The 57,671-nt window shown below is 60.5% G+C and carries 46 protein-coding genes (2 of these 46 cut by a window edge); 25 read left to right on the top strand and 21 right to left on the bottom strand.

Features of this window, described 5'->3' with window-relative positions; translation table 11 throughout:
- The 7 genes from tig to AB4N48_RS07415 all read left to right on the top strand — a co-directional run.
- Positions 1–1,045, top strand: the 3' portion of a protein-coding gene (gene tig / locus AB4N48_RS07385; RefSeq protein ID WP_016775337.1) for a trigger factor. Its footprint begins 266 nt before the window's first position; 1,045 of the gene's 1,311 nt are visible here — the last part of the coding sequence; its start codon lies off the left edge, out of view; it ends in the stop codon at positions 1,043–1,045.
- Between the two features lie 92 nt (positions 1,046–1,137).
- Positions 1,138–1,773, top strand: a complete 636-nt coding sequence (gene clpP / locus AB4N48_RS07390; protein ID WP_016775336.1) for an ATP-dependent Clp endopeptidase proteolytic subunit ClpP — start codon at positions 1,138–1,140, stop codon at positions 1,771–1,773.
- Between the two features lie 112 nt (positions 1,774–1,885).
- Positions 1,886–3,169, top strand: coding sequence for an ATP-dependent Clp protease ATP-binding subunit ClpX (clpX, locus tag AB4N48_RS07395; protein WP_016775335.1), 1,284 nt, complete (start codon positions 1,886–1,888; stop codon positions 3,167–3,169).
- A gap of 163 nt (positions 3,170–3,332) precedes the next feature.
- On the top strand, positions 3,333–5,729 hold the full coding sequence (gene lon, locus AB4N48_RS07400) for an endopeptidase La (RefSeq protein WP_460095055.1): 2,397 nt from the start codon (positions 3,333–3,335) through the stop codon (positions 5,727–5,729).
- A 149-nt stretch (positions 5,730–5,878) separates the two neighbouring features.
- Positions 5,879–6,151 carry an HU family DNA-binding protein gene (locus AB4N48_RS07405; protein WP_016775333.1) on the top strand — a complete coding sequence of 91 codons (273 nt, stop codon included), beginning with the start codon at positions 5,879–5,881 and terminating at the stop codon, positions 6,149–6,151.
- A 227-nt stretch (positions 6,152–6,378) separates the two neighbouring features.
- Positions 6,379–8,250: a SurA N-terminal domain-containing protein gene (locus AB4N48_RS07410; RefSeq protein ID WP_150634904.1), complete on the top strand. Its 1,872-nt coding sequence runs from the start codon at positions 6,379–6,381 to the stop codon at positions 8,248–8,250.
- Between the two features lie 749 nt (positions 8,251–8,999).
- Positions 9,000–9,854, top strand: a complete 855-nt coding sequence (locus tag AB4N48_RS07415) for a DUF2242 domain-containing protein (RefSeq protein ID WP_353188611.1) — start codon at positions 9,000–9,002, stop codon at positions 9,852–9,854.
- A gap of 326 nt (positions 9,855–10,180) precedes the next feature.
- Here AB4N48_RS07415 and AB4N48_RS07420 read toward each other — a convergent pair whose 3' ends face one another.
- Positions 10,181–11,221 carry an AraC family transcriptional regulator gene (locus tag AB4N48_RS07420; protein ID WP_460095056.1) on the bottom strand — a complete coding sequence of 347 codons (1,041 nt, stop codon included), beginning with the start codon at positions 11,219–11,221 and terminating at the stop codon, positions 10,181–10,183.
- A gap of 3 nt (positions 11,222–11,224) precedes the next feature.
- Positions 11,225–12,355 carry a nitrilase-related carbon-nitrogen hydrolase gene (locus tag AB4N48_RS07425; RefSeq protein WP_310217004.1) on the bottom strand — a complete coding sequence of 377 codons (1,131 nt, stop codon included), beginning with the start codon at positions 12,353–12,355 and terminating at the stop codon, positions 11,225–11,227.
- Positions 12,356–12,563: 208 nt separating this feature from the next.
- Between AB4N48_RS07425 and AB4N48_RS07430 the strand changes: the two genes are divergently transcribed.
- The 3 genes from AB4N48_RS07430 (at position 12,564) to AB4N48_RS07440 (ending at position 16,651) form a co-directional block, all read left to right on the top strand.
- The gene (locus AB4N48_RS07430) at positions 12,564–14,603 is read left to right on the top strand and encodes an NADPH-dependent 2,4-dienoyl-CoA reductase (RefSeq protein ID WP_150634907.1); all 2,040 of its coding nucleotides are present in this window, start codon (positions 12,564–12,566) and stop codon (positions 14,601–14,603) included.
- Between the two features lie 125 nt (positions 14,604–14,728).
- Positions 14,729–15,652 carry a 1-aminocyclopropane-1-carboxylate deaminase/D-cysteine desulfhydrase gene (locus AB4N48_RS07435; protein WP_460095057.1) on the top strand — a complete coding sequence of 308 codons (924 nt, stop codon included), beginning with the start codon at positions 14,729–14,731 and terminating at the stop codon, positions 15,650–15,652.
- Positions 15,653–15,904: 252 nt separating this feature from the next.
- A complete protein-coding gene (locus AB4N48_RS07440; RefSeq protein ID WP_423662237.1) occupies positions 15,905–16,651 on the top strand; it encodes a hypothetical protein in 747 nt (248 codons plus the stop codon).
- An 86-nt stretch (positions 16,652–16,737) separates the two neighbouring features.
- Here AB4N48_RS07440 and phnX read toward each other — a convergent pair whose 3' ends face one another.
- Together phnX and AB4N48_RS07450 are read right to left on the bottom strand one after the other, a co-directional pair.
- Entirely contained in the window at positions 16,738–17,565 is an 828-nt protein-coding gene (gene phnX, locus AB4N48_RS07445; protein WP_460095059.1) for a phosphonoacetaldehyde hydrolase, read from the bottom strand.
- A gap of 142 nt (positions 17,566–17,707) precedes the next feature.
- Positions 17,708–18,817, bottom strand: coding sequence for a 2-aminoethylphosphonate--pyruvate transaminase (locus AB4N48_RS07450; RefSeq protein WP_460095060.1), 1,110 nt, complete (start codon positions 18,815–18,817; stop codon positions 17,708–17,710).
- 113 nt (positions 18,818–18,930) lie between these two features.
- On the opposite strand from AB4N48_RS07450, the gene AB4N48_RS07455 reads away from it, so the two are divergent.
- Positions 18,931–19,791: a LysR substrate-binding domain-containing protein gene (locus tag AB4N48_RS07455; RefSeq protein WP_460095061.1), complete on the top strand. Its 861-nt coding sequence runs from the start codon at positions 18,931–18,933 to the stop codon at positions 19,789–19,791.
- Between the two features lie 96 nt (positions 19,792–19,887).
- Here the strand turns inward: AB4N48_RS07455 and AB4N48_RS07460 are convergent, their stop codons facing one another.
- Entirely contained in the window at positions 19,888–20,760 is an 873-nt protein-coding gene (locus AB4N48_RS07460; protein WP_460095062.1) for a LysR family transcriptional regulator, read from the bottom strand.
- Between the two features lie 271 nt (positions 20,761–21,031).
- Here AB4N48_RS07460 and AB4N48_RS07465 point away from each other — a divergent pair, with 271 nt between their 5' ends.
- Together AB4N48_RS07465 and AB4N48_RS07470 are read left to right on the top strand one after the other, a co-directional pair.
- Positions 21,032–22,357, top strand: a complete 1,326-nt coding sequence (locus AB4N48_RS07465) for an MFS transporter (RefSeq protein ID WP_016775327.1) — start codon at positions 21,032–21,034, stop codon at positions 22,355–22,357.
- A gap of 72 nt (positions 22,358–22,429) precedes the next feature.
- The gene (locus AB4N48_RS07470; protein WP_460095063.1) at positions 22,430–23,821 is read left to right on the top strand and encodes an FAD-dependent oxidoreductase; all 1,392 of its coding nucleotides are present in this window, start codon (positions 22,430–22,432) and stop codon (positions 23,819–23,821) included.
- 8 nt (positions 23,822–23,829) lie between these two features.
- Here AB4N48_RS07470 and AB4N48_RS07475 read toward each other — a convergent pair whose 3' ends face one another.
- Positions 23,830–25,218 carry a type VI secretion system Vgr family protein gene (locus AB4N48_RS07475; protein WP_460095064.1) on the bottom strand — a complete coding sequence of 463 codons (1,389 nt, stop codon included), beginning with the start codon at positions 25,216–25,218 and terminating at the stop codon, positions 23,830–23,832.
- 221 nt (positions 25,219–25,439) lie between these two features.
- Between AB4N48_RS07475 and AB4N48_RS07480 the strand changes: the two genes are divergently transcribed.
- On the top strand, positions 25,440–26,144 hold the full coding sequence (locus AB4N48_RS07480; protein ID WP_252882301.1) for a YebC/PmpR family DNA-binding transcriptional regulator: 705 nt from the start codon (positions 25,440–25,442) through the stop codon (positions 26,142–26,144).
- Positions 26,145–26,246: 102 nt separating this feature from the next.
- Here AB4N48_RS07480 and AB4N48_RS07485 read toward each other — a convergent pair whose 3' ends face one another.
- The 4 genes from AB4N48_RS07485 to AB4N48_RS07500 form a co-directional block, all read right to left on the bottom strand.
- Positions 26,247–27,560 (bottom strand): leucine-rich repeat-containing protein kinase family protein, encoded by a 1,314-nt coding sequence (locus AB4N48_RS07485; RefSeq protein WP_460095065.1) that lies wholly within the window; start codon positions 27,558–27,560, stop codon positions 26,247–26,249.
- A 219-nt stretch (positions 27,561–27,779) separates the two neighbouring features.
- Complete coding sequence (gene zapE, locus AB4N48_RS07490) at positions 27,780–28,910, bottom strand: cell division protein ZapE (RefSeq protein WP_252882299.1); 1,131 nt, start codon at positions 28,908–28,910, stop codon at positions 27,780–27,782.
- Positions 28,911–29,115: 205 nt separating this feature from the next.
- Positions 29,116–29,871, bottom strand: coding sequence for an anti-sigma factor family protein (locus AB4N48_RS07495; RefSeq protein ID WP_122703728.1), 756 nt, complete (start codon positions 29,869–29,871; stop codon positions 29,116–29,118).
- Positions 29,868–30,374 (bottom strand): sigma-70 family RNA polymerase sigma factor, encoded by a 507-nt coding sequence (locus tag AB4N48_RS07500; protein WP_041477125.1) that lies wholly within the window; start codon positions 30,372–30,374, stop codon positions 29,868–29,870. The genes AB4N48_RS07495 and AB4N48_RS07500 overlap by 4 nt, the downstream gene beginning before the upstream one ends.
- A 156-nt stretch (positions 30,375–30,530) precedes the next feature.
- On the opposite strand from AB4N48_RS07500, the gene AB4N48_RS07505 reads away from it, so the two are divergent.
- Entirely contained in the window at positions 30,531–31,637 is a 1,107-nt protein-coding gene (locus tag AB4N48_RS07505; protein ID WP_150741165.1) for a catalase family peroxidase, read from the top strand.
- The gene (locus AB4N48_RS07510) at positions 31,634–32,179 is read left to right on the top strand and encodes a cytochrome b (RefSeq protein WP_041477122.1); all 546 of its coding nucleotides are present in this window, start codon (positions 31,634–31,636) and stop codon (positions 32,177–32,179) included. The genes AB4N48_RS07505 and AB4N48_RS07510 overlap by 4 nt, the downstream gene beginning before the upstream one ends.
- Positions 32,180–32,238: 59 nt before the next feature.
- Here AB4N48_RS07510 and AB4N48_RS07515 read toward each other — a convergent pair whose 3' ends face one another.
- A complete protein-coding gene (locus AB4N48_RS07515; protein ID WP_460095067.1) occupies positions 32,239–33,390 on the bottom strand; it encodes a M14 family metallopeptidase in 1,152 nt (383 codons plus the stop codon).
- A 95-nt stretch (positions 33,391–33,485) separates the two neighbouring features.
- On the opposite strand from AB4N48_RS07515, the gene AB4N48_RS07520 reads away from it, so the two are divergent.
- Entirely contained in the window at positions 33,486–33,704 is a 219-nt protein-coding gene (locus AB4N48_RS07520) for a hypothetical protein (protein WP_095182091.1), read from the top strand.
- A 104-nt stretch (positions 33,705–33,808) separates the two neighbouring features.
- On the opposite strand, the gene AB4N48_RS07525 is transcribed toward AB4N48_RS07520, so the two are convergent.
- Positions 33,809–34,207, bottom strand: a complete 399-nt coding sequence (locus AB4N48_RS07525; RefSeq protein WP_056789870.1) for a DUF6124 family protein — start codon at positions 34,205–34,207, stop codon at positions 33,809–33,811.
- Positions 34,208–34,337: 130 nt separating this feature from the next.
- Here AB4N48_RS07525 and AB4N48_RS07530 point away from each other — a divergent pair, with 130 nt between their 5' ends.
- Positions 34,338–34,997 (top strand): LexA family protein, encoded by a 660-nt coding sequence (locus AB4N48_RS07530; RefSeq protein ID WP_071172928.1) that lies wholly within the window; start codon positions 34,338–34,340, stop codon positions 34,995–34,997.
- A 42-nt stretch (positions 34,998–35,039) separates the two neighbouring features.
- Here the strand turns inward: AB4N48_RS07530 and AB4N48_RS07535 are convergent, their stop codons facing one another.
- From AB4N48_RS07535 to AB4N48_RS07550, 4 genes are all read right to left on the bottom strand, one after another.
- Entirely contained in the window at positions 35,040–36,989 is a 1,950-nt protein-coding gene (locus tag AB4N48_RS07535; RefSeq protein WP_460095068.1) for an acetyl/propionyl/methylcrotonyl-CoA carboxylase subunit alpha, read from the bottom strand.
- Entirely contained in the window at positions 36,989–37,801 is an 813-nt protein-coding gene (locus AB4N48_RS07540; protein ID WP_460095069.1) for a gamma-carboxygeranoyl-CoA hydratase, read from the bottom strand. The genes AB4N48_RS07535 and AB4N48_RS07540 overlap by 1 nt, the downstream gene beginning before the upstream one ends.
- Before the next feature lie 120 nt (positions 37,802–37,921).
- Positions 37,922–39,526 (bottom strand): carboxyl transferase domain-containing protein, encoded by a 1,605-nt coding sequence (locus AB4N48_RS07545; RefSeq protein WP_056788823.1) that lies wholly within the window; start codon positions 39,524–39,526, stop codon positions 37,922–37,924.
- 107 nt (positions 39,527–39,633) lie between these two features.
- Positions 39,634–40,797 (bottom strand): isovaleryl-CoA dehydrogenase, encoded by a 1,164-nt coding sequence (locus AB4N48_RS07550; protein WP_024013438.1) that lies wholly within the window; start codon positions 40,795–40,797, stop codon positions 39,634–39,636.
- 300 nt (positions 40,798–41,097) lie between these two features.
- On the opposite strand from AB4N48_RS07550, the gene AB4N48_RS07555 reads away from it, so the two are divergent.
- The gene (locus AB4N48_RS07555; RefSeq protein WP_460095071.1) at positions 41,098–42,795 is read left to right on the top strand and encodes an AMP-binding protein; all 1,698 of its coding nucleotides are present in this window, start codon (positions 41,098–41,100) and stop codon (positions 42,793–42,795) included.
- A 651-nt stretch (positions 42,796–43,446) separates the two neighbouring features.
- Here the strand turns inward: AB4N48_RS07555 and AB4N48_RS07560 are convergent.
- The 3 genes from AB4N48_RS07560 to AB4N48_RS07570 all read right to left on the bottom strand — a co-directional run bounded on the left by AB4N48_RS07560 (position 43,447) and on the right by AB4N48_RS07570 (position 46,018).
- Positions 43,447–44,346, bottom strand: a complete 900-nt coding sequence (locus tag AB4N48_RS07560) for a hydroxymethylglutaryl-CoA lyase (RefSeq protein WP_137214772.1) — start codon at positions 44,344–44,346, stop codon at positions 43,447–43,449.
- A gap of 145 nt (positions 44,347–44,491) precedes the next feature.
- Positions 44,492–44,890, bottom strand: a complete 399-nt coding sequence (locus AB4N48_RS07565) for a MerR family transcriptional regulator (RefSeq protein ID WP_039763349.1) — start codon at positions 44,888–44,890, stop codon at positions 44,492–44,494.
- A gap of 198 nt (positions 44,891–45,088) precedes the next feature.
- Complete coding sequence (locus tag AB4N48_RS07570; protein ID WP_056788837.1) at positions 45,089–46,018, bottom strand: LysR family transcriptional regulator; 930 nt, start codon at positions 46,016–46,018, stop codon at positions 45,089–45,091.
- Positions 46,019–46,189: 171 nt separating this feature from the next.
- Between AB4N48_RS07570 and AB4N48_RS07575 the strand changes: the two genes are divergently transcribed.
- Positions 46,190–47,419, top strand: a complete 1,230-nt coding sequence (locus AB4N48_RS07575; protein ID WP_024013435.1) for an acyl-CoA dehydrogenase — start codon at positions 46,190–46,192, stop codon at positions 47,417–47,419.
- Positions 47,420–47,540: 121 nt separating this feature from the next.
- On the opposite strand, the gene AB4N48_RS07580 is transcribed toward AB4N48_RS07575, so the two are convergent.
- Together AB4N48_RS07580 and xthA are read right to left on the bottom strand one after the other, a co-directional pair.
- Entirely contained in the window at positions 47,541–48,875 is a 1,335-nt protein-coding gene (locus tag AB4N48_RS07580; RefSeq protein ID WP_460095072.1) for a substrate-binding domain-containing protein, read from the bottom strand.
- A gap of 189 nt (positions 48,876–49,064) precedes the next feature.
- Complete coding sequence (gene xthA, locus AB4N48_RS07585) at positions 49,065–49,877, bottom strand: exodeoxyribonuclease III (RefSeq protein WP_041477104.1); 813 nt, start codon at positions 49,875–49,877, stop codon at positions 49,065–49,067.
- A 260-nt stretch (positions 49,878–50,137) separates the two neighbouring features.
- Between xthA and AB4N48_RS07590 the strand changes: the two genes are divergently transcribed.
- The 5 genes from AB4N48_RS07590 to AB4N48_RS07610 all read left to right on the top strand — a co-directional run.
- The gene (locus AB4N48_RS07590) at positions 50,138–50,788 is read left to right on the top strand and encodes a GNAT family N-acetyltransferase (protein ID WP_041477100.1); all 651 of its coding nucleotides are present in this window, start codon (positions 50,138–50,140) and stop codon (positions 50,786–50,788) included.
- 66 nt (positions 50,789–50,854) lie between these two features.
- Entirely contained in the window at positions 50,855–52,582 is a 1,728-nt protein-coding gene (locus AB4N48_RS07595; RefSeq protein WP_460095074.1) for an autotransporter assembly complex protein TamA, read from the top strand.
- Complete coding sequence (locus AB4N48_RS07600) at positions 52,579–56,253, top strand: translocation/assembly module TamB domain-containing protein (protein ID WP_460095076.1); 3,675 nt, start codon at positions 52,579–52,581, stop codon at positions 56,251–56,253. The genes AB4N48_RS07595 and AB4N48_RS07600 overlap by 4 nt, the downstream gene beginning before the upstream one ends.
- Before the next feature lie 235 nt (positions 56,254–56,488).
- A complete protein-coding gene (locus AB4N48_RS07605; protein ID WP_016775300.1) occupies positions 56,489–56,971 on the top strand; it encodes a MarR family winged helix-turn-helix transcriptional regulator in 483 nt (160 codons plus the stop codon).
- Positions 56,961–57,671 carry the 5' portion of an efflux transporter outer membrane subunit gene (locus tag AB4N48_RS07610; RefSeq protein ID WP_460095078.1) on the top strand. It continues 759 nt past the right edge of the window, so only the first 711 of its 1,470 coding nucleotides appear in the window; the start codon lies at positions 56,961–56,963; its stop codon lies off the right edge, out of view. Before AB4N48_RS07605 ends, AB4N48_RS07610 begins: the two co-directional genes overlap by 11 nt.

Here is a 57,671-nt window from a genome sequence, read left to right on the forward strand (position 1 = left end):
GCCTTCGATCGAGCCAAAGTCGCTCGAAGCGGGCAAGGATCTGGAATACGTTGCTGTATTCGAAGTCTTCCCTGAGTTCACCGTTGCTGGCTTCGAAGGCATCACCGTTGAGCGTCTGAGCGCTGAAGTGGCTGACGCTGATCTGGACAAGATGCTCGACATCCTGCGCAAGCAGAACACCCGTTTCGAAGTGGCCGACCGCGCTGCTCAGAACGAAGACCAGCTGAACATCGATTTCGTTGGCAAGGTTGACGGCGAAGTGTTCGCTGGCGGCTCCGCCAAGGGCACTCAGCTGGTACTGGGTTCCGGCCGTATGATCCCGGGCTTCGAAGAAGGCCTGGTTGGCGCTAAAGCCGGCGAAGAACGCGTTCTGAACCTGACCTTCCCTGAGGACTATCAGAACCTGGACCTGGCTGGCAAAACCGCCGAGTTCACCGTGACCGTCAACACTGTGTCCGAGCCTAAGCTGCCTGAGCTGAACGAAGAGTTCTTCGCTCAATTCGGCATCAAGGAAAGCGGCATCGACGGCTTCCGCACCGAAGTTCGCAAGAACATGGAGCGTGAACTGCGTCAGGCAATCAAATCCAAGGTCAAGAATCAGGTAATGGACGGTCTGCTGGCCACCAACCCGATCGAAGTGCCAAAGGCTCTGCTGTCCAACGAAGTTGACCGTCTGCGCGTGCAGGCTGTTCAGCAGTTCGGCGGCAACATCAAGCCAGACCAACTGCCGGCCGAGCTGTTCGAAGAGCAAGCCAAGCGCCGCGTCGTGCTGGGCCTGATCGTTGCTGAAGTAGTCAAGCAGTTCGACCTCAAGCCTGATGAAGCTCGCGTTCGCGAAATGATTCAGGAAATGGCTTCCGCTTACCAGGAGCCAGAGCAGGTCGTGTCGTGGTACTACAAAAACGAGCAGCAACTGAACGAAGTGCGTTCGGTTGTGCTGGAAGAACAAGTTGTGGATACTGTTCTGCAGAAAGCTAGTGTGACCGACAAATCGGTCTCCTACGAAGAAGCAGTCAAGCCGGTAGAAGCTCCAGCAGCCGACTGATTGATTTTGCGTTAGAAGTGCACACCATAAGCCAGCTCTCGAGCTGGCTTATGCGTATTCAAGACATAACTATTTGGGAGCGACTGCAGAGCATGTTCCGTAATTCTTATATTCAGCAGAACTCTGATATCCAGGCCGCCGGCGGCCTGGTCCCGATGGTTGTCGAGCAGTCCGCTCGTGGCGAACGCGCCTACGACATCTACTCGCGCCTGCTCAAGGAGCGAGTGATCTTTCTGGTGGGCCCGGTAGAGGACTACATGGCCAACCTGATCTGTGCGCAACTGCTGTTCCTTGAAGCGGAAAACCCGGACAAGGACATCCATCTGTACATCAACTCGCCGGGCGGTTCGGTGACTGCCGGCATGTCGATCTACGACACCATGCAGTTCATCAAGCCGAACGTGTCGACCACCTGCATCGGTCAGGCGTGCAGCATGGGCGCATTCCTGCTTACCGCAGGTGCACCGGGCAAGCGTTTCTGCCTGCCGAACTCGCGCGTGATGATTCACCAGCCACTGGGCGGTTTCCAGGGCCAGGCGTCGGACATCGAAATCCACGCCAAGGAAATCCTCTTCATCCGCGAGCGTCTGAACATGCTGATGGCCAAGCACAGCGGCCGTACTCTGGAAGAAATCGAGCGCGATACCAATCGCGACAACTTCATGAGTGCTGAAGCTGCGAAGGAATACGGCCTGATCGACGAAGTGATCAACCAGCGTCCAGCTTAATATAAGCAGCGCAAAACAGGCCTGATCGGCATGTCCGATCAGCGGCGGGCTTGAAAAAGCCCGCAATAGCCTTCATCTTGTGTTGCAAGCCTATCGGATTTGGATCGAACGAATGACTGACACCCGCAACGGCGAGGACAACGGCAAGCTGCTCTATTGCTCCTTCTGTGGCAAAAGCCAGCATGAAGTGCGCAAATTGATTGCCGGCCCCTCGGTCTTTATCTGCGACGAGTGCGTCGACCTGTGCAATGACATCATCCGCGAGGAGGTGCAGGAAGCACAGGCCGAAAGCAGCGCGCATAAATTGCCTTCGCCTAAAGAAATCAGCGGCATCCTTGACCAGTACGTCATTGGTCAGGAGCGTGCGAAAAAGGTTTTGGCCGTAGCGGTGTACAACCACTACAAGCGCCTGAACCAGCGTGACAAAAAGGCTGACGACGTCGAACTCGGCAAGAGCAACATTCTGCTGATCGGCCCGACAGGCTCCGGTAAAACCCTGCTGGCCGAAACACTGGCCCGCTTGCTGAACGTTCCGTTCACCATTGCCGACGCAACCACCCTCACTGAGGCCGGTTACGTGGGTGAAGATGTCGAGAACATCATTCAGAAGCTGCTGCAGAAGTGCGATTACGACGTAGAGAAAGCCCAGATGGGCATTGTCTACATCGACGAAATCGACAAGATTTCCCGCAAGTCCGACAACCCGTCGATCACCCGTGATGTTTCCGGTGAAGGCGTGCAGCAGGCCTTGCTCAAGTTGATCGAAGGCACGGTCGCTTCGGTACCGCCGCAAGGTGGCCGCAAGCATCCGCAGCAGGAATTCCTGCAGGTCGACACCCGTAACATCCTGTTCATCTGCGGTGGTGCGTTCTCCGGCCTGGAAAAGGTCATTCAGAACCGTTCCACCAAAGGCGGCATCGGCTTCAACGCCGAAGTGCGCAGCAAGGAAGAGGGTAAGAAGGTTGGTGAATCCCTGCGTGAAGTCGAGCCTGACGATCTGGTCAAGTTCGGTCTGATCCCGGAATTCGTCGGTCGTCTGCCGGTCCTGGCGACACTGGATGAGCTCGACGAGGCTGCGCTGATGCAAATCCTCACCGAGCCGAAAAATGCTCTGACCAAACAGTATGCCAAGCTGTTCGAGATGGAAGGCGTGGATCTGGAATTCCGTTCCGACGCGCTGAAATCGGTCGCCAAGCGTGCTCTGGAACGTAAAACCGGTGCCCGTGGCCTGCGTTCGATTCTCGAAGGTGTATTGCTCGACACGATGTATGAAATCCCCTCGCAGTCCGAGGTGAGCAAAGTCGTGATCGATGAAAGCGTGATCGAAGGCAAGTCCAAGCCACTGTATATCTACGAAAACAGTGAGCCGACGGCCAAGGCAGCGCCGGACGCGTAAGCGTTCACAGCGCCGCAGCAAAGAAGGGGCCTTCGGGCCTCTTTTTTTTTAAGTCGTTTTTTACCTCCGCTTTGCGCTTGTTTTTTTTCGAGGCAGCCCCCATCTTGGTTTCAAGCTTAATTCCATCTGATTACGGCCATACGGCCGCCGTAGAGGCGAAATCATGAAGACAACCATCGAATTGCCTCTCCTGCCATTGCGTGATGTCGTGGTTTATCCGCACATGGTTATCCCGCTGTTCGTGGGGCGCGAGAAATCCATCGAAGCCCTCGAGGCCGCGATGACGGGTGACAAGCAGATTCTGCTGCTGGCCCAGCGAAACCCGGCTGACGATGATCCCGGTGAAGACGCTCTCTATCGCGTAGGTACGATTGCCACGGTACTGCAACTGCTGAAGCTGCCTGATGGCACTGTCAAGGTTCTGGTCGAAGGCGAGCAGCGTGGCACCGTCGAACGCTTCAGCGAAGTCGATGGCCACTGCCGCGCCGAAGTTTCTCTGATCGAAGAAGTCGACGCCGCCGAGCGCGAGTCGGAAGTCTTCGTGCGCACGCTGCTGTCGCAGTTTGAACAATACGTCCAGCTGGGCAAGAAGGTTCCGGCTGAAGTCCTGTCGTCGCTCAACAGCATCGATGAGCCCGGTCGTCTGGTCGACACCATGGCCGCGCACATGGCGCTGAAAATCGAGCAGAAGCAGGAAATCCTCGAGATCATCGATCTGTCGGCCCGTGTCGAGCACGTGCTGGCACTGCTGGATGCCGAAATCGACCTGCTCCAGGTTGAAAAACGCATTCGCGGCCGCGTCAAAAAGCAAATGGAGCGCAGCCAGCGCGAGTACTACCTGAATGAGCAGATGAAGGCCATTCAGAAAGAACTCGGTGACGGCGACGAAGGCCACAATGAAATAGAAGAGCTGAAAAAGCGCATCGATGCTGCCGGCCTGCCGAAAGATGCGCTGGCCAAGGCCACCGCTGAGCTGAACAAGCTCAAGCAGATGTCGCCGATGTCGGCTGAAGCCACCGTGGTGCGCTCCTACATCGACTGGCTGGTGCAGGTGCCGTGGAAGGCGCAGAGCAAAGTACGCCTCGACCTGGCCCGTGCAGAAGACATTCTCGACGCCGATCACTACGGCCTCGAAGAGGTCAAGGAGCGCATCCTTGAATACCTCGCCGTGCAGAAGCGCGTGAAGAAAATCCGTGGCCCGGTGTTGTGCCTGGTTGGTCCTCCAGGTGTGGGTAAAACCTCGCTGGCGGAATCGATTGCCCATGCCACCAATCGCAAATTCGTACGTATGGCCTTGGGCGGCGTGCGTGACGAAGCGGAAATTCGTGGTCACCGCCGGACTTACATCGGTTCGATGCCGGGTAGATTGATTCAAAAGATGACAAAAGTGGGCGTACGCAACCCGCTGTTCCTGCTCGATGAAATCGACAAAATGGGCACTGATATGCGTGGCGATCCGGCTTCGGCGTTGCTGGAAGTGCTTGATCCCGAGCAAAATCACAACTTCAACGATCACTATCTGGAAGTCGATTACGACCTCTCTGATGTGATGTTCCTGTGCACCTCGAACTCGATGAATATCCCGCCAGCGCTGCTGGACCGGATGGAAGTCATCCGTCTGCCGGGTTACACCGAAGACGAGAAGATCAACATCGCCGTGAAATACCTCTCGCCGAAACAGATCGCCGCCAATGGTCTGAAGAAGGGCGAGCTGGAATTCGATGAGGAAGCGATCCGCGACATCATCCGTTATTACACCCGTGAAGCGGGCGTGCGGGGGCTCGAGCGACAGATCGCCAAGGTCTGCCGCAAGGCAGTCAAAGAGCATGCGCTGGAAAAACGCTTCTCGGTAAAAGTGACAGCTGACCTGCTCGAGCATTTCCTCGGCGTGCGCAAGTTCCGCTACGGCCTGGCCGAGCAGCAGGATCAGGTGGGGCAGGTGACTGGCCTGGCGTGGACTCAGGTTGGCGGTGAATTGCTGACTATCGAAGCCGCAGTGATTCCGGGTAAAGGTCAACTGATCAAGACCGGTTCGCTGGGTGATGTGATGGTCGAATCGATCACTGCCGCACAGACCGTTGTGCGCAGCCGCGCCAAGAGTCTGGGCATCCCGCTGGACTTCCACGAGAAGCGCGACACGCACATTCACATGCCGGAAGGTGCTACGCCGAAAGACGGCCCAAGTGCTGGCGTCGGTATGTGCACGGCGTTGGTTTCGGCATTGACCGGTATTCCGGTGCGCGCCGATGTCGCCATGACCGGTGAGATCACTCTGCGTGGGCAAGTGCTGGCAATTGGCGGTTTGAAAGAAAAACTGCTGGCGGCTCACCGCGGCGGAATCAAGATTGTGATTATTCCGGAAGAAAACGTCCGCGATCTGAAGGAGATTCCTGACAATATCAAGCAGGATCTGCAGATCAAGCCGGTTAAATGGATTGACGAGGTCCTGCAAATTGCGCTGCAATACGCGCCGGAGCCCTTGCCGGATGTGGCTCCGGAGATAGTTGCCAAGGACGAAAAACGCGAGTCTGATGCCAAGGAAAGAATTAGCACGCATTAATACGTTTTAGCCTGGGGGGCTTTCCTTGACAGCATTTTAGAGCCCTTGTTATAAAGCGGCTCTTAAGTGTCTGTAGGCCATTCAGCACTCGTTTTTGCTTTCACCAAAAAACTTAGAAACATCTCAAAATAGATATAAGGGGACTTAGAGTGAACAAGTCGGAACTGATTGATGCTATCGCTGCATCCGCTGATATCCCGAAAGCTGCTGCTGGCCGTGCGCTGGACGCTGTAATCGAATCCGTCACTGGCGCTCTGAAGGCTGGCGACTCCGTTGTTCTGGTTGGTTTCGGTACTTTCTCCGTGACTGACCGTCCGGCTCGTACCGGTCGCAACCCGCAAACTGGCAAGTCTCTGGAAATCCCGGCTGCCAAGAAGCCAGGTTTCAAAGCCGGTAAAGCGCTGAAAGAAGCTGTTAACTGAGTTTCCAGGTTTTTACCCATCCGGGTCGGGGTCAAGCCTGACTTGGCAGCGGAGCGGTAGAACAGGTGGCTGAAAGAGCTACCTGTAACGCCGGGATCGAGGGTTCGAGCCCTGTCCGCTCCGCCAGTTACGAGAAGGCGCATCCTCGGATGCGCCTTTCTTCTATCCGGATTCTACCCACGCTCCACGGTTGCCTAAATTGAAGTTCAACCGTTTCTGGGGGACGCATGCTGCAAAATATCAGGGACAATTCACAAGGCTGGATTGCCAAGACCATTATCGGGGTCATCGTTGCACTGATGGCCCTGACCGGTTTCGATGCCATTTTCCAGGCCACGACTCACAAGAACGAGGCGGCCAAGGTCAACGGTGACGAAATCAGCCAGAACGAGCTGAGCCAGGCCGTTGATATGCAACGCCGTCAGCTGATGCAACAACTGGGCAAGGACTTCGATGCGTCCTTGCTCGACGAAAAAATGCTCCGCGAATCGGCGCTCAAAGGCCTGATCGACCGCAAGTTGCTGCTGCAAGGCGCTGAACAGGCGAAGTTCTCGTTCTCCGAAGCCGCGCTGGATCAAGTGATCCTGCAGACGCCTGAATTCCAGGTCGACGGCAAGTTCAGCTCCGAGCGCTTCGACCAGGTGATCCGTCAACTGGGCTACAGCCGCATGCAGTTCCGTCAGATGCTGGCTCAGGAAATGCTTATCGGCCAGTTGCGCGCTGGTGTTGCCGGCAGCGGTTTCGTCACCGACGCCGAAGTGCTGGCTTTTGCCCGTCTGGAAAAACAGACCCGTGATTTCGCCACTCTTAACGTCAAGGCCGACCCGGCTGCGGTCAAGCTGACCGATGACGAGGTCAAGGCTTACTACGACGAGCACGCCAAGGAATTCATGACGCCGGATCAGGTGATCATCGATTACGTCGAGCTGAAGAAATCGTCGTTCTTCGATCAGGTTGCGGTCAAGGATGAAGATCTTGAGGCGGCTTACCAGAAAGAGATCGCCAACCTGTCGGAACAGCGTCGTGCCGCGCACATCCTCATCGAAGTGAACGACAAGACTACCGAAGCGCAGGCGAAAGCGAAGATCGACGAAGTCCAGGCGCGTCTGGCCAAGGGCGAGAAGTTCGAAGCGCTGGCCAAGGAGTTCTCGCAGGATCCGGGTTCCGCCAACAATGGTGGTGACCTTGGTTATGCCGGTCCTGGCGTTTACGACCCGGCTTTCGAAAAAGCGCTGTACTCCTTGTCGAAAGACCAGGTGTCCGAGCCGATTCGTACCGACTTCGGTTATCACCTGATCAAGCTGTTGGGCGTGGAAGCGCCTGAAGTGCCGACCCTGGCCAGCCTGAAAGACAAGCTGACCCGCGAGCTGAAAGCCGCTCAGGTCGAGCAGCGTTTTGTTGAGGCGACCAAACAACTGGAAGACTCGGCGTTCGAAGCTTCTGACCTGGCGCAGCCAGCAGCGGATCTGAAACTGACTGTGCACACTTCCAAGCCGTTCGGCCGTGAAGGTGGCGAAGGTGTTGCAGCCAACCGTGCCGTGGTCACTGCCGCGTTCAGTCCGGAAGTGATTGATGAAGGTGCCAACAGCACCGCCATCGAGCTGGACCCGGAAACCGTGATCGTGCTGCGCGCCAAGGAGCATCTCAAGCCTGCGCAATTGCCACTGGAAAGCGTGAGCGCGGCGATCCGCACTCAGTTGACCAAGGAGCATGCCAGTGCCGAGGCCAAGACCCGTGCCGAGAAGCTGATCGCTGATCTGCGCGACGGCAAGGCGCCGCTGGACAAGGCCATCGATGGCCAGAACTGGAAGATCACCGAAGCGGCCACCCGTGGTCAGGAAGGGGTTGATCCGGCTGTGCTGCAGGCACTGTTCCGTATGCCGAAGCCGGCTGCCAAGGACAAGCCGACGTTCTCCAGCGTTACCTTGCCGGATGGCAGCCTGATGATTGTGCGTCTGAATGGCGTCAATGAAGCAGCTGCACCGACGGAAGAAGAGAAAGCGCAATATCGTCGTTTTCTCGCTTCCCGTGAGGGCCAGCAGGACTTTGCGGCGTATCGCAAGCAGTTGGAAGCTGAGGCGAAGATCGAGCGGTTCTGATCTTTTGACTGACGTTTGAAGGAGCCCCGGCCTGATGGTCGGGGCTTTTTTGTTTTTGGTGGCTTGGCGGCCTTTGGGCCGGCCATGCTCTGGGTGGTTTGGGTGAATATCCGTTTCTTCGGGTGCGGCGGCTGGCGGTTTCGCCCTTACGGCGAGGCACTTTTTCCAGACGCCGAAAAGGTAACCGAAAAGGCTTGCTCCTACGTTCGGCCCTCGCAGGCTCGGGTTCCTTCGCTGCGGGATCGATCCGGGCGCAGCGGCTCCGGTTTGCTTCGCTGCACCTCCTTCCGCTGTGTCTGGCTGCGCCAGACGGTCGCTGCGCTCCCACGCCCGGATCAATCCCTCCACTCAGCCTTCCGACGTCGCCGGTGGATCAAAAGCAAGATCAGAGGCACTCGAGCTTGCGCTCATTGTTGAGTGGGGCGGCTTTGCCGCGGGCAGCTGCGCTGCTTTGCTTTTGCTTTTGTGGGAGCGAGCCTGCTCGCGAAGGCGGCTTGGCAGCCGACCTGATCTTGAGTTTTTACCTTTCTTTTGCTTTAGAACACGCCGGTCGGTTCTGGGGTGTTATGGCCGTCGAGCCGACAAGCCATGGCGAAATTTCGCGCGTTGATCGATCATTTGTCCACGCGGCTTTTTCCTGACGGCCATGACCGGTAAAGTTGTAACCGATTCTTGACACTATTCCATGCGCCATGGGGCGACGATCTGTTGCACAATACGCCCCGGACTGTTTTCCCTCAGGATGTTCAATGTTGATTTCCACTCCCATGCGTGTTGTCGGGCTGGCGCTTTTGTTGACTGCGGTGGCCGGTTGTTCGAAGGACAAGCCGATCTATGAGCATGAGAACTTCGATGACTCCGGCACCTTTTCGCGCAATTACCCGGTAACCGACACCGCCAGTTGCGAAGCGGCCCGGCGCGCGTTGCTCAGTCAGGGCTACATCATTACCAGCAGTGATCCCAAACTGGTCAGCGGGCACAAGAGCTTCCAGCAGACCGGCGAGACGCACCTCGAGATCAGTTTCAACGTGGTCTGCGCCGAAGATGGCAGCGCCGGGCATCATGCGACGGTGTTCGCCAACGCCTTGCAGGACCGTTATGCGTTGAAGAAGACCAACAATTCCGCCAGCCTCGGTGTCGGTGTGTTGGGCTCGGTGTCGATGCCGATCGGCTCCTCGGACGACTCGATGGTCAAGGTCGCCAGTGAGACGGTCATTGCGCAGAAGTTCTACGAGCGTTTCTTCACACTGGTGGAGCAGTTCCTGCCCGCCGATGCTAAGAAAGCTGCACACATCGAAGAAAAGCCGAAAGCCGATCTTGGTGTGCCAGAATCAAAAGCGGCACCTGCACCTGCGCCTCTGGCGCCGACACCTGCAGCGGAACCTGCCCCCGCGCCGGCTGCGGAACCTGCACCGGCCCCGGTTGAAGCCGCGCCAGTGAGTTCCGAGCCGGTGGTACCGCCAGCGGAGTCGACGCCGATTACGCCTGCGCCAGCGCCCGTGGAAGAGCCAGCGCCGGCCAGCGAAACCATCACCCCGCCGACCAACCCGGATATTCCGCCACCATCCGAGCCGATTCCGGCGATGCCTGCGTCGGGCCAATAAGAAACCAAGCGAAACCCTGTGGGAGCAAGCCTGCTCGCTCCCACAGTGGTTTTCGGGTTGGCTTAAAATCTGGTTACACACCTGCGGCATCATCGCCGCGATAAATCCCCAACCACCTGCTACGTTTTATTCATGAAGGCCGCGTTTCACTTTTCCTTCACACGGGCACTTTATGCTCGGGGCACAGGTCGATTGATCAGGCCATTTTCATAGCGAGCAGTTGGGGGATTCATACGATGGATGAGTATCAGGAAGAACTGCTTGAATACCAGGCCTTTGAACTGGATCAACCAGAACCGGCTGACGACGCGACGGAACTCTGAGCTTCAGACTCCCGAGCGGTAATTTCGTCGGGATTCGCCGGGCGTCTGCCCGCTCCAGCGCTTGAATGCACGCTGGAAGGCTTCAGCTGAGGCGAAGCCCAGCAGGTAGGCGATTTCGCCGAATGCCAGTTCGGTGTCGCGGATGTAGGTCATCGCCAGGTCGCGGCGTGTGTCATTGAGGATCGCGCGAAATTGCGTGCCTTCCTCGGCAAGCTTGCGCCGCAGAGTCCAGGTCGGCAGTTTCAGGCGTGCCGCGACTTCTTCAAGATCCGGCTCGCGGCCGCCATTGAGCAGCGGGCCGAGCAACTGAGTGATGCGCTCGCGCAGGCTGCGGGTGCGGGTCAGTTGTTCCAGCTCCCGCTCGCACAATTGCAGCAGATGTCGCCAGGTGCTCGGGCAATGTTCAGGGTTGCGCAGGGCGAGGCTGCTCAGGCTCAGGCGCAGTTGGTTGCGCTCGGCGCTGAACTGGATCGGGCAGTCACCGAGCATTGTGTAGGCGTCGCGGTAATCCGGCGCTTCGAATTCGATTTCGATTCTCTCGGCGCGCAACGTTTCGCCGCAAAGGCTCGACAACTGATGCAGCCAGCCGGCGAGGATCGAGTCGACCACGAAGCGGTTATAGGCGTTGTATGGGCTGATCGAGTAGAAGCGCAACCAGGCACCGTTGGCATCTTCATGAAAACTGGACTGCCCGCGATAGTTCGAGCCGTAAAGCGGCTCGAAGCGCGTCAGGCAGCGGGCCGCTTCACGCACGGTGGGTGCTTGCGCCGCAGTGATGCCGGCCAGACCGGCTTGATTCAAGCGGATCATTCGGCCCATGCGCAGGCCCAGGGCCGGGTCGCCGGTGAGTTGAATCGCCGCATGGCCCAGGCGCATGTAACGCGGGATCGACAATCGCGCCCCGGCCTCGGCCAGTCGCGCTGCATCAAGGCCATATTGTTCAAGCAGAGGCAGCGGATCGACGTCGTGGCTGCGCACGGCGTCGGCCAGACTATGGACGAAACCCACCGACAGATCCCCGAGGCGCATCGGCTGCGGCTTCATGGTTTACAGCCAGACGTTCAGCAAGCGCGCACCACGGGCCTCGCCATCGGCGAACTGCTGGCCGTTGCTGCTGAGGAAGCTTGTGCCGGTACTCGACTTGTCCCAGAACTGCCCGCGCATGAACACACTGACGCCGGCAATCGCGCGGCTGCTCGGTGGTTGTGCGGTGAGGGTCAATCGGTGCCAGGCCTGACCTTCGCTGAGGTCGCCGGGCTTGAGGCTGACCGAGCCCGGCGTGCTCGAGCCCTTGTAGCCACGCCATGGCTTGTCCCAGGCGCCTTGGCCGATAACCTGCGCCGGCACGGCCACCAGTTGCGCGCCTTGCTCATCGAGGGTGCGGTAGTTGCCGGGGTACCAGCTGTCACTGCCGATCAGGATGCCCAGGCGTCCGGCCGGTGTGTCGACGACCTGTATGGCGTGTTTGTCTTCGGCCTGAATCACACCTTGCTGATCAAAGATCGGATGCATCTGCCGCTGCGGCTGGCCCAACGGTACGCCGTCGCGACCAAACACCACGCTGCTGTTGAACAGGGCGCCGCTGCCGGGCTTGAGCCGGCCGTCGCGGATGCTTGGCTCCGGCAGCACGATGGAGCCGGCCACCAGGGTGACCTGGAACTCTTTGGCCAGACCGCCGAACAGCGCCTGGTAATCCTTGGCCATGGCCTTCGCTTTCATCCGCAGATAAGCATCGTCCAGCCGTTGCTCGCCCTTGGCCCGCAGCCACGCTCGGGCAAACAGCAGTGGATTGCTCGCCGCCAGCCAGTTCATCGCCTCCGCCAGGGTCGGCGCCTGATAAAGCTCGTCTTTCTCGCCGCTGACCATCAGCCAGGTGCCGACGTGCTCGGGCAACACCACCACGGTTTTTTCGTTGAGCAAGCCCTGATCGCGCGCCTGCTGCAGATACGCCGCGAGTTTGCGGTGCAGGCGTGCGGAGCTTTGGTAATCGGTGGGGAACAGTTCGGGCTGGATGCCGAGCAGATTGCCGCGGTCGCCGGGCGTGCCCTGATTGACGGCGAGCTTGATGCGCAGGTCCGACAGGTAATGCCCCGCCGGCCGGTCTGCCGCCCACATGGCGTAGGTGGTCAGGGCGGCAACGAGGGCCATGGAGAAAAACAGATACAGAAGTTTGCGCATGAAAACCAACAACAGCCGGGTACAGGATGTGCCGACTAGGGTAGGGCCCATGGCCCGGGTTGCCAAGGGGCGCTGTGCATTTGGATCAATAACTTGTCAGTTACGGTCATTGAGTGACAGCGGTGCGACTCTTAGTCTGTCGAACATGACTGACGGGGGACGCAGAGCTCCCGCAATTTTTCCGTGATCGCTCGTTGTGGAGTTACCGATGACCGCCGCTCATTACCCGCATCTGCTGGCCCCGCTGGACCTGGGATTCACCACGCTGCGCAACCGCACCCTGATGGGCTCGATGCACACTGGCCTTGAAGAAAAGCCGGGTGGCTTCGAACGCATGGCGGCGTACTTCGCCGAACGTGCCCGTGGCGGTGTCGGCCTGATGGTCACCGGCGGCATCGGCCCGAATGACGAGGGCGGCGTGTATTCCGGCGCGGCCAAGCTCACTACCGAGGAAGAGGCGCTCAAGCACCGCATCGTCACTCGCGCGGTGCACGAGGCAGGCGGCAAGATCTGCATGCAGATTCTTCACGCCGGGCGTTACGCCTACAGCCCGAAACAGGTAGCACCGAGCGCGATTCAGGCGCCGATCAACCCGTTCAAGCCCAAAGAGCTGGACGAAGAGGGCATCGAAAAGCAGATCAGTGATTTCGTCACCTGCTCGGTATTGGCGCAAACCGCCGAATACGACGGCGTCGAGATCATGGGCTCGGAAGGTTACTTCATTAACCAGTTCCTCGCCGCGCACACGAATCACCGCACCGACCGCTGGGGTGGCAGCTACGAAAACCGCATGCGCCTGCCGGTAGAAATTGTCCGTCGTGTGCGCGAAGCGGTCGGGCCGAATTTCATCATCATCTTCCGCCTGTCGATGCTCGATTTGGTCGAAGGTGGCAGCACCTGGGATGAAATCGTCATGCTGGCCAAAGCCATCGAGCAGGCCGGTGCGACCATCATCAACACTGGTATCGGCTGGCACGAAGCGCGGATTCCGACCATCGCCACCAAGGTTCCGCGTGCAGCGTTCAGCAAGGTCACGGCCAAGTTGCGCGGCTCGGTGAGCATCCCGCTGATCACCACCAACCGCATCAATACCCCGGAAATTGCCGAGCAGATTCTTGCCGAGGGCGATGCCGACATGGTCTCCATGGCCCGACCATTCCTCGCCGATCCGGACTTCGTCAACAAAGCCGCCGAAGGCCGCGCCGACGAAATCAACACCTGCATCGGCTGCAACCAAGCGTGCCTCGACCACACCTTTGGCGGCAAGCTCACCAGTTGCCTGGTCAACCCGCGCGCCTGCCACGAAACCGAACTCAATTACCTGCCGGTGCAGCAGATCAAGAAAATCGCCGTGGTCGGTGCCGGCCCTGCCGGCTTGTCTGCCGCCACCGTAGCCGCCGAGCGCGGTCATCAGGTGACGTTGTTCGATTCGGCCAGTGAGATTGGTGGCCAGTTCAACATTGCCAAGCGCGTGCCGGGCAAGGAAGAGTTTTTCGAAACCCTGCGCTACTTCAACCGCAAGCTGCAAACCACCAATGTCGAGGTGTGCCTGAACACCCGCGTCGACGTGGCCAAGTTGGTTGAGGGCGGCTACGACGAAATCATTCTCGCCACCGGTATCGCCCCGCGCGTGCCGGCGATTCCGGGCGTCGAGAATGCCAAGGTGCTGAGTTATCTGGACGTGATCCTCGAGCGCAAACCGGTCGGCAAGCGTGTCGCGGTAATCGGTGCGGGCGGGATCGGTTTCGATGTCTCGGAATTTCTCGTTCATCAAGGCGTAGCCACCAGTCTGGATCGCGCGGCGTTCTGGAAAGAGTGGGGCATCGACACGCAACTGGAGGCCCGTGGTGGTGTGGCGGGAATCAAAGCGGCACCGCATGCGCCGGCCCGTGAGGTGTTCCTGTTGCAGCGCAAGAAAACCAAGGTCGGCGACGGTCTGGGCAAAACCACCGGCTGGATTCATCGCACCGGTCTGAAGAACAAGCAGGTGCAGATGCTCAACAGCGTCGAATACCTGAGCATCGATGACCAAGGCTTGCACATTCGCATCGGCGAATCCGGCGAGCCGCAACTGCTGGCAGTGGACAACATCGTGATCTGCGCGGGGCAGGATCCGTTGCGTGAGTTGCACGACGGTCTGGTTGAAGCCGGGCAGAACGTGCACTTGATCGGCGGCGCGGATGTGGCGGCGGAGCTGGACGCCAAGCGCGCGATCAATCAGGGTTCGCGGCTGGCGGCTGAGTTGTAAACACATTCTGTAGGAGCTGCCGAAGGCTGCGATCTGTTGATCCTGATTTCAAAAGCAAGATCAAAAGATCGCAGCCTGCGGCAGCTCCTACTAGTATGTGGTCTTTTCCAGATTGTGCAGTGCCCATGCTTTTGCCTCCCCCCCACTGGCTACCCCCGGCCCCTCTCGAACCGCTCTATCTGGACTGGCTTGCAGTTGCCGGCATCGAGGTCGCGATCCTGCGCCTGGACCGCATCGACCCGCTGATCAGCGGCAACAAGTGGTTCAAACTCGTCGAACACCTCAAAGCCGCCGAGCGTGCCGGTGCCGAGGGCATCATCAGCCTCGGCGGTGCGCATTCCAATCACCTGCATGCGCTGGCGGCGGCGGGCAAACGGCTGGGTTTCAAAACCGTGGGGCTGCTGCGCGGGCACCCGCAGGACACGCCGACAGTGCGGGATCTGCAAGCGTTCGGCATGCAGTTGCATTGGCTCGGTTACGCCGGCTACCGCGCACGGCACGAAGCGGGATTCTGGGTGCCATGGCAAGCGCAATATCCGACGCTGCATGCGGTGCCCGAGGGCGGTGGTGGATTGGCCGGCGCCTTGGGTTGCGCAGCGATCAGGCAGCAAGCCGAAGAGCAATTGGCCAAGCTGGGCTGGAATGATTTCGACGCCTGGTGGCTGGCCTGTGGCACCGGCACGACACTGGCCGGACTGGCGCTCGCCGAGCAAGGCAAACGCGTGGTGTACGGTGCTCTGGCAGTGCCGGATGATCACGGCGTAGCGCCGAACATCGAGTCGATCCTCGCGCCCGCCACCGAGCCTGCGGCGGACTATCAACTGATCGACGCCAGCCGTGGTGGTTTCGCCATAGTTGACGAGGCGTTGCTGACCTTCATCGATCAGACCGAGCAAACCAGCGGCATCCCTTTGGAACCGCTGTACACCGGCAAGGCCTTGCTGGCGCTCAAGCAGCATGTCGAAGCAGGCGAATTTGCCATCGGCACGCGTCTGATCTTTATCCACACGGGGGGCTTGCAGGGGCGACGCGGATTTGCATTGACATAGCCGATGGACGCGATCAGTACATGCGTTTCGGCTTAATGATATTTGCAACACACAAAAGTCTTGTTTGTACGGTTTATTATTTCTGCTTATTTAAAGTTGTTGGTGTGCGTTGAGCTGTGGGCGTAACTCTATGTTGCTTATATCTTGTAGGTTCTTTTGATTTGAATAGTTTGTTGTGCGTGATTATTGTTGGTTCGGCTCTTTAGTTTGTTATTAAAGATCATAATTATATTTGTAAATTTGAGTGTGAATATGAAAAGTCCGATCTCCAAGCCTCGCCCCACTACCACTACACCAAAGCCAGTGGCGCCAACCAAACCCGTAGCACCGACCAAACCAGTGGCACCGACCAAACCAGTGGCACCGACCAAACCAGTGGCACCAACCAAGCCAGTAGCACCAACCAAACCGGTAGCGCCGACCAAGCCGGTAGCGCCGACCAAGCCGGTAGCGCCAACCAAGCCAGTAGCACCAACCAAACCGGTAGCGCCGACCAAGCCAGTGGCACCAACCAAACCGGTAGCGCCGACCAAGCCAGTGGCGCCAACCAAGCCAGTAGCACCGACCAAACCAGTGGCGCCAACCAAACCGGTAGCGCCAACCAAACCAGTGGCGCCGACCGCACCAGTAGCGCCGGTCGATACCAAGCGTCCGCCAATGCCATGGCCGACTCTTAACATCAACATCGATCCGGTGGCCTTGATTACGCTGATTCAAACACTCGGTGCGACCGTCAATGTCGATGGTTCGACCACACTGCCTGACGGTAGCGTGGTTGACGTTGATAAGACTTCGATCAAGCGTCCCGACGGCATCATTCAATATGACGACGGCCGGGTAGAGTATCCGGACGGGCGAATCGTATGGTCTGATAATACCGTTGAATATCCGGATGGCCGTATTGTCTGGGAAGATGGTACTGAACAATTGCCTGACGGAAGCGTTAAACATCCCGATGGTAGTGCGTACGACGCAGAGGGCAACCTTGTTTCAGAGTAAGTAATAACCGGGCAATATATTTATTTAAGACAGTGCAAAAAAACACCGCTGATTGTCATGGATCAGCGGTGTTCCGGTTATCGGCCTCAGGCGTTTTGCGGCATCTCACCGTTGGCCAGACGCTTGTTGATGTCGGCGATCACTTCCGGCAGATCGATGATGGTGTCGATCATGTAATGCGGCCGCGAACTTGCGAACAGCGCGTGGATGCGCTGGCGCTCGCTGGCCAGTTCATCGCTGCCCAGCGCGCGGAAACCCTCATAATCCAGACCCAGCGCGTTGCCCGAGCAAATCAGCGCAACCGTCCACATGCCGGCCCGGCGACCTTCGAGAATGCCCGGCACGGTGTCGTCGATCTTCACGCACGCTGCAACATCGTCGATGCCCAGAGCGATCACGTTGGCCAACGCTTGCGCCGGCCATGGACGACCGTTTGGCACTTCGTCGGTGGCGACCACGTGGTCGGCGACGTAGCCGTTGCTGGCGGCGAGTTCGACGACTTTGTCCATGACCGCTTTCGGGTAACCGGAGCAGGAACCGATCTTGATGCCTTGTGCGCGCAGTTGGGCGATGGCGTCCAGCGCGCCGGGAATCAGTGCCGAGTGCTCGGCGATTTTCTCGATCTGCAACGGCATGAAGCGGTTGTAGATAGCGGTGACGTCATCGTCGGTCGGCGTGCGACCGAATACCTTGCGATAACGCTCCGCCACTTGCGGCTGATCACAGAGGGTGCGGATGTGATCCCACTTGCCCATGCCCATCGGCCCACGGGCCTCTTCAATCGACACCTGCACATCGAACTCGGCGAAGGCTTCGACGAAGATCTGCGTCGGCGCGAACGAGCCGAAATCGACCACGGTACCGGCCCAGTCGAGGATCGCGGCTTGCAGCTTGCTTGGATTGGTGTAGTTCATGGCAATCAATTCCTGATTTGAAAATGAGATCAAAATGTGGGAGCGAGCCTGCTCGCGAAAGCGGTCTGACATCAGCGTATGTGTCGCCTGGGACGACGCTTTCGCGAGCAGGCTCGCTCCCACAGGGGATTTTTGGTGAGGCTCAGATATCGAGCACTTCCATCTCGCGCAGCACTTCACCTACTGCTGCTACGGCCTGGCGCATTTCGTCCGGGGTGACGTGGCCGATGCAGCCGACGCGGAAAGTTTCGACCTGGGTCAGTTTGCCGGGGTAGAGGATGTAACCCTTGGCCTTGACCCGCTCATAGAAGTCCTTGAACTGGTAGCGCGGATCCTGCGGGGCATGGAAAGTGGCGATGATCGGCGCCTGAATCGCCGCCGGCAGGAAGCTGCGCAAGCCGAGCTTGTTCATCTCTTCCATCAGCGCCTGACAGTTGGCGGCATAACGCGCATGCCGCGCCGGCAGACCGCCTTCTTCGCGGTATTGCAGCAACGCTTCGTGCAGCGCCGCGACCACATGGGTGGGCGGGGTGAAGCGCCATTGCCCGGTTTTCATCATGTAGGCGTGCTGGTCGTACAGGTCCATCGCCAGCGAGTGCGAGTTGCCAGCCGCGGCGGCCAGCGATTCCTTGCGGGCGAAGACAAAACCCATACCCGGTACGCCTTCCAGGCATTTGCCGGAGGCGGCGATCAGCGCGTCGAACGGTACTTTTTGCGCATCCACCGGCAACGCGCCGAATGAGCTCATGGCGTCGATGATCAGACGTTTGCCGTGTTGCGCGACGACCTCGGCGATTACTGCCAGCGGATTGAGAATGCCGGTGCTGGTTTCGCAGTGGATCAGCGCCACGTGGGTGATGTCAGCGTCGGCGCGCAGCAAGCGGTCGACGTCGGCGGCGGTGGTCGGTTCGTCTTCGGCGGTTTCGAAGGTGCTGAACGAGCGCCCAAGCACATCGCAGATCTTCGCCAGCCGTTTGCCGTAAGCGCCGTTGATCAGCACGAGGATTTTGCCATCACGCGGTACCAACGTGCCGATCGCCGCTTCGACGGCGAAGGTGCCGCTGCCCTGTAACGGTACGCAATGGTGGCTGGCGGCGCCGTTGAGGATGGCCAGCAATTGCTCGCACAGGCTGGCGGTCAGCTGGTTGAAGCGGTCATCCCACGAACCCCAGTCGACCATCATGGCCTGGCGGGTGCGGGCCGAAGTGGTCAACGGGCCGGGAGTGAGCAGAATCGGTGCGGCGGTACTCATTCGGGTGTCCTCGCGAAAACGCTGTGGGATGAAGCTACGGGGCCTACGTTGCAATTCGCCGCTTCATCAATCAAATTGTTTGTTGTTATGCCAGCCATCAGTGAGGGTTATCCATGAATCTGTTTCAGCTGCGCGCCTTCGATGCCGTGGCCCGCGAAGGCAGCTTCACCCGCGCGGCTGCGCGGTTGTTCATCAGCCAGCCGGCGGTCACCGGACACATCAAGGCACTGGAAGAGCACTACCAGATCACCTTGCTGCGGCGCACGGCGCGACGGGTGGAACTGACCGAGGAGGGCACCAAACTGGCGGCGATCACCCGCGCCATGTTCGGCCTGGCGGAAGAAGCGCAGACGCTGCTCGAGGCCAATCGGCAGTTACTGACCGGGCGTCTGGAGGTGGCGGCGGATGGGCCGCACATGGTCATGCCGATGCTGGCAAGCCTGCGCGCGCGCTTTCCGGGGATCACCGTCAACCTGCGTCTGGGCAACGCGCAGGAAACCCTGGCGGCGCTGTTGTCGGAACACGCCGATGTCGCGGTGCTGACCGAGGTCGAGCCGCGCAAGGGCCTGCATCTGCAAGCGCTGAGCGAATCGCGGATCTGCGCGTTGGTGCCGGCGGGGCATCGCTGGGCGAATCGCTCCGCTGACGTGAAACTCAAGGAGCTGGACCAAGTGATCATGGTCCTGCGCGAGCCGAGTTCGATTACCCGGCGCACTTTTGATCAAGCGTGTGCGCAGGCCTCGATTCAGCCGCGGGTGTTGCTGGAGCTGGACAGTCGCGAGGCGGTGACCGAAGCGGTCGCGGCCGAGTTGGGTGTCGGTGTGGTGTCATCGGTGGAGGTCAGTCATGACCCGCGCGTGGTGGCGATCCCGATTGCCGGGGAAGGGCTGATGAACCGGCACATGATTGGCTGCATGGAGCGCCGGCGCGAGTTGCGCTTGATTCAGGCGTTTTTTGATCTGGCGCCAGACTGAATACCGAGGCGACTTTTTCGCGAGCAGGCTCGCTCCCGCACTACAGAGCGCGCTCCCATGTGGGAGCGAGCCTGCTCGCGAAGGGGCCAGTGCTGCTTACACAAGGCTCTCGCGAACCATATCGAGAAACGTCGCCACCACCCGCCGCGAACTCTGTTCGCGCAAGCACACCAGGGTTTCGGTCAGGCGCCTCGTGCAGTCGGTGATCGGCAACGCGCAGACCCGTGAGTCGGCGCCGAACTCCGCCGCTGAAACCACACCAACCCCGATCCCCACCACCACGGCTTCGCGCGCCGCTTCCCGACCTTCAACCTGAATCGCCGGGCGGATGCGCAAACCTGCGCGTGCCATTTCCTCTTCCAGGGTCTGCCGGGTCACCGAACCGGTCTCACGCAGCACCAGTGGCGTGTCATCCAGATCGGCCAGACAGATCGATTCGCGCTCGGCCCACGGATGATTGCGCGAAACGAACGCCACCATCGGATCGTTGCGCAACGGCACACACAGCAAGCGTTCATCGGTTACGTCGCGGCCGAGCAGCGCCAGATCGGCCTGATAGTTGAACAGGCGAAACAGCGATTCATCGGTATTGCCGGTTTCGATTTTCACGCTGATGCCCGGGTAGCGCTCGCAGAACCGTGCGATCTGCGGCAACACGTGGATCGGCGCGTCCACCGCGAGAATCAGGCTGCCGGTCTGCAGGGCCTGGGATTCCTGCAGCAATTCCTGCGCTTCGGCTTCGATCACGAACAGGCGCTGGGTGATCGCCAGCAGGCGCTCGCCGAGATCGGTCAGGCGTACGGAACGTTTATTGCGGTGAAACAGCAGCACGCCGAAGCGTTCTTCGAGTTTGCGCACCTGGTCGGAAATCGCCGGTTGCGTCAGATAAAGCCGCTCGGCGGAGCGGGTGAAGCTGCCATGGACGGCCACCGCGTGGAACGCTTTGAGTTGGGCGTGAGAGACAGACATGGTGGCTCCAGTAACAAGCTCGGCTTATGTGTGAAATACGATAAATCGATTTTATTTATTAAACAGTAATTGCTTTGATCGGCTCACGCCATCGCTGACTGCTCGGTCGAACAGCAGCGCTGGCCCATGAGCCTGTGCGTGCAACAGCAGACTCATCTGACCGTTATCGCCGAAGGGAAGGGGCGGTATCGCAGTGCTCAACAATAAAAAACACAGGCGTTTTTCTTAATCGATTCTGCCGGCACACTCACACCCTGAGGTCAGAACCACCATGAACAAGCACATCGGCACCCTGGCGCGTTGGCGCGTGCAGATCTTCGCTATTACCTGGCTCGCGTACGCCGCGTTCTACTTCACCCGCAAAGCATTTTCGGTGGCCAAACTGGGCATCGCCGAAGACCCTGATTTCACCCTCGACAAAATGGCCATGGCCAACCTCGACGCGATCTATCTGGCGGCGTATGCCCTCGGACAGTTCACCTGGGGCATGCTCGCCGATCGCTTTGGCCCGCGAGTCGTAGTGCTTGGTGGTTTGCTGATATCCGCCGCTGCGGCGCTGGTGATGGGCAGTTTCGCTACATTGCCGATCTTCGCCACGTGTATGTTGATTCAAGGTCTGGCGCAGTCCACTGGCTGGTCCGGGCTGTGTAAAAACCTTGGCAGCTTCTTCCCGTCAGAGCAGCGCGGGCGCGTGCTCGGCTTGTGGAGTTCCTGTTACGCGTTTGGTGGCCTGGTCGCCTCGCCGTTCGCCGGCTGGTGGGCCTACACGCTGGTCGGCACCTGGCACGCGGCATTCATTTCCAGCGCGGCGGTGGTCGCGGTGGTGGCCGTGCTGTTCTTTATCTTCCAGCGCAACAAACCGGAAGACGTCGGCTTGCCGGCGGTGGAGCCGGAGCCGGAACTGACCGCCGAGGAAACCGCAGCCAACAGCAAACTCAGCGTGTGGGAGCCGTTAAAGGAAATCCTGCGCAACCGCACGGTGCTGGTGCTGGGACTGGCGTATTTCCTGCTGAAACCGGCGCGCTACGCGATTCTGTTGTGGGGCCCGGTGATTGTTTTCGAGCAGATGCCCAGTGTCGGCAAGGTCGGCGCGGCGATCATTCCCACCGCGTTTGAACTGGCCGGATTGCTCGGGCCGATCATGATCGGCCTGGCCTCGGACAAACTCTTCGGCGCCCGACGCATGCCGGCCTGCGTGCTGAGTCTGTTGGCGCTGACCGTGACGCTGGCGCTGTTCATGGCTGCGCTGAACACCGGCAGCGTGTTGCTGGTTGTCGCGTTGCTGTTCGTCATGGGCCTGACGTTGTACGGCCCGGACTCGATGATCAGCGGCGCGGCCGCCATCGATTTCGGCAAGGCCAAGGCCGGTGCCACCGCCGCCGGTTTCGTCAACGGCTGCGGCTCCGTTGGCGCAGTGCTCGGCGGTTTGCTGCCGGGCTACTTCGACTCGGTGACGGTGTTCATCGTCTTCGCCGGATGCGCGCTGTTCTCGGCGCTGGTGCTGATTCCGCACTGGAACAGTCGGCCGGTCGGCGTGATGGAGCCGCGCGCGGCGATCCCCAACTGCCCGCTGAGCGTCAAACCGCTGCGTTCCTGAAACCCTTCGCCCCGTGGCCTGCTGCGCGGTGCGCGGCAGGCTGCGTCGTGGCTTTCTGACTGGAGATTTCCCATGCGACCGTTCTGGCTCGAGCAAGCCTTGCAGGCCGACCCATCCGAGCAGTGTCCACCGCTGCAAGGCGAGGTGCGCACCGATGTGTGCATCGTTGGCGGCGGCTACACCGGATTGTGGACGGCGATCATGCTCAATCAGCAAAACCCCGAGCTGGAGGTGTTGCTGATCGAAGCTGACATCTGCGGTGCCGGCGCCAGTGGCCGTAATGGTGGTTGCGCACTGTCATGGTCGGCCAAGTATTTCACCCTGGAGCGCTTGTTCGGCGTCGAAGAAGCGGTGCGTCTGGTCAGGGAATCGGAGCGCAGCATCCATGCGATCGGCGAGTTCTGCGAGCAGTACGGCGTCGATGCCGACTACCGCCTCGACGGCACGCTGTACACCGCGACCAATCGCGCCCAGGTCGGCGCAACTGACGCGGTGATCGCGGCGCTGGAGCGTAACGGCATCAACTCGTTCAGCCAGCGACCGCTCGCCGATGTGCAGCGCATGGCTGGTTCGTCAAAACATCTGGAAGGCTGGTTTTCCCCGGCGGCTGCCAGCGTGCAACCGGGCAAACTGGTGCGCGGCCTGCGCCGGGTGGCGCTGCAATTGGGCGTGAAAATCCATGAGGGTACGGCGATGACCGGACTGGAAGAGGGCCGCCCGGCACGTATTCACACGCCCGGCGGCAAGGTCATCGCCGACCGGGTGGTGCTGGCGATGAATGCGTGGATGGCCCGCGCGTTTCCTCAGTTCGAGCGCAGTGTGGCGATCGTTTCCAGTGACATGCTGATCACCGAACCGCGCCTGGACCTGTTGCAGCAAATCGGTTTGACCAGCGGCGTCAGCGTCCTCGATTCGCGGATTTTCGTGCATTACTACCACAACACCCCGGACGGCCGGATCATGCTCGGCAAGGGCGGCAACACCTTCGCCTATGGCGGGCGGATGCTGCCGGTGTTCGATCAGCCGTCGCCTTATGCCGGCTTGCTCAAGCGCAGTCTCGCGGATTTTTTCCCGGCGTTCGCCGAGGTCAAAATCGACGCGACGTGGAACGGCCCGTCGGATCGTTCGGTGACCGGCTTACCGTTTTTCGGCCAGATGAGCGGGGCGGGCAATGTGTTTTACGGCTTCGGTTATTCCGGCAGCGGCGTCGGCCCGTGTCACATGGGCGGGCAGATTCTCGCCGCGCTGGTGCAAGGCCTGGATAACCCGTGGACCCGCTCGCCGCTGGTCAACGGGCCGCTGGGTTATTTCCCGCCGGAACCCATCCGCTACCTCGGCTCGTTGATGGTGCGCAACGCCATCCGCCGCAAGGAGCGCGCCGAAGATCACGGGCACCGGCCTCGGCATCTGGACGTGCGCCTGGCCAGGTTCGCGGCGGCGGCGGGCAAGGCGGACAAAAGCTGAGGCGCCGATCAATGCTCGGCGCGGTGGCTCAGCCAGTCGAGCAACAGGCTGTCGCGCACGGGCTCTGATTCGCGCTCCGGCGGCTGGCGTGCGTGGCTGAGGCACAGGATCGGTCGGTCCGGATCGCTGTCGAGGAAACTCACCCACACTTCACTGCCAGCACGCGGTAATTGATCGATGGCGACAGGGCCGCTGAGCCGGCTCATGGCGATCGGCAGCCACAGGGCGTCGCTGGCGGATTTATCCGCAGACGGCCACAGGCTTACAGCGAGGCAGCCGTTTTCGTCCACTTGCGCAGGTTGCCCAGGCGCACCCGCCACTTTCGCCAAGTGATAACCGGCAATATTCGGGCGAGCTTGTTTGAGTGGCGGACGGAAGTCGGTCGACCAGGGCTGCGCAGTGAAGTCGTTGTGATAACGCTGAACGCTTGGCGCCGGATCAAGGATCGAAGGGTGCTGCCCGTGGTGGCGCACCGCGCTGATCAGCCATTGTTCGTTGAAATGATGAATCGGGTGGTCGGCCACAAGCAGCAGTCGTCCACTGAGCAAATCGCTGCAATCACTGCGCCCGTGAATGGAGCGCAACTGGCAGCGTTGGCGTTGCAGATGACGTCGGCTGCGTTGTTCGGCGTGTAGACGTTCCGGCGATCGCGCGGGCATCGGCAACTCGGTCGAGACCTCGTTGGCGGCTTCGGCATTGCCGGTTGGCTGACCGCGATTGCGCACCGCATGCAGCATCGGTACAGGCGCCGCGCGATGCTGTTGATAGAGCGCGCTGACGCAGGGCGACGGTGGTTGCTCATCAGCACTGAAAGGGATTTCGACCGGTTCCTGCGGCAGGCTCAGGCTGTCGTCAGCGAACACCACGACGTGTCCGTCCGGCCCGTGTTCGAAGTGATAGTGGATGCCTTCTTCTTCGCATAGCCGCTGCGCCAGTGCCAGATCGCTTTCTTCGTACTGAATGCAAAACGCCCTTGCCGGGTAGTGACCGACGCTCATTTCAATGCGGTAGCTGTGCGCTGGCAGGGCATGTTCTTCGAGCAGTTGTTGAATGATCTGCGGCACACTCAGGTGAGTAAACACGCGGCGCTTATGCGTTTGCGCCAGTTGTTGCAGATACGGCACCAGAATCAGTCGATAGCCGACCCGATGTGTCCCGCGATGTTCGCAGCTGGCGCTGGAAATGACGCCGTGGAATCCGTGCTGCTCACTGAGCCGCAAAAAGGCTGGCCTGTGCAGGAAGGATCCCGGGACGATGGCCGGGGCCAGTCCGAGCAGTTCAATGTCGAAACGGTAAGGCTGGTTCAGCGCTTCCTCGCCGCGAAAACGCACCACCGGCAGGCGCAATCCGCTGTCGGTCAGTGTAAGGGTGAAGGGACTTTCCTTGTCATTGAGCATTCGAGCAGGCCCTGTCAGGCGATACGGGGTTTCAAGGGTACGAAACCGTTGGGCTGAATGGTCATGACAAAGGCGCTTTTCAGAATCCCCCTACATGCTTTGGTGAAGATGTCGATTCCGTCGGCTGTTTTTTTGGTCGATTGCCGACTTTAGGCCGTATAAACTTGCCGCCACGCGTCGGCCAATAGATGTCTCGGCGCCACAGATCAAGAGAGTGAGTAATGGGCGCACAGTGGAAGGTTAAACACAAAGAAGCGGCAGCCAACGCCAAAGGGAAGATCTTCGGCAAACTGGTGAAGGAAATCACCATTGCTGCGCGCAACGGTGCCGATACCGCCACCAACGCACACCTGCGTCTGGTGGTCGAACAGGCGAAAAAAGCCTCGATGCCAAAAGAAACCCTCGATCGCGCGATCAAGAAAGGCGCCGGTCTGCTGGGTGAAACTGTGCAATACCATCGCGTGACCTACGAAGGCTTCGCGCCGCATCAGGTGCCGCTGATCGTCGAATGCGTCACCGACAACATCAACCGCACCGTCGCGGAAATTCGTGTGGCGTTCCGCAAGGGCCAGTTGGGCGCTTCGGGTTCGGTGGCGTGGATGTTCAACCACGTCGGCATGATCGAAGCCGCGCCGGACAGCCCGGAAGCCGATCCGGAAATGGCTGCGATCGAAGCCGGTGCCCAGGATTTCGAGCCGGGCGAAGAGGGCGCGACGCTGTTCCTCACCGACCCGACCGACCTCGACGCTGTGCAGAAAGCCCTGCCGGAACAAGGCTTCACCGTGCTCTCGGCCAAGCTCGGCTACCAGCCGAAGAACCCGGTCAGCGGCTTGAGCGACGAGCAGATGGCTGAAGTCGAGGCGTTCCTCGAAGGCCTCGACAACCATGATGACGTGCAGGACATGTTTGTTGGTCTGGCTGGCTGATCCCTCGCGCCAGTAATGACCTCTTCTCGAGTAGGCTGGCTGCCACATTTGCAATGCATTCCAATGTGGGAGCGAGCCTGCTCGCGAATGACCGCGCAGCGGTCACAGATTCTCCAGCACCTCGATGACTTCACTGAACCCCGGCCGCCCCAGCACATCGGCCTGACAGCAACGTCGTTCCAGCGCCTCCAGGTGCGCGCGCCGCTCCGTACTCAATCCTGAGTCGACACGCTCCAGCAATTCCCCCAACAACACACCGAACGCACGTACTTCCAGGCGCTGCAATGCGCGCGCCTGCACATCATCGCGGGTGGCATGAAACGACGCCGCGCCGAAATCCCCCAGCAGACAATCGCCCTGATCGTTCAACAGAATGTTGTGGCCATACAGATCGCCGTGGGTAATGCCTTGGTGGTGCAGGTGCTCGGCCGCTGAGGCGATGCCTTGGGCGACGCGCAGGGCAACCTCCGCCGTGAACCGGCAGTCCTCGGCATAAACATCCCGCGAGCACGAGACCAGGCTCGGCAAGCCGGCGAGATTGCCGAAGCTCGGATCTATCAACTGCATCACCAATCCCTGCTGCTGATCGGGGTGGCCGCTGATGCGGCCCTCGACGCGGATCAGGTTGGGGTGCAAACCGGCAGTGATGCAGGCGTTCATCTCATGCAACGGCGAGCCGTCGCTGGTCATCTCGCCTTTGTACAGCTTCACCGCAACCGCTTGCGCCGTGCCATCGTCACGCTGCCAGACCGCCTGGGAAATCACCCCGGAAGCGCCTTCGCCCAGTTGCTGCTCCAGGCGCAGCGCTGACCAGTCGATCAGCGGCGTAGCCTCAAGGGCAGCGGCATCGGCTTCGGTTTCCAGCGGATTGCCGGCGTAGGCCAGCCAGGTCAGGCTCGGCAAGGTCAGCAGCCATTGCGGCAGTTCGCTGAGTTGGTTGGCAGCGATGCGCAGCAATTCCAGCCGATGGCAGTGACGCAGGGAGTCTGGCAGCGAGCGCAGGCGATTGCCGGCGAGCATGAGCTTCTGCAAAGCGCGGCGTTCACCCAGTTCTTTCGGCAGGTTCTCGATGCGGTTATCGGTGAGGATCAGCCAGCGCAGCGACGGCGGCAGGGCGGCACCGGGCACATTGACGATGCGGTTGGCCTTGAAGCCGACCATGGTCAGCGCGGTGCACTGGCCGAGGCACGCCGGCAGTTCGCTGAACTGGTTGTCGGAGCAGAACAGCACGCGCAGGCGGGTCAGGCGATGCAGGTCATCGGGCAGGCTGGATAACGCATTGCCGCTGAGGTTGAGCACTTCCAGCGTGTCGGCCAGTTGGAAAATTTCGCGGGGGAATTCGGTCAGCCCGCAAGACAGGTCGAGGCGGGTGATGCCTGACAGCTCGCCGGCGCGCAGTTGAGCAAGGGTGTGCATGTCTGGTTTCGCTATTGATCGGTGGAGCGACGCGGGGGCGCGGGAATGGGCGACATGATAGCGGTAAAGCGGATGCTGAACGGATTTTGAGTTGTCCCGGGACCTTGTGGGAGCGAGCCTGCTCGCGAAAGCGGCGTATCAGTTAAATGAACTCTGACTGACATACCGCTTTCGCGAGCAGGCTCGCTCCCACAGGGCTCGCTCTCACAGGGTAGGGTGTCAGTTGGGTTCGTGAATTTCCTGCAATTGCCCCAACCGGCTGCGCGTGCGCGCCAGGTCGATGGCGTGACCTTCCAGGCTCTGGCCCAGCGGCAGTTGGCCGAGCAGGGTCAGGTGCTTGTCCTGATCGTAGAGCACGTCGATCAAATTGATGAAGCGCTGTTGCACGGCGATCGGACACTCGCCGAGCTGCGGCAGGTCATCGATGATCCACTGGTCGAAACGCTGGCACAGTTGCAGATAATCCATCACTGCCGTTGGCTGTTCACACAGGTCGTTGAAGGTGAACGCGACTCGCCGGCCTTGGCAAAAACGGGCCTGAAGCTGGCGCTTGCCAACCTCGAGGGCAAGGGCAGGCGCGTCGGCTGGTGGCAGGTCCAGGGCCTGGCGCTGGGCTGTTGTAGCCGGCCAGACGTAATGTCCTTGGGTAAACACTTGATGCGAATGCTGGCGGTTCAGCGTGCGGTAGTCGTGGTCGCCGCCGACTTCCATCACCTGCATGCGCGTGTTGATCAGCTCGATCACCGGTTTGAAGCGTGCGTGATACAGCGGGTTGGGCAGCAGGCCCTCGGGTGCATAGTTGGAGGTCACCAGCAGCATGATCCGCCGTTTGAACAGGGCCTTGAACAAACGCGTGATCAGCATCGCGTCGCCGATGTCGTGCACATGAAATTCGTCGAAACACAGCACCTGGCAATCTTCCAGCAACTCATCCAGGGTGATTTCCAGCGCGTCTTCCTGCAGGCGGTGACGGAACATGCCGTCGTGCAGCCGGGCAAAAAACTGATGGAAGTGCAGGCGACGTTTGCGCGGGATCGGCAGTGCCTGGAAAAAACCGTCGAGCAACCAGCTCTTGCCGCGCCCGACGGCTCCGTACAGGTACAGACTCGGCGGTGTGTGGCCGCTGTCGCCCAGCAGTACGCTGGCCTGCTGCGCCATGCAGTCGATGACGTGCTGCTGACTGCGGCTAAGGGTGTAGCCCTGGCTTTTGGCTTTGTCGCGGAAATAATCGCGGATGGTCGCGGCATGAGCATCGTGCCCGGCGCTGACGGGCAGGCTTTTGCCGAACAGGCGGCGCAACAACGGCCAGCGTTGGCTCAGTCGTGATCGTTTCGGCGTTCGGGCGGGCACGCGGGGCAGGCTCCTGGTTGATTGGGCCGACTCCACCGGAGCTCGGCGCTAAAGTTTAACCAGACCTCGGACATAGGCTCCATGAAATATGCATGATTCCCCTGTAGGAGCTGACGAGTGCAACGAGGCTGCGATCTTTTGATCTGGGTTGCCGCCAACAGATCGCAGCCTCGTTGCACTCGTCAGCTCCTACCAGAGGCGGATTTCAGAACGGTGGCGATTGCTTGAGCAACTCTGCTGCCGGCGAGTCGGTCGGGCTGACCACCGCATAGTTGTAACCCGGCCCTGACCAGTAATCGGCCTGCAGATCGCCATCGCTGCGCGAGCCACGCGGCAGCAGGGTGTTTTTCGGCCCCGGTGGACGCAGGTAGAAACTGACCTTGTGACCGCTGCCATCCTCATACATCACCATTGCCGCCGCGCCTTCATCGGTGCTGAGCAAACGCCCGCTGACCGGCTCGAATCCGGCAGCTTTCAAGTCCGGCAAGCGCCCGGCACCGCTGAAGTAGCGGTCGAGCCAACGCTGCATGTCGCCGTCGCTGTCGACCTTGTAATCGGCGGGCAGTACGCCTTGCTGGGCGATCAGGCGATAGGCTTGCAACGCGTCAGTCATCGGCAATTGCGCAGGGCGCACCAAGGTCATTTCCCGTGCCTGCCAGCCACTGAAACCACCAATGCTCACGGCAATCAGCAGCACCGCCGCGCTGGCCAGGTGCCGACGGGACTGCTGGCGGCGGCGCTGGCGAATCATCATCGGGTCAAGCGCCGGATTGGCCGGTTGCTGCAACGCGCCACTCAGCGCTGCGCGCAATTGCTGGGCGTCGCGTTGCCAGGCGCGCACCTGCGCCGCTTCTTCGGGGTGGCTGGCCAGCCAGGTCTCGAGCACGCGCCGATCGGCGTCGCTGAGCTGGTGGTCGACGTAGGCGTGCAAATCACGTTCGCTGGGAGGCAGGCTGATCATTTGAGTATCCGCAAGGAAGGGCTGCTGATTTCGCCGTCGCTGAGTTGGCGCAAGGCCTGGCGGGCGCGGGACAGGCGCGACATCACGGTGCCGATCGGGGCGCCGAGGATCTCGGCGACCTCTTTATAGGACAGGCCTTCCACCGAGACCATCAGCAGCAAGGCGCGCTGTTCGGTGGGCAGGCGTTCGAAGGCTTGCAGGGTCGATTGGGCAATCACGGTGCGTTCCACAGACGGCTCGGCATCGTCGCGACCGGTGAAAAATTCCAGCATCCGCGCATAGCGCCGCGAACGACGGTGCGCGTCGAGAAATTGCCGATAGAGGATCGCGAACAGCCAGGCGCGCAAGTCGCCGTCAGCGCGTTTCTCGCCCCACGCCGACAGCGCCCGCTCGAGGCTGGCCTGGACCAGATCGTCAGCGCTGCTGCTGTTGCGCGTCAACGACACGGCGAAGCGGCGCAATCTGGGAATGATTTCTCTCAACTGTTCGTCGAATTCGCTCATGAATGTCTGCTGGTCGCTACGCTGTGGACTAGGAAGACGCCCGTCAGCGCAGGTTATTCCCCGCGCGCAAAAATAAATACCGCACCGTGGAATAAACCCGGACGGGGTGCGTCTTGCTGACTCTTTCCACTTGTGGCCGATGGCCTGGAGATATTCATGGTTGATCGCTCGTCCCCCAACGCTGCACCGCCCGGCAGGCCGCCGCGCCAGCCACTGAGCGCCGCGAGCCTGGTTTTTCGTCTGGGCGGCATTGCCGTGATTGTCGCCGCCGTGGCCGGGGCGTTTGCCTACGTGCATGGCAACCTTGACCCGCAACGATTGACGCCAAAAGCGTTGGTCGATGTGCTGGAAAAGAACAACGGCGTGCATCCCGGCTTTCGTCGCAATCACGCCAAGGGTGTCTGCGTGATAGGCCATTTCGAAAGCAGCGGCGAGGCGCGCGCATTCTCTACAGCACAAGTGTTCAACCTGCCGCAGACACCGGTGGTGGGGCGTTTCGCCTTGCCGGCCGGCAATCCCTACGCGCCGGACAGCGCCGTACCGATCCGCAGCCTGGCGCTGCGCTTCACCCAGGCGAACGGTCAGCAATGGCGCACCGGCATGAACAGCATGCCGGTGTTTCCGGTGGGCACGCCCGAAGCGTTCTACCAATTGCAGCAGGCGCAGTCGCCGGATCCAGCCACCGGCAAGCCAGACCCGACGAAGGTGCCGGCGTTTTTTGCCGCACATCCGGAAGCCGTGCCGTTTCTGACGTGGGTGAAGACCGCCAAGCCTTCGGCCAGCTACGCCACCGAAACCTATAACAGCATCAATGCGTTCTATCTGGTCGATGGCAACGGTAAAAAACAGGCCGTACGCTGGAGCATGACGCCGCTGGCGCAGGACGCGGCGGGTGCCACGGCTCCTGAAGGCGCGGACTTTCTCGAGAAGGATCTGGTGCAACGCCTGGCCGCCGCACCCTTGCGCTTTCAGTTGAACATCACCCTGGCCAACGCCGGTGACCCGGTGAACGATGCCAGCAAGACCTGGCCCGCAGATCGCAAAGTGCTGAACGCCGGAACCCTGGTGCTGGAGAAGACCCAGCCGCAACTCAGTGGCGAGTGCCGTGACATCAACTACGACCCGCTGGTGCTGCCGGCCGGGATTCAAGGCTCGGAAGATCCACTGCTGGCCGCGCGTTCTGCCGGCTATGCCGATTCCTACCTGCGTCGCACCAGCGAAGTCAGCCAGTTGCCCGCCGCCAAACAGGAGGCTCGTCCATGAACAAGCAACCGACGCATTTCGTTTTGCTGGCGCGCCTGCTGCACTGGCTGATGGCGCTGATGATCATCGCCATGCTGTTTATCGGCGCGGGCATGGTCACTTCGGTGTCGTCTCGCCATGAATGGCTGATTCATCTGCATAAGCCGCTGGGCATCGCGATTCTGGCGCTGGTGATCGTGCGCCTGCTGGTGCGCTTCACCACCCGCCAACCGCCGCTGCCGGATGATCTGCCGGGCTGGCAGGTGCTGGCAGCCAAGGCTTCCCACGTCTTGTTGTATGCGTTGATGCTGGTGTTGCCGTTGCTCGGCTGGGCGATGATCAGTGCCTCGGGCGAGCCAGTGATGCTGACGTCGTCGCTGCATCTGCCGTCGATTGTGCCGGCCGATGCGCAACTGTTTGCGTTGCTGCGCAAGTCCCATGGCTATTTGGCGTATCTGCTGTTTCTGACGGTGCTGCTGCACTTGGCGGCGGCGCTGTTCCATGGCTGGGTGCGGCGTGACGAAGTGCTCGACAGCATGTTGCGCGGGCGCGATCGCGGCTGACCGGTTAAAGCAAAAGATCGCGGACAGGCCGCGATCTTTTGTTGTTGCAGGGAAGGGGATCAGCGCAGGGTGTCGACCATGTCGGCGAAGGTGGTCAGCACATCCTTGCCCAATTGCTTGGAACGTTTGCCCGACCAGCCGGTGATCTTGTCCGGGTGGTCGTCGTGGTCCTTGAACGGCATCTCCAGGGTCAGCGACAGGCAGTCGTATTTCTGTCCGACGCTGTTGCAGGCCAGCGTCATGTTGGCCTGTCCCGGTTCGTCGCGGGTGTAGCCATAGGTGGTCTGGAAGTCTTTGGTGGTGTGCTTCAAGTGGCTGCGAAAATGCTCTTCAAGCTTTTCGATGCGCGGCGTAAAACCAGGATTGCCTTCACAGCCGGCGGTGAAAACGTGAGGTATGGTTTCGTCGCCGTGTACGTCGATAAACGCATCGACGCCATACTTTTGCATCTGCTGCTGAACGAATAGCACTTCCGGGCTGATGTCCTGACTGGCGCTCTGCCACGCCCGGTTCAAGTCCTGCCCCATGGCGTTGGTGCGCAGGTGGCCGTGGAACGCGCCGTCCGGGTTCATGTTCGGCACCAGATACAGATCGGCGCTGGCCAGCAGTTTGTTCAATACCGGATCGTCCTGTCGTTCCAGACGCTCGATCACACCTTCCATGAACCATTCAGCCATGTGCTCGCCCGGATGCTGCTGGGCGATGATCCAGATTTTGCGCTGGCCTTCGGCACCGGTGCCTTTGCGCAGCAGCTGAATGTCGCGGCCCTCGACACTGTTGCCGGTCGCCAGCAATTCGGTGCCAGCCTTGCTTAGCGCTTGCTCGATCAACCAGTCGTGGCGGCCGCGGCTGTAGGGTTCGAAGTAGGCGAACCAGGCGTGGGTCTGTTCGGCTTCGAGGCAGAAGCGCAGGCTGTCGCCTTCGAAGCTGGTAGGGATGCGGAACCAGTTGACGTGATCATACGACGCCACCGCTTGATAGCCCGGCCAGCCTTTGCTGTAGGTCGATTGGCTGGCGTTGACCAGGCGGAACCAGTGTTCCTGATGCACATGCAGGCCGCTGGCCTTGAAGTGGAACCACTGAAAATGAGCGCTGCGGGTGTCCGGGCGGATGGCCAGGACGGGACTGAGCGGGTTGCTGATATCGATGACTTGGATATTGCCGCTGTCGAAATTGGCGCTGATGTCGAACGAAGATTTGGCCACGGTCATGGTCGGTTCCTGATCAGGATTTTTATGACCGGTACTTTACACGCAGGCAGGGCTGAAACCGAGGGGAATCGCGGGTGTAGCGGGGGGCGTCTTCCGTGACGCGCCAGCAGCTTAGAGGCTATGCGATTGATTCTCAAGTGCTGATTGCCATTAGTTTCGCCCAATGTGGCTGGGCTCGGCTTGCCAATCGATATTCTTTTGATATTATCCGCGCCATCGAATTTGCAGCACCCAAAGACTTCATTAGCCTGAAGACACAAGCCCGAAAAACGGGCAAAAAAAGACCCGGCAAAAAGCCGGGTCAAAAACCGTGATTAGCCTGATGAGGAGATAGTCCAGAAGACCGACCTAAGGTCTCTGGTCCATCGACTGATCTCGCGACCAGCTGCTTGCAATAATAATCATTATCATTTGCAAGTCAAATGTTTTTATCTGCGCGATGGGAAAATTCTTTCCTGTCCGCCCGTACCTTGTCCGCCGTGACTTCGTCGTTGTCGATCGAATGGTCGACCATCGCCCGCGCCATATCCACCATGTGCACCACCGAAAAGGCCAGATCGCGACTGGTGCCTTGCAGGTTTTCTGCGGCCTTGAACGCGGTGGCGGCCGCACATCGCAACAGATCCGAGGCATGCACCAGTGCTTCCTCGCCGCTGAGATGGCCTTTGACATTGAAAAAACGTTCGTCCGTCTCGGATTTCGAAACAGTCGGTTTCAAGTAGTAGTCCAGCGCGCGCTGTGCGGCGGCATTGCCCTGAGGGGAGGTGAAGCTGGTGTCAATTTGCAGATCGGGCATGTCTTTGCTGCTGATGTTCATCATGAAACGTCACTCCATGTTCGATTGAAAGTCCGTTCCTCTAGGATAGTACCGCCTGTATTTGTGACTAGGATTTAAATACTACAATATGTGTTTTGCCGGTCGAAGACGTCCGCGTAAGGTGCGGCACATGGATAAATGGATTGAGTTGGTCAAGGCCAAGATGAGTGAACTCAAAGTCACTCAAACAGAGCTCGGAGAGCGCGTCGGCATGTCCCAGGGCGGGATCGGTCATTGGCTGAACAAGCGTCGCGAACCCGGTGTTACCGAAATGAACCGCGTGCTCAAGGCGCTGGGAATGGACTTCCTTGAAGTCGTTCTGGTGATTCGCGAACCGCAGCCGACGCCGGAAGACGAGATGCCGCTGGCGCAGAAGTACAACCCGTACTTCCGTTATCCGGTTTGCGATTGGCGTGCACCGTGCGAAGTGCGTGACACTGCGGCGAGCTATCCCGGAGCATCAGCGAAGCAGCGCTTCGAACTGACGGATTACCACGCTCGCGGCGGTGCGGCGTTCTGGCTGACGGTGACGGGGGATTCGATGACCGCGCCGAGCGGCCAGAGCGTTGCCGAGGGCATGCTGATTCTGGTCGATCCGGAGTTGGAGGCAGTGCCTGGCAAACTGGTGATCGCCCAGTGGCCGGACAGCGAAGAGGCGATTTTCCGCAAACTCGACGAACAGGCCGGCCAGCGTTACCTGGTGCCGCTCAATCCAACCTGGCCGAAAACCCTGCTCACCGATGAATGCCGGATCATCGGCGTGGTGGTTCAGGCAACGGCGCGTTACTGAACCGATCGATCCTCGCGCAAGGCCAGGATCGATCCTTTTATTTCATCCCTCTTCCAGTTCAACCAAAGCGCTGCCTTCGCTGACCATATCGCCTTCCTGGCAATACAGCGCTTTGATCACACCGGCCTGCGGGGCACGGATGCTGTGTTCCATCTTCATGGCTTCCAGCACCACCAGTTGCGCCCCGGCCTCAACCGACTGTCCCGTTTCGACCAGCACGCGCACGATGCTGCCGTTCATTGGCGCGGTCAGCCCGCCCTGATGGCTGTGGCTGGCCTCGACGGCGCTGATCGGATCGAACGCCTCGATGCGCCGCAATTCGCCGTCCCATTCCAGATACAACGCGCCACCCTGACGAATCGCCCGCAATGTGCGGCGCACGCCGTCATGCTCGACGGTCAGCGCTTCGCCCAGCAGTGTCGCAGAGGCCGCAGAGCCCAAAGTCAGCGCGCGATCCTGTCCCTCGCAACTCAAATGCAAGGTGATTTGCGCCGGCAAACCTGCGCGCAAACCACTACCGCGAGACCAGGGCGAGGCGGGATCATCCGCCCGAGCACGCTGCGGCAGACTCTGCGCAAACGCCTGCGCCGCCGCCTGCCAGAACTCATCGCTCAACGTGCCTGGTGCTGGCAGCAATTGCTCCTGATAGCGCGGAATGAACCCGGTATCCAGCTCTGCCGCCGCAAACGCCGGATGCGCGATGATCCTGCGCAGGAAATTGATGTTGGTCTTCAGCCCGCCAATCGCAAACTCGTCGAGCATGCTCAACAGACGCAAGCGTGCCTGTTCGCGATCTTCACCCCAGGCAATCAGCTTGCCGAGCATCGGGTCGTAGAAGGGCGATATCTCGTCACCTTCCTCAACGCCGCTGTCCACCCGCCGCCCCGGTCCCTGCGCCGATTCGCGATACAAGTCCAGCCGCCCGGTGGCCGGCAGGAAATCATTCGCCGGATCCTCGGCATACAAACGCACTTCGATCGCATGACCATTGAGCGGCACCTGCGCCTGAGTGATCGGCAGCGTTTCCCCACGGGCGACGCGAATCTGCCAGGCGACCAGATCAAGCCCGGTGATTGCTTCGGTCACCGGGTGCTCGACTTGCAGCCGCGTGTTCATCTCCATGAAGAAAAACTCGCCGCGCGCATCCAGCAAAAACTCCACGGTACCGGCGCCGACATAACCGATCGCCTGCGCCGAACGCACGGCCGCTTCGCCCATTGCTCGGCGCAACTCGGGCGACAGGCCCGGCGCCGGGGCTTCTTCGACGACTTTCTGGTGACGACGCTGGATCGAACAATCGCGCTCGTTGAGATACAGGCAGTTGCCGTGCTGATCGGCGAACACCTGAATCTCCACATGACGTGGCTTGAGCAAATACTTTTCCACCAACATCCGCGAGTCGCCAAACGACGATTGCGCTTCGCGCTGCGCCGAGGCGAGGGCTTCAGCCAGTTGGCTGACATCCTCGACGACTTTCATGCCTTTACCACCGCCGCCGGCCGTAGCCTTGAGCAGCACCGGATAACCGATGCGTTCGCAGGCTTCGCGGAAGGTGTCGAGGTCCTGCGCCTCGCCGTGATAGCCCGGCACCAAAGGCACACCGGCCTTTTCCATCAACGCTTTGGCGGCGGATTTGCTGCCCATCGCGTCGATGGCCGAGGCGGGCGGGCCGAGGAAGATCAGCCCGGCGGCTTCGATGGCGCGGGCGAACCCAGCATTCTCCGAGAGAAAACCGTAGCCGGGATGAATCGCCTGGGCACCGCTGGCCTTGGCGGCGGCGATCAATTTATCGATTTGCAGATAACTCTCAGCAGCCTTGCTGCCGCCCAGATCGACGCGGATATCGGCTTCACGGCTGTGGCGCGCATCGCGGTCGGTGGCGCTGTGCACAGCGACGGTAGTCAGGCCCAGGGCCTTGGCGGTGCGCATCACGCGGCAGGCGATTTCGCCACGGTTGGCCACCAGCAGGGTGGTAATCACAGGTGCGCTCATCAACGCGACTCCTTGGTGGATGCGGCTTGCCAGCTCGGCGGGCGTTTTTGCAGGAAGGCGCGCAAGCCTTCCTGGCCTTCGGCGCTGACGCGAATCCGCGCGATGGCATTTTCCGTGTAGCGGCGCAGGGCCGGGGTCAGCGCGCCGTTGCCGACTTCGCGCAGCAAGTCCTTGCTGGCGCGCATGGCCGCGGGGCTGTTGAGCAACAGGTTGTCGATCCACTGTTCGACCTGATGCTCCAGTTCAGCCGCAGGATAGCTTTCGGCGAGCAAGCCGATCTCCCGCGCCCGCTGCCCGTTGAAGCGCTCGGCAGTCAGCGCATAGCGCCGCGCCGCACGCTCACCGATCGCTTGCACCACGAACGGGCTGATCACCGCTGGCGCCAGGCCGATGCGTACTTCCGACAGGCAGAACTGCGCGTCATCGGCGCCGATCGCCATGTCACAGCAACTGATCAAGCCCAGCGCGCCACCAAACGCCGCGCCCTGAACCACAGCCAGAGTGGGGATTTTCAGCTTGGCGAGGTTGTACATCAGCTCGGCCAGTTCGCGGGCATCGTCAAGATTGGTGTGGTAATCGAGTTCTGCCGATTGCTGCATCCAGGCCAGGTCGGCACCGGCACTGAAATGCTTGCCACGCCCGCGCAGCAGCAGGAAACGCAGGTTCGAATCGCTGGCGACCTTGTCGAGGGCGAGGATCAGTTCGCGGATCATCTCGGCGTTGAACGCGTTGTTTTTCTCCGCGCGATTTAGCCACAGCGTCGCGAAACCGCGTGGGTCGTTTTGCAGTTCGAGGGTATTGAAGTCGCTCATATTCATCCGTCTCCACGGTTCTTGTGGGAGCGAGCCTGCTCGCGAAAGCGGGGTATCAGTCGATCTATCCGCTGCCTGACAGAGCGCATTCGCGAGCAGGCTCGCTCCCACAAAAAAACATCACATCCGGAACACGCCGAAGCGGCTCGGTTCGATTGGCGCGTTCAGCGACGCGGACAGGGCCAGGGCCAATACATCGCGGGTCTGCGCCGGGTCGATGACGCCGTCGTCCCACAGCCTTGCGCTGGAATAATAGGGGTGACCCTGTTCTTCGTACTGATCAAGAATCGGCTGCTTGATCTCGGTCTCCTGCTCGGCGCTGAACGCCTGACCGCTGCGTTCGGCTTGTTCGCGTTTGACCTGCACCAGGACGCCTGCGGCCTGTTCGGCGCCCATCACGCCAATCCGCGCGTTCGGCCACATCCACAAGAAACGCGGATCGTAAGCGCGCCCGCACATGCCGTAGTTGCCGGCACCGAAGCTGCCGCCGATGATCACGGTGAATTTCGGCACCTTGGCGCAGGCCACTGCGGTCACCAGTTTCGCGCCGTGCTTGGCGATGCCGCCGGCTTCGTATTTCTGGCCGACCATGAAACCGGTGATGTTCTGCAGAAACAGCAGCGGGATGCCGCGCTGGCAGGCCAGTTCGATGAAGTGCGCGCCTTTCTGCGCAGCTTCGGCGAAGAGGATGCCGTTGTTCGCCAGAATCGCGATCGGATAGCCGTGCAAGTGAGCGAAACCGCAGACCAGCGTGGTGCCGAAGAGGGCTTTGAACTCATCGAACACTGAGCCGTCGACCAGCCGCGCAATCACTTCGCGCACATCGAATGGCTGCTTGGCGTCAGCCGGAACCACGCCGTACAACTCGTCGCTGGCGTACAGCGGCGCGATCGGTGTGCGTTGCTGCACCTCGCCGAGCTTGCGCCAGTTGAGGTTGGCGACGCTGCGGCGGGCGAGGGCGAGGGCGTGTTCGTCGTTCTCGGCGTAATGGTCGGCCACGCCGGAGGTCTTGCAGTGCACATCGGCGCCGCCGAGGTCTTCGGCGCTGACCACTTCGCCGGTCGCGGCTTTTACCAGCGGCGGGCCGGCGAGGAAAATCGTCGCCTGGTTGCGCACCATGATCGCTTCGTCTGCCATCGCCGGCACATACGCGCCGCCTGCGGTGCACGAACCCATCACCACAGCGATCTGCGGGATGCCCATGGCGCTCATGTTGGCCTGATTGAAGAATATCCGCCCGAAATGCTCGCGATCCGGAAACACCTCGTCCTGACGCGGCAGGTTGGCGCCACCGGAATCCACCAGATAAATGCACGGCAGGCGATTCTGCTGGGCGATGGTCTGCGCGCGCAGGTGTTTTTTCACGGTGAGCGGGTAATACGAGCCACCTTTCACCGTCGCATCGTTGGCGACGATCATGCACTCGACGCCTTCAACGCGACCGATCCCGGCGATCACCCCGGCAGCCGGCACGTCTTCGCCGTAAACCGCATGGGCGGCCAGTTGGCTGATTTCGAGAAACGGCGAGCCCGGATCAAGCAAGCGATTGATGCGCTCGCGCGGCAGCAATTTACCCCGCGAGGTGTGGCGTTCCTGCGCTTTGACACCGCCACCCTGCGCCACTTGGGCGAGCAAGGTGTGCAGCGCGTCGACCTGTTTGAGCATCGCCGCACTGTTGGCGGCGAACTCCGCTGAACGCGGGTTGAGCTGAGTGTGCAGAATCATGGGGCTTACTCCGTAAGCAGCTTCCAGCTACAAGCGGCAAGCTGCAAGTTGGGGCAAGAGCGTGGTTCTCTTGCAGCTTGTCGCTTGCGGCTTGCAGCTGACGAAATTCATTTCGTCTCGTTGAACAGTTCGCGGCCGATCAGCATGCGGCGGATCTCGCTGGTGCCTGCGCCGATTTCGTAGAGCTTGGCGTCGCGCAGCAGGCGGCCGGCGGGGAATTCGTTGATGTAGCCGTTACCGCCGAGAATCTGGATCGCGTCGAGGGCCATTTGCGTGGCGCGTTCGGCGGTGTAGAGGATTACCCCGGCAGCGTCCTTGCGGGTGGTTTCGCCGCGCTCGCAAGCCTGGGCCACCGCGTACAGATAGGCGCGGCTGGCATTGAGCTGGGTGTACATGTCGGCAACTTTGCCCTGGATCAGCTGGAATTCGCCGATGCTCTGGCCGAACTGCTTGCGGTCGTGGATGTACGGCACGATCAGGTCCATGCACGACTGCATGATCCCGGTCGGGCCACCGGAAAGCACCACGCGTTCGTAATCGAGGCCGCTCATCAGCACTTTCACGCCACCGTTGAGCACGCCGAGGATGTTTTCCTCCGGTACTTCGACGTCATCGAAAAACAGCTCGCAGGTGTTGGAGCCACGCATGCCAAGCTTGTCGAACTTGTTGCTGCGGCTGAAGCCTTTCCAGTCACGCTCGACGATGAATGCAGTAATGCCGTGCGGGCCTTTTTCCAGATCGGTCTTGGCGTAGATCACGTACGTATTGGCGTCAGGGCCGTTGGTGATCCAGGTTTTGCTGCCGTTGAGTACGAAGCGATCGCCGCGTTTGTCGGCGCGCAGCTTCATCGAGACCACGTCGGAACCGGCGTTGGGCTCGCTCATCGCCAGGGCGCCGACGTGCTCGCCGCTGATCAGCTTCGGCAGGTATTTGGTTTTCTGTTCGTGGTTGCCGTTGCGGTTGATCTGGTTGACGCAAAGGTTGGAGTGCGCGCCATAGGACAACGCCACCGACGCCGAGCCACGGCTGATTTCTTCCATCGCCACCACATGCGCGAGGTAACCCAGACCTGCGCCGCCGTACTCCTCCGGCACGGTGATGCCGAGCAGGCCCATGTCACCGAATTTGCGCCACATGTCGGCGGGGAACAGGTTGTCGTGGTCGATCTGCGCGGCGCGCGGGGCGATCTGATCGGCGACGAAGGACTGCACCTGATCGCGCAGCATGTCGATGGTTTCACCGAGGGCGAAATTCAGGGATGGATAGCTCATGAGGCACCTTTTGGCTTTTTTATCGGGTGGAGCGCACGACGAATCGGCGTTCAGCTTTACGTTAACGTAAAGCTTCCGGAGTTCGACTGTCAATCGGCTTTACGTAAGCGTCAACTTGGGCGAGAGTAAGGACAGTTCAGGATCAGATATCGGTTTGTTTCTGGTGGGAGCGAGCCTGCTCGCGAAAGCGCTGTATCAGTCGCCCTCAAGGCTGAATGACGCAGCGTATTCGCGAGCAGGCTCGCTCCCACAGGGATTCAAAACCGGGAAAACCCACTAATAAAGACAATAGGGGTCGTCATGGATCTACCCAGTGCAAACCCGCAGCGCAGCTACACCCGTGGCTCTCAGGACAAAGCCCTGCTGGCGATGACCATCGGTCAGCGCTTCGATCAGACTGTCGCGCAATACCCTGACGGCGAGGCTTTAGTGGTGCGCCATCAGCAGTTGCGTTACTCCTGGCGGCAACTGGCCGAAGCGGTGGATGAGCAGGCCAGAGCCTTGCTCGCACTGGGTGTGCAGACCGGCGATCGCCTCGGTATCTGGGCGCCGAATTGCGCGCAGTGGTGCATCACCCAGTTCGCCACGGCGAAGATCGGCGTGATCCTGGTCAGCATCAATCCCGCCTACCGCAGCTCCGAACTCGAGTACGTGCTCAAGCAATCCGGCTGCCAGTGGCTGGTTTGTGCCGGAGCGTTCAAGACCTCGAATTACCACGCAATGCTCCAGAGCCTGGCGCCAGAATTGGCTGAGCACGCCATCGGTAAGCTGCGCAGCGAACGCCTGCCGGAGTTGCGCGGCGTGATCAGCCTCGATGCCAATCCGCCGCCCGGTTTTCTGCCGTGGTCACAACTGAGCAAACTGGCCGCCAGCGTCTCGCCCGATCAATTGCGCGAACGCAGCGCCAGTCTGCATTTCGATCAACCAGTGAATATCCAGTACACCTCCGGCACTACCGGTTTCCCCAAGGGCGCGACCCTCAGTCACTACAACATTCTCAACAACGGCTACATGGTCGGCGAAAGCCTCGGCCTGACGACTGCCGATCGTCTAGTGATACCGGTGCCGCTGTATCACTGCTTCGGCATGGTCATGGGCAACCTCGGTTGCGTCACCCATGGCAGCACGATGATTTACCCCAACGACGCTTTCGATCCGGCGCTGACCCTGCAAGCGGTGGCCGAAGAAAAAGCCACGGCGCTGTACGGTGTGCCGACCATGTTCATCGCCATGCTCGATCAGCCGCAACGGCAGACTTTCGACCTGTCGAGCCTGCGCACCGGGATCATGGCCGGCGCCACCTGTCCTATCGAGGTCATGCGCCGGGTGATCAACGAAATGCACATGAGCGAAGTGCAGATCGCCTACGGCATGACCGAAACCAGTCCGGTGTCGTTGCAGACCGGGCCGGCGGATGAGCTGGAGTTGCGTGTCACCACTGTCGGCCGCACCCAGCCGCAACTGGAAAGCAAGATCATCGACACCGCCGGCAACCTTGTGCCGCGCGGCACCATTGGCGAATTGTGCACGCGCGGTTACAGCGTGATGCTCGGCTACTGGAACAACCCGCAGGCTACTGCCGAAGCCATCGATGAGGCGGGGTGGATGCACACCGGCGACCTGGCGAGCATGAACGAGGAGGGTTACGTCAACATCGCCGGGCGTAACAAGGACATGATCATTCGTGGCGGCGAGAACGTTTATCCGCGTGAGCTGGAGGAATTCTTCTTCACCCATCCGGCGGTGGCGGACGTGCAGGTGATCGGTATTCCGTGCTCGCGCTACGGTGAGGAAATCGTCGCCTGGATCAAATTCCACCCCGGCCACAGCGCCTCCGAACTGGAGCTGCAAGCCTGGTGCAAGGAACGCATCGCCCATTTCAAGACACCGCGTTACTTCAAATTCGTCGACGCGTTTCCGATGACGGTGACGGGCAAGATCCAGAAATTCAGGATGCGTGAGATCAGTATCGAGGAGCTGAAAACAATCGAGCGGTAACCTAAACCCTGTGGGAGCTGGCTTGCCAGCGATGGCGTCAGGTCAGCCAGCATCAATGTTGAATGTTCTACCGCAATCGCTGGCAAGCCAGCTCCCACAGGGATCGGGGGATTCAGGAATCACAGAAAGCACAAAGGGGAGCCGAAGCTCCCCTTTAATTTGTCGTTGCGTGCTCTTTTTATTATTGAGGGTCGGTCTGTTGTTGTTTTTGGCAACCGTGGCCCTGTACAGCTTTTTGGCGACCCCCATCCGGGGTCAAGAGCAAACGTATTTTTTTGAGCGCTGATCTGCTTTCTCGTTTAACGATCCAACCGATTCGGGAGCTACCTGAAGGTAGTTTTATTGTTCTCTGCCCGGTTGCGGGTCACTCCTGAGAGCACCCTGAAAAGCACACCTTCTCCAAAAAAATCTGTTAGCTGCGTCTCTGCCGTGTTGTTCTTGTTATGTCAGAGTCGTTTCGTCTTGTTTTTATTGGTTTGCGGCTTTTTATTCTTGTTATGCCATAGAGATAGCAGGTGTCGTGCCAACTTTTAAAAAGCCTTACAAATCAGTGATTTAGGTTTTTCTGGCTTTTTCACCCCAGGGCAAAGCCAGACAATTTGTTTCCGTGTTACTCGCTTTTGCCCACAGCACTGACCCAGCGGTAACACCTCACTGCGCGCTGCGTGCCTTGGCCACTCGCGAACCGCTTGGACGGCCGAGCACTGCACTGATCTGCTGGCCCGCAGCAATCAAGGCGTCCAGGTCGATACCGGTCTCGATGCCCAGGCCATTGAGCAGGTACACCACGTCTTCGGTCGCAACGTTACCGCTCGCGCCTTTGGCGTAAGGGCAGCCGCCAAGGCCGGCGATAGAGCTGTCGAACACCGCAATGCCTTCGAGCAGGCTGGCGTAGATATTGGCCATGGCCTGGCCATAGGTGTCGTGGAAATGCCCGGCAAGCTTGTCCCGTGGTACCTGCGCCGAGACCACCTCGAACAGGCGCCGGGTCGCGCCCGCCGTGCCGGTGCCGATGGTGTCGCCCAGCGACACTTCGTAGCAGCCCATCGCGTACAGCTCGCGCGCGACCATCGCCACTTGCTCCGGCGCAACCGTGCCTTCATACGGGCAGCCCAGCACACAGGAAACATAACCGCGCACGGTAACGCCGTGTTGTTTCGCGGCTTCCATGATCGGCGCAAACCGCGCCAGGCTCTCGCTGATCGAGCAATTGATGTTGCGCTGCGAGAACGCCTCGGAGGCGGCGGCGAACACCGCGACTTCCTTGACCCCGGCGGCGAGCGCGTCTTCAAAGCCGCGCAGGTTCGGCGCCAGCGCGCCGTAGGTCACGCCGGGCTTGCGCTGAATTTGCGCGAACACCTCGGCGGAGCCGGCCATCTGCGGTACCCATTTGGGCGAAACGAAACTGCCGACTTCGATGTAGCCGAGCCCGGCGGCGCTCAGGGCATCGACCAGTTGCACCTTGTCAGCCACGCTGATCGGTTGGGCTTCGTTCTGCAGGCCATCGCGCGGGCCGACTTCGATCAGGCGTACTTGGGAGGGGAGGGACATGGGTGGGACCTGCCTGTTTTTTTAGTTCACGAAGAACCCTGTGGGAGCGAGCCTGCTCGCGAAAGCGGTGGATCAGTCACCGTTAATGTTGGATGACAGAATGCATTCGCGAGCAGGCTCGCTCCCACAGGGGCGCCAGTGTTGGCTAGACCGCCTGCTGGCTCTTGAGCGTCTGCTCCAATGCCTGCACGCAGCGCTCTTCTGCTGTATCCAGCTCAAGCTTCATCTGTTCGATATCCAGCAACTGCTGTTCGAGCTGTTCGCGGCGTTCGCTGATTTTGGCCAGCATGCTGTTGAGCTGTTTGGTGTTACCGCCGGACGGATCATAGAGCTCGATCAGCTCGCGGCATTCGGCCAGGGAAAAACCGATGCGCTTGCCACGCAGGATCAGCTTCAGGGTGACCTTGTCGCGCGGCGAATAGATACGTTCCTGGCCACGACGCTCGGGGCTGAGCAGGCCTTGCTCTTCATAAAAGCGGATCGCCCGGGTGGTGATGTCCAGCTCGCGGGCGAGATCGGAAATGCTGTAGGTCTGACTGCTCATGAAAGCGCTCGGAAAAGGGGCATGGCGCTAAGCTAATCGGTGGTTTACGTTTACGTCAAGGCTCAAGATCCTCGCTGCGTTTGCCGGCCTATTCGCGAGCAGGCTCGCTCCCACACTGAATTGCATTTCACCGGAAGGAATGCAGTCGAATGTGGGAGCGAGCCTGCTCGCGAAGAACGATAACGCGGTAAAAAAGCCCTACACCTTCTCCAGCTTCTTCTCCTGCGCCGTCACCTGTTGGCACAACTCGATCATCTGCTCGCGCATCCAGCGGTTGGCCGGGTCCTGGTCGGTGCTCTCATGCCAATACAGGTGCGTTTCCACCGAGGGCACATCATTCACCGGCAAATTGAACGATTGCAGATCATGGCGGCGGGCGAAGCGTTCCGGCACGGTCATGACCATGTCGGTCTGCTGCATCACTTGCGAAGCCATCAAATAGTGCTGCGAGCGCAGGGCGATCTTGCGCTGGATGCCCATTTTGCCCAGCGCCAGATCGACATAGCCCAGCCCGCTGCGGCGGCTGGAAATATGGATGTGAGTCAGCGACAAATAGTCATCGAGGCTGAGTTTTTCCTTGCCCGCCATTGGATGGCCCTTGCGCATGGCGCAGACGTAACGGTCGTCCATCAGCTTGACGTGGCGTACCTGCGGGTCGGTGTTGAGCGGCGCATCCACGGCGAAATCCAGACGCCCGGCGGCCAGTTCCTTGGTGGTTTCCCGGCGCTTGGACAGAAAGCTTTCGATGATCACCGTCGGCGCCAGGCGGCGCAGACGCTGGAACAAGGGCGGCAGAATGATTGCCTCCGTCAAATCGGTCATGCTGATGCGGTAAGTCTTGGCCGCCTGCGCCGGGTTGAAGATGCGGCTTTCCTGCACCGACACGCGCAGCAGCGACAGGGCGTTGCGCACCGGGCCGATGATGTTCTGCGCCATCGGCGTGGGCACCATGCCCTGAGCGGTACGCACGAAGAGCGGGTCGTTGAAGGTTTCGCGCAACCGCGCCAGGGCATTGGACACCGCCGGCTGGGTGATGCCGACAATCTGCCCGGCGCGGGTCAGGTTGGCTTCCGTGTAGATCGCGTCGAAGACGATGAAAAGGTTCAGGTCGACCTTGCTCAGATTCATAACGCGGCTTCTCTTGTTATTAAGTGCAAGTGTTTTGGGGCTGACGATCAGCGGATCATATATTGGTGATGAATGTTTATACACGCCGAGAATAGGCTAGGTAAATGATCAGCGCTGTTCTAGCATCGATTGCATGACTTGAACAACCTCTGCCCGAGAAGGTAACTACCCATGGATTTCGCTTATTCGCCCAAGGTTCAGGAACTGCGTGAGCGCGTGACTGCGTTCATGGACACTTACGTTTACCCGGCCGAAGCGGTGTTCGAACGCCAGGTCGCCGAGGGCGATCGCTGGCAGCCGACCGCAATCATGGAAGAGCTCAAGGCCAAGGCCAAGGCTGAGGGTCTGTGGAATTTGTTTCTGCCTGAGTCCGAGCTGGGCGCCGGCCTGAGCAACCTCGAATATGCGCCATTGGCGGAAATCATGGGCCGTTCCCTGCTGGGGCCGGAGCCGTTCAACTGCTCGGCGCCGGACACCGGCAACATGGAAGTATTGGTGCGCTACGCCAACGAAGAGCAGAAACAGCGCTGGCTCGAGCCGCTGCTGCGCGGCGAGATCCGTTCGGCGTTCGCCATGACCGAGCCCGACGTGGCATCTTCCGACGCGACCAACATGGCCGCTCGGGCCGTGCGCGATGGCGATCAGTGGGTGATCAACGGTAAGAAATGGTGGACTTCCGGCGCCTGCGATCCGCGCTGCAAGATCCTGATTTTCATGGGCCTGAGCAACCCCGACGCGCCGCGTCACGCCCAGCACTCGATGATTCTCGTGCCGGTCGACACCCCCGGGGTGAAAATCGTCCGTCCGCTGCCGGTGTTCGGCTACGACGACGCACCGCACGGTCACGCCGAAGTGCTGTTCGACAACGTTCGCGTCCCGTACGAAAACGTCCTGCTCGGTGAAGGACGCGGCTTCGAAATCGCTCAGGGTCGCCTTGGCCCAGGCCGCATTCACCACTGCATGCGTTCGATCGGCATGGCCGAGCGTGCGCTGGAACTGATGTGCAAACGCTCGGTGAGCCGCACCGCATTCGGCAAACCGCTGGCCCGTCTGGGCGGCAACATCGACAAGATCGCCGACTCGCGGATGGAGATCGACATGGCGCGTCTGCTGACGTTGAAAGCGGCGTACATGATGGACACCGTCGGCAACAAAGTGGCGAAAAGCGAGATTGCGCAGATCAAAGTCGTCGCACCGAACGTGGCCCTGCGGGTGATCGACCGCGCTATCCAGATGCATGGCGGGGCAGGGGTGTCGAACGATTTCCCGCTGGCCTACATGTATGCGATGCAACGCACCCTGCGTCTGGCCGACGGCCCCGACGAAGTGCACCGCGCGGCGATTGGCAAGTTCGAGATCGGCAAGTATGTGCCGAAGGAGATGATGCGTAGCGGCCAGTAATACCGCGTCGCCTCATTCGCGAGCAGGCTCGCTCCCACAAGATTTGTGCACGCCACAGATCCAATGTGGGAGCGAGCCTGCTCGCGAAAGGGCCTGTACACTCAGCACATCGACATCAGGATCAATACACCCAAACCTCAACCCGCCGATTCTTGATCCGCCCTTCATCCGCGCTGTTGGTCGCCACCGGCATCAGCGCACCAAAGCCGCGTACTTCGCGCATGACCACACCGTTTTTGACCAGCTCGCGCCGCACCGCCATCGCTCGCAGCTTCGACAGCAGATCGGCCCGCGCCGGGTCATCCTTCAAATCACCAAACCCCACCAGCGCCACCGCCCGTTCGGTCTTGCCATGGCGCTTTATATAGTCGAGCACCCGCGCCAGATCCTGCCGCGCCTTGTTGTCCAGACTGGCGCTGCCCTCGGCAAAACGGAAATTCACTGTCAGACGCTGGGCATGCCGGCTGAGGGATTGGTAACCATCGGGCATCAGCGCATTCGGCGCCACGCTCATGGCTTGTACGGTCTGGCTGACAAAACCGCTGGCCGCGACGATCGCCTGACCCTCTGGGCTCTGGGCAAAGCTGGCCAACGCCTGCACCCACTGATTCTGTGTGTCGGGCGGCAGATAAAAGAACAGGCGCCGCGACAGCGGATAGTCTTCGGTGGCGATCAGGCTATTCAGCGGCAACATCGCTTGCGAGGCGCCGTCGGCAATCGCCACGGCTTTGGCCTGACGCACGTAAGGCAAGCCGATGAAGCCGATACCTTGCGGATCGTTGCTGACCGCATCGGACAATTGCTCGCTGGATTCGAAACGTTTCGCCGCGCTGCTCAGACTTTTCCCACGCCGGCTCAGGACCAGTTCCTTGAACGTGTCGTACGTCCCCGATTGATCATCCCGCGCATATAAATGAATGGCGCCGCCACGGCCACCGAGCTCTTCCCAGGTTTTCACTTCGCCGGCAAAAATCCGCGCCAGTTGCTCGGTGTTCAACTGCTCAAGCGGGTTGGCCGGGTTGAGGATAATCGCCAGGCCATCGATGGCGATGACTTGCTCGGCCGCCGGGCTTTTCAGATCGCCGAGGGTTTGCAGGGCAAGCAGTTCGCTGTCCTTGATCTCACGGGAAGAGGCGGCCAGATCGGCGCTGGCGTTTTTCAACGCAGCGAAACCGGTGCTGGAACCGTGAGCGGCAACTTCGATGATCACGCGTTGCCCTTGTGCGGTCTGGCCGACGATGCGTTGTTCGTTGGCGGTGTCCGGGGTTTCGCGGTGGATTTTCAGCAGGCTTTGTTCCTGCAACAGGCCTTCGACCAGCGCCGGACCCAGATCGGCACCGATGGTGTTGGAACCCTGAATGCGCAATGCCGGGCCGTTTTCGGGGATCGGCAGGGCGGCGGCGTAGATCGACAGCCAGCCACTCAACAGGAAAACGCAGAGAACACGCAGGGTCATGCCGGCACCGAATCAAGCCAAGGGGATTGCCGGGGAGATTAAGTCAGGCGCGTGACCGAAATATGACAGGGGATTACCTGTGGGAGCGAGCCTGCTCGCGAAGGCGCCGTGTCAGTCGAAAAATTCGTCGCTGATCCACCGCATTCGCGAGCAGGCTCGCTCCCACAATGAAAATTCCCTCAGTCTGGATCAGGCCAGCTCAAGCCAGATCGGCGCATGGTCCGATGGCTTTTCCATGCCGCGCAGTTCGTAGTCCACGCCGGCGTCCTTGACCCGTGGCAGCAGGCCATGGGAAGCCAGAATTACATCGATGCGCAGGCCGCGTTTGGGCTCATCTTCAAAGCCACGGCTGCGGTAGTCGAACCAGCTGAACATGTCGCTCACGTCGGGGTTGAGGTGACGGTAGCTGTCGGTCAGGCCCCAGTTTTTCAGGCGCGCCATCCACTCGCGCTCCTCCGGCAGGAAGCTGCATTTGCCGGTTTTCAGCCAGCGCTTCATGTTGTCCGGGCCGATGCCGATGTCGCAGTCTTCCGGGGAAATGTTCACATCGCCCATCACCACCAGTGGCTGTTCATTGTGGAACTGGCTTTCCAGCAGCGCTTGCAGATCGCTGTAGAAACGCTCTTTGGCAGGGAATTTGGTTGGGTGGTCGCGGCTTTCACCTTGTGGGAAATAGCCGTTCATGATCGTCACCGGCACGCCATTGGCATCAGCGAAAGTGCCCCAGATAAAGCGCCGCTGCGCGTCTTCTTCATCGGTGGCGAAGCCTTTATGGATGGCGATCGGTTCGTTGCGCGAGAGCAGGGCGACCCCGTAATGACCTTTCTGGCCATGGAAGTGCACGTGGTAGCCGAGGGCGCGGATGTCTTCGAGGGGGAACTGGTCGTCGTGGACCTTGGTTTCCTGCAGGCCGATCACGTCGGGCTGATGTTTTTCGATCAGCGCTGCCAGCTGATGCGGACGGGCACGCAGTCCGTTGATGTTGAAGGAAACAATCTTCATGGTCGGCAGTCCTGGCAAAAGGGCGATGCTAGCTGACATGGGGGAGATGGGCCAGTGTGGGACAAATCATTTTGGCCTGTGGGATTTGTGATGCCCTATGCAGCGCCTCTGTGGGAGCGAGCCTGCTCGCGAAGAGGCCGGCGAGATCGATGAAGATCCCGACTTGGTCTATACCTGTCAGGGGAACCACCACATCCGCCCAAGGTTCGTACCAACAAGCGCGCCAGCCTCCGAGCGCGCCCCCGGGGAGAATCACTGCAATGCCTGAAACCCAGACCGCCGTTGCCGACATCCACATGCTCGACCGCGGCTATTCGCGCGAAGCCCGCTCGTTGCTGTATCAGGCCTATCGCCACGAGCCGACCTTCGGCTACCTGTTCGAAGCCGAACGTCCCGGCTATGAACAACGGGTGCGCGCGACGGTGCGCGAGTTGGTCAAACAGCATTTTCTCCAGGACCTGCCGGCGATCGGCCTGTTGGTCAACGATCGCTTGATCGGCATCGCCCTGATCGCACCGCCGCAACGGCGCCTGGGCGTTACCGAAAGCTGGGCATGGCGCCTGCGCATGGTGCTCAGCACCGGTTTTCGCTGCACCCGGCGTTATCTGGAATACCACGATGCCGTTGCTGCATGCGTGCCGGGTGATTCGGTGCACATGCTGCCGTTGCTCGGCGTTCACCCGCAGTTTCAGGGCAAGCATTACGGCGAACAATTGCTCACTGCCGTGCACAACTGGTGCGCCGTCGATGAAACATCGCAAGGCGTGGTGCTCGACACCGGCAACCCGCGCTACCTGGAATTCTATAAAAGGCAGGGTTATCAGGAGATCGGCGAGGTTGCCGTCGGGCCGGTGCGCGAACACGTATTTTTCCACGCCAATCCGCAGGTGTTACAAACAGCAACGGGATAATGATCGAACTTCTTCACAAATTACCTGTTCTATCAGGCTCCCGAGCCCGTGATAGCATCCGCGCCTATGAAGTTTCCACGAAGATTTACCAGCGGCGTGCTGATGCTGTTATCCAGCTGCGCGGCGCTGGCGCAAAGTGAATTGGATGTACGGATCAAGCCGTCCAACGATGAACTCAAGGCCAATATAGAAGGCTATATCGGCAGCCTCGGCGATCGCGACGAAGAAGCCTTGCTGCGTTTCAGTCGCGGCGCCGAAGAGCAGGCGCGCAAAGCGGCTCAGGCGCTGGGCTACTACCAGCCGCAGATCGACAGTGACGTCAAGGGCGGGGAAAAACCGCGTCTGGTGCTGAACATCGATCCCGGCGAACCGATTCGCCTGCGCAACGTCACCGTGCGTGTCGATGGCCCGGCAGCCTCGCTGAGATCCTTCCGCGTGCCGAAAAGCGACCTGCTCAAATCCGGGGCAGTGCTCAACCATGGCCGGTACGAAGACGCCAAACGGGTGATCCAGAACCAGGCCTCGCGCTTCGGTTACTTCAGCGGTCATTTCACCAGCCAGAAGCTCATGGTAGATCCCCGCGCGGGCGTGGCCGACATCGAATTGATCTACGACAGCGGCCCGCGCTATGCGCTGGGCAAAGTCAGTTTCGAGGGCGACACGCCGTTCGACGAAGACCTGCTGCAACGCATGGTGCCGTTCAAGGCAGGCGAGCCTTACGATTCGGAACTGATCGCCGAACTCAATCGCGATCTGCAATCGAGCGGCTATTTCGAAGGCGTGCGCGTCGATGCAGCACCGACGGCAGCGCAGAACGATGTGATTCCGGTCGCCGTCAAACTCGACACGCGCAAGCCGCGCACCATGGGCCTGGGCCTCGGTTATTCGACCGACGTCGGGCCACGGATCAAGGCCAACTGGACGCGTCACTGGGTCAACCCGCAGGGCGACAGCTATGGCTGGGAGGCCGAGCTCTCGGCGCCCCGGCAGAACGTCGGGCTGTTTTACGACATCCCGCTCGACCCGCCATTGACCGACAAACTGCGCTGGGCCGGCGGCTATCAGTTCGAAGACATCGAAGGCTCCGACACCCTCAGCAAGCTGCTGACTTTCGGCCCGGAATGGCACAGCAAGTTGCCCAGCGGCTGGCAGCGGGTGATCTCGCTGAAATGGCAACGTGAAGAATACGAACTCGGCGACGACTCCGGCCTGAGCACGTTGCTCATGCCCGGCATCAGTTATTCCTATCTGAAAAGCGACAACCGCATCGACCCGCGTAACGGCTATCGCCTGAGCTTCGAAAGCAAAGTGGCCAAGGAAGGCCTCGGTTCGGACAACAACCTTCTATACGGCACCGCGCTGGTCAAGGGCCTGACCACGGTGTTCGACAAGCACCGCTTGCTCGGTCGCGTGCAGGTCGGCGGCAGCGCCACCAACGGCTACAACTCGATTCCGCCGTCGCTGCGCTTCTTTGCCGGTGGCGATCAGAGCGTGCGCGGTTACGACTATCAGAGCCTGTCGCCGAAAAACTCTGACGGCGACCGCATCGGTGGTCGCTACATGATTGCCGGCAGCGTCGAGTATCAGTATTCGATCGCCGAGAAATGGCGGGTCGCGACCTTCGTCGACCAAGGCAACTCTTTCAACAAACTCGAACTGCCCGACCTCAAGACCGGGGTCGGTGTAGGTGTGCGCTGGGTCTCGCCGGTCGGGCCGATCCGCCTTGACCTAGCCCATGCGCTGGACGACGACGGCGGCATCCGGCTGCACTTTTCCATGGGGCCTGAGCTGTGAAGCGTGGTGTGAAAATAACGGCGCTGACGCTGTTGGCGCTGGTCGTGTTGATTGTCTTGAGCCTGGCCGCACTGCTTGGCACGCAGGCCGGCAGCCGTTGGGCGCTGGGCCTTGTGCCCGGCTTGAGCGTGGAGAATTTCCACGGTCGCCTCGCTGGGCAGTGGAGTGCCGATCACCTGGTGTGGCAGCAGGACACAAGCCGCGTCGAGCTGAACAAGGCAATCTTCGCCTGGTCGCCGCTGTGCCTGACGCGCATGACCTTGTGCATCGATCAGCTCAAGGCCGATCAGGTAATCCTGCAATTCCCGCCGAGCGAAGAAACCACCGAGAGCGGCCCGATCAAACTGCCGGACCTGCAATTGCCGTTGGCCATCGAATTGGGCGACGTCGAGGTGGGCAGCCTGTTGTTCAACGGCAGCGAACAGCTCAAGGGCTTGCAACTGGCGGCGCACTGGACCGCACAAGGCCTGCAGATCGACAGCGTGAAATTGCAGCGCGACGAGCTCAGCCTGAACCTGTCCGGCCTGCTGCAACCGAGCGGCAACTGGCCGCTGACGATTCAGGGCGATTTGACTTTGCCGTCTCCCGGCAGCGAGCCGTGGACGCTGGCGCTGAAAGTTGAAGGTGATCTGCTGAAAACCCTCAACCTGCACGCCGACAGCCGTGGCTACCTCGACGGCCAGTTGAACGGTGAATTGCAAGCGCTGGCGGAAAACCTGCCGGCCAAGCTGCGCATCACCAGCGATGCGTTCAAACCCAGCGCCGATCTGCCGGACACCCTGCAATTCAATCAGCTTGTGCTCACGGGCGAAGGCGACCTGAAAAACGGTTACCAACTGCTCGGCAACGCCACGCTGCCCGCCGAAAAATCGCCAGTGGCGGTGCTGCTCAAGGGCAAGGTTGACGCCAACGGCGCGCAGATCGCCGGGCTCGACCTCAGCGCCAACGACACGCAAAGCCTCAAGCTCACCGGCAACGTCGACTGGAGCAAGGGCCTCAGCGCCCAGGCCAATATCAACTGGCAAGACTTCCCGTGGCACCGGCTCTATCCGGAAATCGACGAGCCGCAAGTGACGTTGCGCACCTTTACCGGCGAAGTGTCCTACACCGACGGTCAGTACCTCGGCAACTTCGACGCTGCGCTGGATGGCCCGGCCGGCGCGTTCACCCTGAGCAGTCCGTTCAGCGGCAGTCTGGAACAGATCGCTTTGCCGCAACTGGTCATGCAGGCCGGGCAGGGCAAGGCCGAAGGGCACGTCAATGTGCGCTTCGCCGATGGCATCGCCTGGGATACTGCGCTGGATCTGTCGGCGCTCAACCCGGCGTACTGGGTCGCCGAACTGCCGGGTACTCTGGCCGGGCCGTTGAAGAGTAAGGGCGAAATGAAGAATGATCAGCTCAGCCTCAGCGCCGACCTCGACCTCAAAGGCAAATTGCGCGGCCAACCGGCGATTCTGCAGGCCAAGGCTGACGGCGCGGGTGAGCGCTGGAACCTCAATGCCCTGCAGATCCGCCTCGGCGACAACAGCATCAACGGCAAGGGCAGCCTGCAGGACAAACTCGGCGGTCAGATCGACATCAAGCTGCCGCGTCTGGCCCAGTTGTGGCCGCAATTGCGCGGGCAGGTTAACGGTCAGATCAACCTCGCCGGTACGCTGAAGGCCCCGCAGGGCAAGCTCGATCTGCAAGGTTCGCAACTGGCCTTCCAGGACAATCGCCTGCAAAGCCTCAACCTCGACGCCACGCTCGACAGTGCGCAGCGGGCGAAGATCAATCTCAAAGGCAGCGGCATTCAGACCGGCGATACCTCGCTCGGCACCCTGACCGCCAGTGCTCAGGGCGATATCAAAAGCCAGAAACTCAACCTCGACCTGATCGGACCGAAGCTGAAACTGGCGCTGGGTCTGGACGGCAATCTCGACAAGGGCAACTGGCGCGGACGCTTGGCCAGTGGCGACATTCAGGCCGGTGGCCAGGACTGGAAGCTGCAAAGCCCGGCCAGACTGGAACGCCTGGCGGACGGCCAGATCAATTTCGGCGCGCATTGCTGGCTGTCCGGCAACGCCAGCCTGTGTGGCGAAGATCAGCGCCTGATGCCCGAGCCTAAGCTGCGTTATCACCTCAAGCAATTCCCGATCGAAAGCCTTGCGCAATGGCTGCCCAAAGACTTCGCCTGGCAGGGCCAGCTCAACGCCGATCTGCAACTGGACCTGCCCGCCAGCGGCCCGAACGGCGTGGTCAGTGTCGATGCCAGCGGCGGCACCCTGCGCGTGCGCGACAAGGATCGCTGGCTGGATTTCCCCTACCAGACCCTCAAACTTAGCAGCAAGCTCACGCCCAAGCGGGTCGACACCGAGCTCAATTTTGTCGGCGGCAAACTCGGCGAATTGCTGGTCCAGGCGCAGCTCAATCCGCTGCCGAAAAACAAACCGCTGAGCGGCTCCTTCCGTCTTTCCGGCCTCGATCTGTCGGTGGCGCGGCCGTTTGTACCGATGGTCGAGAAACTCACCGGCCGCCTCAACGGCAGTGGCACGATCTCCGGTGGTTTGCTCGCGCCGCTGGTCAACGGCACTGTGCAGCTCAGCGATGGCGAAGTGTCCGGCGCCGAACTGCCGATGGAGCTGCAGAATCTGCAACTGACTGCGGCGATCGCCGGCGAATCGATGCGCCTGGACGGAGGCTGGAACAGCGGCAAGACTGGCAAGGGCAGCCTCAACGGCAACGTCGCCTGGGGGCAGGCGCTGGTGGTCGATCTGGCGCTCAAGGGCACGCAATTGCCGGTCAGCGTCGAGCCCTACGCCAAACTGGAAATGGCCCCGGACCTGAAGATTTCCATGGCCGGCGATGAGCTGAAAGTTGCCGGCAAGGTGCTGGTGCCGAAAGGCGAAATCACCGTGCGCGAACTGCCGCCATCAACGGTAAAAGTCTCCGACGACACGATCATCGTCGGCGCACAGACCGAAGAGGGCAAACCACCGATCGCGATGAAAATGGACATCGACGTGATCGTCGGCCAGGACAAGCTGAGCTTTGCCGGTTTCGGCCTGACCGCCAATCTGCAGGGTCAGGTGCACATCGGCGACAACATGGACACCCGTGGCGAACTCTGGCTCAACGACGGCCGCTATCGCGCCTACGGCCAGCGCCTGACCGTGCGTCGCGCGCGTCTGTTGTTCGCCGGTCCCATCGACCAGCCGTATCTGGACATCGAAGCGATCCGCCAGACCGACGACGTCATCGCCGGCATTCGCCTGAGCGGCAGCGCCGAACAGCCGACCACGCAGATCTTCTCCGAACCGGCGATGAGTCAGGAACAGGCGCTGTCGTACCTGGTGCTGGGCCGTCCGCTGAGCACCAGCGGCGAAGATAACAACATGCTCGCGCAAGCCGCGCTGGGCCTGGGCCTGATGGGCAGCGCCGGGGTCACCAGTGGTCTGGCCAAGGATCTGGGCATTGAGGATTTCCAGCTCGACACCCAGGGCAGCGGCAACGACACCAGCGTCGTCGCCAGCGGCAACATCTCCGAGAAACTCAGCCTGCGCTATGGAGTGGGTGTATTCGAACCGGCCAGCACTATCGCTTTGCGCTACAAGCTGAGCAAGAAGGTCTACGTCGAAGCGGCGAGCGGCGTGGCGAGTTCGCTGGATATTTTCTACAAGCGGGATTTCTAGAGCGCACCTGCTTATTTCAATCGAGTCGCGCCCTTCGCGAGCAGGCTCGCTCCCACATTGGAACGCGTTTTCCCTGTGGGAGCGAGCCTGCTCGCGAATGCGGTCGCTCACGCGATAAAACCCAGCCCACTGGTCAACTAATTACCAAGCCCCCTAACTATTGCGTTGACATTCGCTGCCTAAGCAGTAATATCTCGACATACATTCACTGCCTAGGCAGTCATCAGGTCGACCCATGAAGCATTTCACTCCGGAAGAATTCAAACATTGCCACCTCGGCCTGTTGCTCGGTCGTGCCGCGTTGCTCAAGGACCGGATCATCGATACCCACATGGAACCCCACGGCATCACCGCCGCGCAGTTCAAGGTGTTGATCATCATGGCCCAGTTCGGCGTCGACACGCCGGCCGAGCTGTGCCGCCATCTGTCGCTGGACAGCGGGTCGATGACGCGCATGCTCGATCGCCTCGAGCAGAAGGCTTTTCTGCTTCGTCAGCGCAGCGAAGGCGACCGGCGTCAGGTGCAGTTGAAACTGACCGAGCAGGGCCAGCAACTGGCTGATCGCCTGCCGCACATCGGTGCCGATGCGATGAATGAACTGGCCGGCGCGATCTCCCGCGAAGAGCTGAAAACCCTGGAATACATCCTGAAGAAAATCCTGCTGGCCGCCGGTGACCCGATCACCATCCAGCGTCTAGGTGATCACAATGAGCGCTAACACTTTGCGCAGCAGTCTGACGCTGCTGTTGTCGGCGATGATCCTCGCCGGTTGCGCCAATTACAGCGGCCTCGACACCGAAGGCCAGCGCCTCGACGCGAAGAGCCTGAAGACATCGCAGTCTCTCGACGGCGTCACCCTGTCGCCAGCGGCGTGGCCGAAAAGCGATTGGTGGAGCAGCCTCGGCGATCCGCAACTCGACGGCCTGATCCGCGAAGCCCTGCACGACAGCCCGGACATGCAGATCGCCGCAGCCCGCGCCCATCAGGCCAGTGCCGCCGCCTATGCCGCCGATGCCGAACGTTATCCGACCCTCGACGCCAGCGCCGGCATCAGCCGTTCGCGGCTGGCTCGTGACCAGGATCCGCGCGGGCAGGGCGGGGCTTACACGACGGTGCGCAATGTCAGCGCCGGCTTCAATTACAACTTCGATTTGTGGGGCGGCCAGCGCGATGCCTGGGAAGCCGCACTCGGCGAGGCGCGCGCTGCTGAAGTCGACCGTCAGGCGGCGCAGTTGACACTTGCCGCTGACGTCGCCCGTGCGTACAGCGATCTCGGTCAGGCGCACATCGTTTACGACCTTGCCAGCGAAGACCTCAAGCGCACCCGGCAAATGCTCGACCTCAGTCAGCGCCGCTTGAGTTCGGGGATCGATAGCCAGTACCAGTTCCAGCAAACCCAGAGTCTGGAAGCCAGTTCT

The organism is Pseudomonas sp. S2_C11, assembly GCF_054668395.1.

Excerpts from the sequence above, each read along its gene's own strand:
- AB4N48_RS07500 (WP_041477125.1), bottom strand. The coding sequence starts at position 30,374 with ATGAGCGAATTCGACGAACAGTTGAGAGAAATCATTCCCAGATTGCGC.
- AB4N48_RS07450 (WP_460095060.1), bottom strand. The coding sequence starts at position 18,817 with ATGAGTACCGCCGCACCGATTCTGCTCACTCCCGGCCCGTTGACCACT.
- AB4N48_RS07550 (WP_024013438.1), bottom strand. The coding sequence starts at position 40,797 with ATGAGCTATCCATCCCTGAATTTCGCCCTCGGTGAAACCATCGACATG.
- AB4N48_RS07465 (WP_016775327.1), top strand. The coding sequence starts at position 21,032 with ATGAACAAGCACATCGGCACCCTGGCGCGTTGGCGCGTGCAGATCTTC.
- AB4N48_RS07580 (WP_460095072.1), bottom strand. The coding sequence starts at position 48,875 with ATGACCCTGCGTGTTCTCTGCGTTTTCCTGTTGAGTGGCTGGCTGTCG.
- AB4N48_RS07545 (WP_056788823.1), bottom strand. The coding sequence starts at position 39,526 with ATGATTCTGCACACTCAGCTCAACCCGCGTTCAGCGGAGTTCGCCGCC.
- AB4N48_RS07540 (WP_460095069.1), bottom strand. The coding sequence starts at position 37,801 with ATGAGCGACTTCAATACCCTCGAACTGCAAAACGACCCACGCGGTTTC.
- AB4N48_RS07475 (WP_460095064.1), bottom strand. The coding sequence starts at position 25,218 with ATGCTCAATGACAAGGAAAGTCCCTTCACCCTTACACTGACCGACAGC.
- AB4N48_RS07495 (WP_122703728.1), bottom strand. The coding sequence starts at position 29,871 with ATGATCAGCCTGCCTCCCAGCGAACGTGATTTGCACGCCTACGTCGAC.
- AB4N48_RS07530 (WP_071172928.1), top strand. The coding sequence starts at position 34,338 with ATGGATAAATGGATTGAGTTGGTCAAGGCCAAGATGAGTGAACTCAAA.
- AB4N48_RS07480 (WP_252882301.1), top strand. The coding sequence starts at position 25,440 with ATGGGCGCACAGTGGAAGGTTAAACACAAAGAAGCGGCAGCCAACGCC.
- AB4N48_RS07485 (WP_460095065.1), bottom strand. The coding sequence starts at position 27,560 with ATGCACACCCTTGCTCAACTGCGCGCCGGCGAGCTGTCAGGCATCACC.
- AB4N48_RS07440 (WP_423662237.1), top strand. The coding sequence starts at position 15,905 with ATGAAAAGTCCGATCTCCAAGCCTCGCCCCACTACCACTACACCAAAG.
- AB4N48_RS07590 (WP_041477100.1), top strand. The coding sequence starts at position 50,138 with ATGCCTGAAACCCAGACCGCCGTTGCCGACATCCACATGCTCGACCGC.
- AB4N48_RS07575 (WP_024013435.1), top strand. The coding sequence starts at position 46,190 with ATGGATTTCGCTTATTCGCCCAAGGTTCAGGAACTGCGTGAGCGCGTG.
- AB4N48_RS07565 (WP_039763349.1), bottom strand. The coding sequence starts at position 44,890 with ATGAGCAGTCAGACCTACAGCATTTCCGATCTCGCCCGCGAGCTGGAC.
- AB4N48_RS07420 (WP_460095056.1), bottom strand. The coding sequence starts at position 11,221 with ATGAAGCCGCAGCCGATGCGCCTCGGGGATCTGTCGGTGGGTTTCGTC.
- AB4N48_RS07415 (WP_353188611.1), top strand. The coding sequence starts at position 9,000 with ATGTTGATTTCCACTCCCATGCGTGTTGTCGGGCTGGCGCTTTTGTTG.
- AB4N48_RS07605 (WP_016775300.1), top strand. The coding sequence starts at position 56,489 with ATGAAGCATTTCACTCCGGAAGAATTCAAACATTGCCACCTCGGCCTG.
- clpP (WP_016775336.1), top strand. The coding sequence starts at position 1,138 with ATGTTCCGTAATTCTTATATTCAGCAGAACTCTGATATCCAGGCCGCC.
- AB4N48_RS07595 (WP_460095074.1), top strand. The coding sequence starts at position 50,855 with ATGAAGTTTCCACGAAGATTTACCAGCGGCGTGCTGATGCTGTTATCC.
- AB4N48_RS07455 (WP_460095061.1), top strand. The coding sequence starts at position 18,931 with ATGAATCTGTTTCAGCTGCGCGCCTTCGATGCCGTGGCCCGCGAAGGC.
- lon (WP_460095055.1), top strand. The coding sequence starts at position 3,333 with ATGAAGACAACCATCGAATTGCCTCTCCTGCCATTGCGTGATGTCGTG.
- AB4N48_RS07435 (WP_460095057.1), top strand. The coding sequence starts at position 14,729 with ATGCTTTTGCCTCCCCCCCACTGGCTACCCCCGGCCCCTCTCGAACCG.
- clpX (WP_016775335.1), top strand. The coding sequence starts at position 1,886 with ATGACTGACACCCGCAACGGCGAGGACAACGGCAAGCTGCTCTATTGC.
- AB4N48_RS07515 (WP_460095067.1), bottom strand. The coding sequence starts at position 33,390 with ATGACCGTGGCCAAATCTTCGTTCGACATCAGCGCCAATTTCGACAGC.
- AB4N48_RS07425 (WP_310217004.1), bottom strand. The coding sequence starts at position 12,355 with ATGCGCAAACTTCTGTATCTGTTTTTCTCCATGGCCCTCGTTGCCGCC.
- AB4N48_RS07470 (WP_460095063.1), top strand. The coding sequence starts at position 22,430 with ATGCGACCGTTCTGGCTCGAGCAAGCCTTGCAGGCCGACCCATCCGAG.
- AB4N48_RS07525 (WP_056789870.1), bottom strand. The coding sequence starts at position 34,207 with ATGAACATCAGCAGCAAAGACATGCCCGATCTGCAAATTGACACCAGC.
- AB4N48_RS07505 (WP_150741165.1), top strand. The coding sequence starts at position 30,531 with ATGGTTGATCGCTCGTCCCCCAACGCTGCACCGCCCGGCAGGCCGCCG.
- AB4N48_RS07570 (WP_056788837.1), bottom strand. The coding sequence starts at position 46,018 with ATGAATCTGAGCAAGGTCGACCTGAACCTTTTCATCGTCTTCGACGCG.
- phnX (WP_460095059.1), bottom strand. The coding sequence starts at position 17,565 with ATGAACTACACCAATCCAAGCAAGCTGCAAGCCGCGATCCTCGACTGG.
- xthA (WP_041477104.1), bottom strand. The coding sequence starts at position 49,877 with ATGAAGATTGTTTCCTTCAACATCAACGGACTGCGTGCCCGTCCGCAT.
- AB4N48_RS07410 (WP_150634904.1), top strand. The coding sequence starts at position 6,379 with ATGCTGCAAAATATCAGGGACAATTCACAAGGCTGGATTGCCAAGACC.
- AB4N48_RS07535 (WP_460095068.1), bottom strand. The coding sequence starts at position 36,989 with ATGAGCGCACCTGTGATTACCACCCTGCTGGTGGCCAACCGTGGCGAA.
- AB4N48_RS07510 (WP_041477122.1), top strand. The coding sequence starts at position 31,634 with ATGAACAAGCAACCGACGCATTTCGTTTTGCTGGCGCGCCTGCTGCAC.
- AB4N48_RS07430 (WP_150634907.1), top strand. The coding sequence starts at position 12,564 with ATGACCGCCGCTCATTACCCGCATCTGCTGGCCCCGCTGGACCTGGGA.
- AB4N48_RS07555 (WP_460095071.1), top strand. The coding sequence starts at position 41,098 with ATGGATCTACCCAGTGCAAACCCGCAGCGCAGCTACACCCGTGGCTCT.
- AB4N48_RS07460 (WP_460095062.1), bottom strand. The coding sequence starts at position 20,760 with ATGTCTGTCTCTCACGCCCAACTCAAAGCGTTCCACGCGGTGGCCGTC.
- AB4N48_RS07560 (WP_137214772.1), bottom strand. The coding sequence starts at position 44,346 with ATGTCCCTCCCCTCCCAAGTACGCCTGATCGAAGTCGGCCCGCGCGAT.